This is a genomic window from Sporosarcina sp. OR05, assembly GCF_041414805.1.
Lineage (GTDB): Bacteria > Bacillota > Bacilli > Bacillales_A > Planococcaceae > Sporosarcina > Sporosarcina saromensis.
Genome location: NZ_JANKJL010000002.1, coordinates 460,419 through 518,089, shown reverse-complemented (window position 1 = coordinate 518,089; position 57,671 = coordinate 460,419). Strand labels below are relative to the sequence as shown.

The 57,671-nt window shown below is 41.1% G+C and carries 61 protein-coding genes and 1 other RNA gene (2 of these 62 cut by a window edge); 3 read left to right on the top strand and 59 right to left on the bottom strand.

The window, feature by feature from the left end:
* The 6 genes from NRI27_RS06820 to NRI27_RS06795 all read right to left on the bottom strand — a co-directional run.
* A protein-coding gene (locus tag NRI27_RS06820; RefSeq protein WP_371390030.1) for a THUMP domain-containing class I SAM-dependent RNA methyltransferase crosses the window boundary here: on the bottom strand, positions 1-725 show its 5' portion. Its footprint begins 406 nt before the window's first position; the window shows 725 of its 1,131 coding nt (coding positions 1-725); its start codon is at positions 723-725; its stop codon lies off the left edge, out of view.
* Between the two features lie 235 nt (positions 726-960).
* Positions 961-1,346, bottom strand: an RNA gene (gene rnpB, locus NRI27_RS06815) — RNase P RNA component class B.
* A gap of 64 nt (positions 1,347-1,410) precedes the next feature.
* A complete protein-coding gene (gpsB, locus tag NRI27_RS06810; RefSeq protein ID WP_317941474.1) occupies positions 1,411-1,707 on the bottom strand; it encodes a cell division regulator GpsB in 297 nt (98 codons plus the stop codon).
* Between the two features lie 99 nt (positions 1,708-1,806).
* Positions 1,807-3,072, bottom strand: coding sequence for a ribonuclease H-like domain-containing protein (locus NRI27_RS06805; RefSeq protein WP_371390029.1), 1,266 nt, complete (start codon positions 3,070-3,072; stop codon positions 1,807-1,809).
* Positions 3,014-5,341: a DEAD/DEAH box helicase gene (locus NRI27_RS06800; protein WP_371390028.1), complete on the bottom strand. Its 2,328-nt coding sequence runs from the start codon at positions 5,339-5,341 to the stop codon at positions 3,014-3,016. The genes NRI27_RS06805 and NRI27_RS06800 overlap by 59 nt, the downstream gene beginning before the upstream one ends.
* Positions 5,338-5,709: a YppE family protein gene (locus tag NRI27_RS06795; protein ID WP_371390026.1), complete on the bottom strand. Its 372-nt coding sequence runs from the start codon at positions 5,707-5,709 to the stop codon at positions 5,338-5,340. The genes NRI27_RS06800 and NRI27_RS06795 overlap by 4 nt, the downstream gene beginning before the upstream one ends.
* A 172-nt stretch (positions 5,710-5,881) precedes the next feature.
* Between NRI27_RS06795 and recU the strand changes: the two genes are divergently transcribed.
* Together recU and NRI27_RS06785 are read left to right on the top strand one after the other, a co-directional pair.
* The gene (gene recU, locus NRI27_RS06790) at positions 5,882-6,490 is read left to right on the top strand and encodes a Holliday junction resolvase RecU (RefSeq protein ID WP_371390025.1); all 609 of its coding nucleotides are present in this window, start codon (positions 5,882-5,884) and stop codon (positions 6,488-6,490) included.
* A 24-nt stretch (positions 6,491-6,514) separates the two neighbouring features.
* The gene (locus NRI27_RS06785) at positions 6,515-9,181 is read left to right on the top strand and encodes a PBP1A family penicillin-binding protein (RefSeq protein ID WP_371390024.1); all 2,667 of its coding nucleotides are present in this window, start codon (positions 6,515-6,517) and stop codon (positions 9,179-9,181) included.
* On the opposite strand, the gene NRI27_RS06780 is transcribed toward NRI27_RS06785, so the two are convergent.
* The 15 genes from NRI27_RS06780 to NRI27_RS06710 form a co-directional block, all read right to left on the bottom strand.
* Complete coding sequence (locus tag NRI27_RS06780) at positions 9,170-9,325, bottom strand: hypothetical protein (RefSeq protein ID WP_371390023.1); 156 nt, start codon at positions 9,323-9,325, stop codon at positions 9,170-9,172. The genes NRI27_RS06785 and NRI27_RS06780 overlap by 12 nt on opposite strands.
* A 15-nt stretch (positions 9,326-9,340) precedes the next feature.
* Positions 9,341-9,991 carry an endonuclease III gene (gene nth, locus NRI27_RS06775; protein WP_317941490.1) on the bottom strand — a complete coding sequence of 217 codons (651 nt, stop codon included), beginning with the start codon at positions 9,989-9,991 and terminating at the stop codon, positions 9,341-9,343.
* Between the two features lie 10 nt (positions 9,992-10,001).
* Complete coding sequence (locus NRI27_RS06770) at positions 10,002-10,709, bottom strand: DnaD domain-containing protein (RefSeq protein ID WP_371390022.1); 708 nt, start codon at positions 10,707-10,709, stop codon at positions 10,002-10,004.
* Between the two features lie 32 nt (positions 10,710-10,741).
* Positions 10,742-12,037: an asparagine--tRNA ligase gene (gene asnS / locus NRI27_RS06765; RefSeq protein ID WP_317941492.1), complete on the bottom strand. Its 1,296-nt coding sequence runs from the start codon at positions 12,035-12,037 to the stop codon at positions 10,742-10,744.
* Between the two features lie 77 nt (positions 12,038-12,114).
* Positions 12,115-13,308, bottom strand: a complete 1,194-nt coding sequence (locus NRI27_RS06760) for a pyridoxal phosphate-dependent aminotransferase (protein ID WP_371390021.1) — start codon at positions 13,306-13,308, stop codon at positions 12,115-12,117.
* Between the two features lie 53 nt (positions 13,309-13,361).
* Complete coding sequence (locus NRI27_RS06755; protein ID WP_371390020.1) at positions 13,362-13,841, bottom strand: cell wall elongation regulator TseB-like domain-containing protein; 480 nt, start codon at positions 13,839-13,841, stop codon at positions 13,362-13,364.
* Positions 13,842-13,880: 39 nt separating this feature from the next.
* Entirely contained in the window at positions 13,881-16,685 is a 2,805-nt protein-coding gene (gene dinG, locus NRI27_RS06750) for an ATP-dependent DNA helicase DinG (protein WP_371390019.1), read from the bottom strand.
* A 179-nt stretch (positions 16,686-16,864) separates the two neighbouring features.
* Positions 16,865-17,245: an aspartate 1-decarboxylase gene (panD, locus tag NRI27_RS06745; protein ID WP_371390018.1), complete on the bottom strand. Its 381-nt coding sequence runs from the start codon at positions 17,243-17,245 to the stop codon at positions 16,865-16,867.
* The gene (gene panC / locus NRI27_RS06740) at positions 17,220-18,119 is read right to left on the bottom strand and encodes a pantoate--beta-alanine ligase (RefSeq protein ID WP_371390017.1); all 900 of its coding nucleotides are present in this window, start codon (positions 18,117-18,119) and stop codon (positions 17,220-17,222) included. Before panC ends, panD begins: the two co-directional genes overlap by 26 nt.
* The gene (gene panB, locus NRI27_RS06735; protein WP_317941498.1) at positions 18,109-18,954 is read right to left on the bottom strand and encodes a 3-methyl-2-oxobutanoate hydroxymethyltransferase; all 846 of its coding nucleotides are present in this window, start codon (positions 18,952-18,954) and stop codon (positions 18,109-18,111) included. Before panB ends, panC begins: the two co-directional genes overlap by 11 nt.
* 370 nt (positions 18,955-19,324) lie before the next feature.
* Positions 19,325-20,308, bottom strand: a complete 984-nt coding sequence (locus NRI27_RS06730) for a biotin--[acetyl-CoA-carboxylase] ligase (RefSeq protein ID WP_371390016.1) — start codon at positions 20,306-20,308, stop codon at positions 19,325-19,327.
* Positions 20,286-21,473 carry a CCA tRNA nucleotidyltransferase gene (locus tag NRI27_RS06725; protein ID WP_371390015.1) on the bottom strand — a complete coding sequence of 396 codons (1,188 nt, stop codon included), beginning with the start codon at positions 21,471-21,473 and terminating at the stop codon, positions 20,286-20,288. Before NRI27_RS06725 ends, NRI27_RS06730 begins: the two co-directional genes overlap by 23 nt.
* Positions 21,470-22,603: an N-acetyl-alpha-D-glucosaminyl L-malate synthase BshA gene (gene bshA, locus NRI27_RS06720; protein WP_317941501.1), complete on the bottom strand. Its 1,134-nt coding sequence runs from the start codon at positions 22,601-22,603 to the stop codon at positions 21,470-21,472. The genes NRI27_RS06725 and bshA overlap by 4 nt, the downstream gene beginning before the upstream one ends.
* Before the next feature lie 24 nt (positions 22,604-22,627).
* Complete coding sequence (dapB, locus tag NRI27_RS06715) at positions 22,628-23,428, bottom strand: 4-hydroxy-tetrahydrodipicolinate reductase (RefSeq protein ID WP_371390014.1); 801 nt, start codon at positions 23,426-23,428, stop codon at positions 22,628-22,630.
* Entirely contained in the window at positions 23,428-23,763 is a 336-nt protein-coding gene (locus tag NRI27_RS06710; protein ID WP_371390012.1) for a nucleotide pyrophosphohydrolase, read from the bottom strand. The genes dapB and NRI27_RS06710 overlap by 1 nt, the downstream gene beginning before the upstream one ends.
* A gap of 105 nt (positions 23,764-23,868) precedes the next feature.
* On the opposite strand from NRI27_RS06710, the gene NRI27_RS06705 reads away from it, so the two are divergent.
* A complete protein-coding gene (locus NRI27_RS06705; RefSeq protein ID WP_317941504.1) occupies positions 23,869-24,741 on the top strand; it encodes a YitT family protein in 873 nt (290 codons plus the stop codon).
* Between the two features lie 439 nt (positions 24,742-25,180).
* On the opposite strand, the gene NRI27_RS06700 is transcribed toward NRI27_RS06705, so the two are convergent.
* The 38 genes from NRI27_RS06700 to NRI27_RS06515 form a co-directional block, all read right to left on the bottom strand.
* On the bottom strand, positions 25,181-25,855 hold the full coding sequence (locus NRI27_RS06700) for a zinc metallopeptidase (protein ID WP_371390011.1): 675 nt from the start codon (positions 25,853-25,855) through the stop codon (positions 25,181-25,183).
* Between the two features lie 73 nt (positions 25,856-25,928).
* Positions 25,929-26,498 (bottom strand): lipoprotein heptaprenylglyceryl N-acetyltransferase LhaT, encoded by a 570-nt coding sequence (gene lhaT / locus NRI27_RS06695; RefSeq protein ID WP_371390070.1) that lies wholly within the window; start codon positions 26,496-26,498, stop codon positions 25,929-25,931.
* Between the two features lie 124 nt (positions 26,499-26,622).
* Complete coding sequence (locus NRI27_RS06690) at positions 26,623-27,390, bottom strand: menaquinol-cytochrome c reductase cytochrome b/c subunit (protein ID WP_371390010.1); 768 nt, start codon at positions 27,388-27,390, stop codon at positions 26,623-26,625.
* Between the two features lie 54 nt (positions 27,391-27,444).
* Positions 27,445-28,119, bottom strand: a complete 675-nt coding sequence (qcrB, locus tag NRI27_RS06685) for a menaquinol-cytochrome c reductase cytochrome b subunit (RefSeq protein WP_317941507.1) — start codon at positions 28,117-28,119, stop codon at positions 27,445-27,447.
* A 22-nt stretch (positions 28,120-28,141) separates the two neighbouring features.
* On the bottom strand, positions 28,142-28,645 hold the full coding sequence (locus tag NRI27_RS06680) for a Rieske (2Fe-2S) protein (protein WP_317941931.1): 504 nt from the start codon (positions 28,643-28,645) through the stop codon (positions 28,142-28,144).
* Positions 28,646-28,852: 207 nt separating this feature from the next.
* Positions 28,853-29,302, bottom strand: a complete 450-nt coding sequence (locus tag NRI27_RS06675; RefSeq protein WP_317941508.1) for a DUF2487 family protein — start codon at positions 29,300-29,302, stop codon at positions 28,853-28,855.
* A 56-nt stretch (positions 29,303-29,358) separates the two neighbouring features.
* Positions 29,359-29,910 (bottom strand): ReoY family proteolytic degradation factor, encoded by a 552-nt coding sequence (locus NRI27_RS06670; RefSeq protein WP_317941509.1) that lies wholly within the window; start codon positions 29,908-29,910, stop codon positions 29,359-29,361.
* Between the two features lies 1 nt (position 29,911).
* A complete protein-coding gene (locus NRI27_RS06665) occupies positions 29,912-31,177 on the bottom strand; it encodes a tetratricopeptide repeat protein (RefSeq protein ID WP_317941510.1) in 1,266 nt (421 codons plus the stop codon).
* A 48-nt stretch (positions 31,178-31,225) separates the two neighbouring features.
* Positions 31,226-32,524, bottom strand: coding sequence for a 3-phosphoshikimate 1-carboxyvinyltransferase (gene aroA, locus NRI27_RS06660; protein WP_371390009.1), 1,299 nt, complete (start codon positions 32,522-32,524; stop codon positions 31,226-31,228).
* 17 nt (positions 32,525-32,541) lie between these two features.
* Positions 32,542-33,657 carry a prephenate dehydrogenase gene (locus NRI27_RS06655; protein ID WP_317941512.1) on the bottom strand — a complete coding sequence of 372 codons (1,116 nt, stop codon included), beginning with the start codon at positions 33,655-33,657 and terminating at the stop codon, positions 32,542-32,544.
* A 6-nt stretch (positions 33,658-33,663) separates the two neighbouring features.
* Positions 33,664-34,755: a histidinol-phosphate transaminase gene (gene hisC, locus NRI27_RS06650; protein WP_371390008.1), complete on the bottom strand. Its 1,092-nt coding sequence runs from the start codon at positions 34,753-34,755 to the stop codon at positions 33,664-33,666.
* Between the two features lie 24 nt (positions 34,756-34,779).
* Entirely contained in the window at positions 34,780-35,145 is a 366-nt protein-coding gene (gene aroH, locus NRI27_RS06645; protein ID WP_371390007.1) for a chorismate mutase, read from the bottom strand.
* Positions 35,146-35,157: 12 nt separating this feature from the next.
* The gene (gene aroB, locus NRI27_RS06640; protein ID WP_371390006.1) at positions 35,158-36,246 is read right to left on the bottom strand and encodes a 3-dehydroquinate synthase; all 1,089 of its coding nucleotides are present in this window, start codon (positions 36,244-36,246) and stop codon (positions 35,158-35,160) included.
* A 1-nt stretch (position 36,247) separates the two neighbouring features.
* Positions 36,248-37,429 carry a chorismate synthase gene (gene aroC, locus NRI27_RS06635; protein ID WP_371390005.1) on the bottom strand — a complete coding sequence of 394 codons (1,182 nt, stop codon included), beginning with the start codon at positions 37,427-37,429 and terminating at the stop codon, positions 36,248-36,250.
* Positions 37,430-37,559: 130 nt separating this feature from the next.
* Entirely contained in the window at positions 37,560-38,330 is a 771-nt protein-coding gene (locus tag NRI27_RS06630) for a CheR family methyltransferase (protein ID WP_371390004.1), read from the bottom strand.
* 252 nt (positions 38,331-38,582) lie between these two features.
* Positions 38,583-39,029, bottom strand: coding sequence for a nucleoside-diphosphate kinase (gene ndk, locus NRI27_RS06625; protein WP_317941518.1), 447 nt, complete (start codon positions 39,027-39,029; stop codon positions 38,583-38,585).
* 87 nt (positions 39,030-39,116) lie between these two features.
* Entirely contained in the window at positions 39,117-40,091 is a 975-nt protein-coding gene (locus tag NRI27_RS06620) for a polyprenyl synthetase family protein (protein WP_371390002.1), read from the bottom strand.
* Between the two features lie 25 nt (positions 40,092-40,116).
* On the bottom strand, positions 40,117-40,812 hold the full coding sequence (locus NRI27_RS06615) for a demethylmenaquinone methyltransferase (protein WP_371390001.1): 696 nt from the start codon (positions 40,810-40,812) through the stop codon (positions 40,117-40,119).
* 19 nt (positions 40,813-40,831) lie between these two features.
* Positions 40,832-41,566 carry a heptaprenyl diphosphate synthase component 1 gene (locus NRI27_RS06610; RefSeq protein ID WP_371389999.1) on the bottom strand — a complete coding sequence of 245 codons (735 nt, stop codon included), beginning with the start codon at positions 41,564-41,566 and terminating at the stop codon, positions 40,832-40,834.
* Between the two features lie 48 nt (positions 41,567-41,614).
* A complete protein-coding gene (mtrB, locus tag NRI27_RS06605; RefSeq protein ID WP_317941932.1) occupies positions 41,615-41,836 on the bottom strand; it encodes a trp RNA-binding attenuation protein MtrB in 222 nt (73 codons plus the stop codon).
* A gap of 66 nt (positions 41,837-41,902) precedes the next feature.
* On the bottom strand, positions 41,903-42,472 hold the full coding sequence (folE, locus tag NRI27_RS06600; protein ID WP_371389998.1) for a GTP cyclohydrolase I FolE: 570 nt from the start codon (positions 42,470-42,472) through the stop codon (positions 41,903-41,905).
* A 171-nt stretch (positions 42,473-42,643) separates the two neighbouring features.
* Complete coding sequence (locus tag NRI27_RS06595; protein WP_037561579.1) at positions 42,644-42,916, bottom strand: HU family DNA-binding protein; 273 nt, start codon at positions 42,914-42,916, stop codon at positions 42,644-42,646.
* 341 nt (positions 42,917-43,257) lie between these two features.
* Positions 43,258-44,736 (bottom strand): stage IV sporulation protein A, encoded by a 1,479-nt coding sequence (gene spoIVA / locus NRI27_RS06590; RefSeq protein ID WP_317941523.1) that lies wholly within the window; start codon positions 44,734-44,736, stop codon positions 43,258-43,260.
* 88 nt (positions 44,737-44,824) lie between these two features.
* Positions 44,825-45,541: a hypothetical protein gene (locus NRI27_RS06585; RefSeq protein ID WP_371389997.1), complete on the bottom strand. Its 717-nt coding sequence runs from the start codon at positions 45,539-45,541 to the stop codon at positions 44,825-44,827.
* A complete protein-coding gene (locus NRI27_RS06580) occupies positions 45,541-45,729 on the bottom strand; it encodes a DUF2768 domain-containing protein (RefSeq protein WP_371390068.1) in 189 nt (62 codons plus the stop codon). The genes NRI27_RS06585 and NRI27_RS06580 overlap by 1 nt, the downstream gene beginning before the upstream one ends.
* Positions 45,730-45,784: 55 nt before the next feature.
* On the bottom strand, positions 45,785-46,804 hold the full coding sequence (locus NRI27_RS06575) for an NAD(P)H-dependent glycerol-3-phosphate dehydrogenase (protein WP_317941526.1): 1,020 nt from the start codon (positions 46,802-46,804) through the stop codon (positions 45,785-45,787).
* A gap of 17 nt (positions 46,805-46,821) precedes the next feature.
* A complete protein-coding gene (gene der / locus NRI27_RS06570) occupies positions 46,822-48,132 on the bottom strand; it encodes a ribosome biogenesis GTPase Der (protein WP_317941527.1) in 1,311 nt (436 codons plus the stop codon).
* Positions 48,133-48,255: 123 nt separating this feature from the next.
* On the bottom strand, positions 48,256-49,395 hold the full coding sequence (rpsA, locus tag NRI27_RS06565; RefSeq protein ID WP_371389996.1) for a 30S ribosomal protein S1: 1,140 nt from the start codon (positions 49,393-49,395) through the stop codon (positions 48,256-48,258).
* 80 nt (positions 49,396-49,475) lie between these two features.
* Positions 49,476-50,057, bottom strand: a complete 582-nt coding sequence (locus NRI27_RS06560; RefSeq protein ID WP_317941529.1) for a lysophospholipid acyltransferase family protein — start codon at positions 50,055-50,057, stop codon at positions 49,476-49,478.
* On the bottom strand, positions 50,057-50,731 hold the full coding sequence (gene cmk / locus NRI27_RS06555) for a (d)CMP kinase (protein ID WP_371389994.1): 675 nt from the start codon (positions 50,729-50,731) through the stop codon (positions 50,057-50,059). The genes NRI27_RS06560 and cmk overlap by 1 nt, the downstream gene beginning before the upstream one ends.
* Positions 50,732-50,820: 89 nt before the next feature.
* Positions 50,821-51,459 carry a flagellar brake protein gene (locus NRI27_RS06550; RefSeq protein ID WP_317941531.1) on the bottom strand — a complete coding sequence of 213 codons (639 nt, stop codon included), beginning with the start codon at positions 51,457-51,459 and terminating at the stop codon, positions 50,821-50,823.
* A gap of 84 nt (positions 51,460-51,543) precedes the next feature.
* Positions 51,544-52,830, bottom strand: a complete 1,287-nt coding sequence (locus tag NRI27_RS06545; RefSeq protein ID WP_371389993.1) for a PepSY1/2 domain-containing protein — start codon at positions 52,828-52,830, stop codon at positions 51,544-51,546.
* Between the two features lie 55 nt (positions 52,831-52,885).
* Entirely contained in the window at positions 52,886-53,623 is a 738-nt protein-coding gene (gene sleB / locus NRI27_RS06540; protein WP_371390067.1) for a spore cortex-lytic enzyme, read from the bottom strand.
* Positions 53,624-53,919: 296 nt separating this feature from the next.
* The gene (gene prsW, locus NRI27_RS06535) at positions 53,920-54,597 is read right to left on the bottom strand and encodes a glutamic-type intramembrane protease PrsW (protein WP_371390066.1); all 678 of its coding nucleotides are present in this window, start codon (positions 54,595-54,597) and stop codon (positions 53,920-53,922) included.
* 76 nt (positions 54,598-54,673) lie between these two features.
* Complete coding sequence (locus NRI27_RS06530; RefSeq protein WP_371389991.1) at positions 54,674-55,639, bottom strand: YpdA family putative bacillithiol disulfide reductase; 966 nt, start codon at positions 55,637-55,639, stop codon at positions 54,674-54,676.
* 52 nt (positions 55,640-55,691) lie between these two features.
* On the bottom strand, positions 55,692-56,465 hold the full coding sequence (locus NRI27_RS06525; RefSeq protein WP_371389990.1) for a metallophosphoesterase: 774 nt from the start codon (positions 56,463-56,465) through the stop codon (positions 55,692-55,694).
* Between the two features lie 66 nt (positions 56,466-56,531).
* Complete coding sequence (locus NRI27_RS06520; protein WP_371389989.1) at positions 56,532-57,236, bottom strand: LysM peptidoglycan-binding domain-containing protein; 705 nt, start codon at positions 57,234-57,236, stop codon at positions 56,532-56,534.
* Positions 57,237-57,315: 79 nt separating this feature from the next.
* Positions 57,316-57,671: the 3' portion of a RecQ family ATP-dependent DNA helicase gene (locus NRI27_RS06515; protein WP_371389988.1), read on the bottom strand. 1,081 nt of this gene lie beyond the right edge of the window; only the last 356 of its 1,437 coding nucleotides appear in the window; its start codon lies off the right edge, out of view — the gene reads right to left on this strand; its stop codon occupies positions 57,316-57,318.

The window sequence follows — 57,671 nt, the reverse complement described above, 5'->3', positions numbered from 1 at the left end:
TCTTCACGTACGCGATCCCAAATGGCTTCTTTCATCCAAGGCCAATGTTCACTACTGAATTCCCGATTGTATCCGGGTGCAATTTGTTGCCCGATCATTGCTGCTTCAATTGGAATGGTTCCTGATCCACAAAAAGGATCTACGAACGGACGGTCAGGATTCCATTTCGTCAATTTGACGAGGGCTGCTGCTAACGTTTCTTTAAGCGGTGCATCACCTTGCCCAACTCGATAACCGCGTTTGTGCAAGCCGGCACCACTTGAATCGATTGTGAGCGTAACTTTATCTTTTAAAATGGATACTTCCAATTTAAATAACGGGCCGGATTCATCAAGAAAACCGCTCCTTTTGTATGCTGTCTTCAATCTTTCAACGATTGCTTTCTTCACAATTGCTTGGCAATCAGGAACACTATATAACGTTGATTTGACAGATTTTCCTGCGACAGGGAAATTGGCGTCAACAGGCAAATACTGTTCCCAAGGCAAGGACTTCGTCTGTTCAAATAAATCGTCAAAAGTAGTTGCTTTAAATTCCCCTACAATCACACGTACGCGGTCTGCAACGCGCAACCACATGTTTGTCTTGGCAATTGCCGTTTCATCACCTTCGAAATAGATTTTGCCATTTTCAGTTGTCGTTTGGAACCCTAGTTCCTTCACTTCATCCGCAACAATTGACTCAAGCCCCATCGCGGAAGTGGCGACTAATTTATAGTTTGACATACATTTTCAACTCCGTTTCTAACGTGCTACAAAAAGAGGATTATTGTTCAGCCGTGTTTAAGGGACTCCTATTAGAACCTTTTTGTAAAAGACACTAGCACGCTTGGATCTTTCGTACATTCATTCTTATGTAGTGTGTGTTTCGTTGCTAGAATTCATTCAATTGCCCATGAATGAAGAAATGCCCTCCAAACGAAAAGGAGAGCATTGATTGTTATTGTTGAACCATCGTAAATTCGATAAGCCATGTTTTGTTCCCGTGTACTCAAACGGCTCACGCCTCGTACGATGGGTGGTAATCATCTATCTACAGACACAGTCTGTCCCTTCCTCCGTTCAATTCCTTCAGAAGAGTGCCCCTACCATAATTTGGGTTTCTCGCTCGTGGGGTTTACCGCGTTCCATCCGATCCGTTTCCAGGCCAGCTACGTTACTGTGGCACTTTTCAGGGAACCTCATCCATATTTGCCGAAGCAAACGTAGGATTTATTCCCGCCGTCAACGCGCTAAGCGCGAAGCCCCGGCTTATTTTTTCGCCGAGCACGAACACTACGGTCTTCTCAGAACCGTGCGAGCATGGACTTTCCTCTACAACTAACGTTGCAGCGATTACCTGAATTCACACTATGGTTTCAACAGTATACAACAATTTTCAACAAATCACAACGGTTTTTAAGCAACTTGCTTATTCGTAATCATACAATTTGCTGCCGAATACATGCTTCTCAAGGTTTGAAATCCTTTTTAACAAATCGAAGTTCGTCGTATTCGTATTCGTTGACGCAGGACGTTTCGCCGCAGCCGCAACTTCTTCTTTCAACTTTTCGTTTTCTAAGCGTAAGTCAGCTACTATTTTTTTGAAAGCTTCATAATCCTGTATGACTTGATCTAAAAATAAATCTACATCTTCTTGGTTGTATCCACGCATTGCTGTTTTAAATTCTTTTTCAAGAATCGTTTTCGAATCCAGTTTTATTTCCATAAAATGACGCCCTTCCATCAATGTTTACACATCGCAATTATAGCATAATTTGTACATCTGTGTCTTTCCATATCGTGAAAAGAAGTAGGATTTTGTCGGTTACTGCGCTTCCCCGGGAAATAGTTTCTTGCGCAATCTCATTTCCCGATGTGCAAACTCATTTCCCTTCTTCCTTCTGTAATCGGAAGTAAAGTCTGAATCCCTTTGCAAAAGCATAATTCCCTCCTTCGTCCAATCCAACGCTTTTCCAAACTCTTTCATCCTATGTTCATAGAGCTTGGCCAATTCCTCATAGGCAATGAGTTTTTCTTTGCCCGCCAATCCTGCAGCCCCTATAAGAAATGCTTGAACAGCATTTGTGTAGTCGCCTTCTCTCTTTAGGATGAATCCTATATGGAAATGGGCACGCGGCTCATCTTCTCCATACGTCTCAATCACCTTCTCAAAGACTACTTTACTACGATGGTAGGACTTTAAATCAGCATACCACTTTCCAATATTCGTTTTGGCAGTCGAGGAAGCGGCTTGTTCGTTTTTCAACAACAAATTTGTAGACAGTGTATACAGCGTGACGAGTGATAAAATATCCCATTCATTGTGAAGCAACACTTTCATCAGCAGCTCCGCACGTCCGTTTTTCACAGCATCTTGATAAATGATGGGCGCCATATGGCCTGGCACATCGTCTTTACGGAAAAAACCAAGTTGTTCTTGTTCCACTGCAGTCAGTTTAAAAGTGGTCATTTCATTCTTCCAAATTCTTTTGGAACCGTGCAATAAATCGATCTCTGTATGTTTTATTAGCGGAGGAAGGTGCTCACGATTCATCGTCCATCTCGTTTGGACTTGGGGCATGTCAAAACTTTTCCCGTTATACATGACGATCGACTTCGGTTGTTCCCAAAGTTTAGAAGCATACAGAAATGCAGCTTCATGATCAGGTCCAGCCAAGACATATTGTGTTAATGTAAAGGATTCATTTGTATATTCGATAAAGCCCATTAGAAATATAAGTGTGCCAGCCCCTTTTAAACCCGTTGTTTCAGTATCAAAAAAGACAAGTGGTCTTGAAGGATTCAGCGCTAACGGATGTGGTTCACGGTATGTCCGCCACGAATCAATCGTATGCACAAGCCCTGAAAGTGGGTATTTCCCATGTTGGTGATGCAAGTCGTAGTTCACAATCCGTTTATAGACGATCCCAAACTCATTGACTTCCTTCGTCAACCCTGCACGCAACCAACGATCTTCGTATGGTGGAGGAGGCGGGATGGGACGTTCAGTTTGCTCCTCGACTACTTGAGGTTCAGTTGTATTCTTTTTCAGAAGCTTCTTCATTTGCATCAGTTTCGCTTCGTAAGACATTGCTTTCGCCTCCAATAAGCGCATTCAGAAGAACAATGACATCTTTTTTCATCCGTATGCCTTCTTCCTGCGCGCCGATACAAGCGGGACAGCCGTTTTCACAGCGGCAATTGCGTACATGTTCAGCAGCACGCTCCAATAATTCTTTCCACTGATTAAACAACTTTTCACTTAACCCAATGCCCCCCGGGTAGCTGTCATAAATGAACAACGTCGGTTGGCCGGTATGAATGGCCTTCACTTGTGGCACTACATGAATATCCGTACGATCACAACGGACAAATAGCGGAATGAATGATTGAATCGCATACGCTGCACCAGTGAGTGCATCAGTCAAATCTGATTCCTTCCAACCGTCCGGCGTTTGAAAAGAATACCATGTCGATGATGTGTGCAATTCTTCTGCTGGCAATGAAATCGGACCGGAGCCGATGTTGTCATGTGTATCAAACCGAATCTTTTTAAAGATAGTAGGGATCGCCAGTACAGCTATGTCCCCAAATGCGACAGTTGCCTTCCCGAATGGTTTCTTTTCGTCTTCGCTAATTACTTTCAGCTCGACAGCTAAGTTTGCGTCTGTGTAATAATCGACATCGACTTCGCGCACATATGCTTTCTTTTCATCCCAATCAAGGATTTCGACTTGATATTGCTTGCCTTGGTGGATATAAATCGCTTCTTCGTGTAAGAGGGTCATGGCGCTGTATCGATCCATTTCTCCGATAACGACAGTCCCTTTTGGTATCGTTTTGTCGATGATAACGACATTTTCTTGCGACGCGGAACGCAGACTAATTTCACTTGCCGGGAATCGATCGGTCATCCAATGCCACTTATCGGACGTTCGGACGAGTACACCTTCCGCTTCTAAAAACGCGAGCAATTCCTGTACCTCAAATTCGCCGTACATTTCTGTCAGTGAAAACGGCAATTCGAACGATGCACATTTTAAATGGTCCATTAAAATCAACATATTATCGGGGTGGATCATCGCTTCTTCAGGTGTCTGTCCTAGCAAATAATCTGGATGCTGAATAATATATTGATCAAGCGCCATTGACTGCGCAACATAGATGATTAGCGCGTCGTCCTGTCTTCTTCCTGCCCTGCCCGCTTGTTGAAGTGCACTTGCAATATTGCCTGGATACCCCGTCATGATGCATGCTTGTAACTGACCAATGTCAATTCCTAGCTCCAACGCATTCGTACTGACAACCGTCTTTATCTCCCCATCACGTAAACGTTTCTCAATAATTCTTCGCTCTGACGGTAAATAACCACCTCGGTAGCCCATAATCGTCGAGTCGAATAATTTTTTCTTCGTCAATTCCTTCATATAAGTGACGAGCATCTCTACCCGCACGCGGCTTTTTGCGAAGATGATTGTTTGAATCCCTTCTCGATATAAATAAGAAGCGATATCCCTTACTTCAAGAATAGCACTTCGTCGAATCCCAAACGTTTTATGAACGACAGGTGGGTTATAAAAGATATAATGTTTTGCGCCTGCGGGTGCGCCGTTATTTGCGATTAACTTCATCTTAGTGTTCGTCAGCGATTCTGCTAAATCTTGCGGATTGGCAATCGTCGCAGATGTGCATATGAAAATTGGATCACACCCATAGTAGTTGCAAATCCGTTTTAGTCTTCTGAGTACATGCGCCACATGACTTCCAAACACACCTTTGTACGTATGCAATTCATCAATGATGACGTACTTTAAGTTCTCAAACAAGGACACCCACTTCGTATGATGCGGTAAAATACCAGAATGCAACATATCTGGATTCGTCAATACAATATGACCCGACTTGCGCACCTTCGTCCGTAATCCTGGCGCTGTATCGCCATCATACGTATAACTCAAAATGGTTTCTCCACTCGCTTCAATTAATTCGTGCAGATCTGCCAACTGATCTTGTGCAAGTGCTTTCGTCGGAAATAAATACAATGCACGGGATGCATCATCTTCTAAAATTTGCTGAAGCACTGGCAAATGATAGCAGAGTGATTTACCTGAAGCAGTCGGCGTAACCGCAGTGATCGATTGTCCACACGTTGCACTATCAAATGCTTCACGTTGATGGCTATAAAGTTGCGTAATGCCTTTACTCGCAAGTGCTTTTACAATTGACGGATGCAATTTTTCTGGAAATGAAGCATATTGGGCTTGTTTCCCATCCATTTTTTCGTAATGCTTAATGTTCCTTTTCAAATCCGGATCTTGTAGCATTTCTTGGACCACATCTTGAACAGTCTTTCTTGTCATTGTCCATCTCCCTGTTCCGACTGTAGTGCATCTATGACAGTTTTTAATGTATACATTGCAGAGTTAATTGAAAGGATGAAGCGCTTTTTCCCTGTTTTCGCATAAAAAGATTGCACGATAAACTGCTTCATCGAGTCATTTAATGATTCGATTTGTTGCAAATGTACGTATTTCGGTTTTTCTGTCCGTATGAGCTGTCGCATTTCATCGGACCAATCGTCCAACAGTTTATGATTTGTATCTGCGTAAGGTTTTACTTCGTTAAAGAAATCGGGTTCACGGTCCAATTCCCTCATTGCTGCATGCCTTGTTATGCATTCTTCACATACTGCAAGGAGTCTGACCGTATCATTATATAAGTTTGACAAGCTATCTCTTCCTTTCGACTTCCTTTATATAGTCTACCAAAAACAGAGGCAAATCACCACCTTACAACGAACGTGCATTCCGCATTTAGATTAGAAAACGATGAGAACGGAACTTTTAAAAGACGAATCCGTCCAATCATTATGGTATGATAGGAAATGCGAGGTGGTAGGCATGACAATTCGTTATCCAAACGGAAAAAAATATGTACCGGTTAATCAGTCGACAACAAAAAAGACGGCGAACATCTCTTTTAGTAATCGCGGTAAGACACTTGAAGACGAATTGAATGATTCCAATGAATACTATTTGTCCAACAATATTGCCGTCATCCATAAAAAACCTGTACCCATTCAAATTGTAAACGTCAAATACCCTGCCCGAAGCGCAGCCGTCATTACTGAAGCGTATTTTAGATCACCATCGACAACAGACTATAACGGAGTGTGGAAAGGACTATACATTGATTTTGAAGCAAAAGAGACGACAAGCAAAACCTCTTTTCCGTTGCAAAACATTCATGAGCACCAAGTAAAACATATGAAACAAGTGATCGAACAAGATGGTTTAGCTTTTTTTATCATTAAATTTACAGCACTTGACCGGTATTTCATCCTTTTCTATGAGTATTTCGAAAAAAAGTGGGAAAGAATGATAGCAGGAGGAAGAAAATCTATTACTCTTGCTGAAATGGAAGAGATGTCCATCGAAATGCAGGCAAGTTTTCAACCGAGGTTGGATTACTTGGCAGCTCTCGAAAATCATTTGCAATCTTTATTATGAACGATGTGAAAGGCAGGAAAACGTATGAGTGATCAAATGAAATCACGAGCAGCGCGCAGACAACAGATGGAGTCTGAACGCAAAAAAGGAAAAAAGAACAACAAAAATTCAAAAGGGCTTTTAAAGAAAATCATACTTGGCATTGTAGCACTTGGGATTGCAATGTTTGTCGGTGGATTAGGGCTGTTTGCATTTTACGCTAGCAGCGCACCTGACCTTGATGAAAGTTTATTGAAAGACCCCCTCTCCTCTTCCCTAGCAGACATTAATGGGGATGTTTTCATGAAGTTAGGGGAAGAAAAACGAGAATTTGTACCGTATGATGAAATTCCGAAAAAAATGAGAGATGCAATTCTTGCAACTGAAGATGTCCGGTTCTTTAAACACCACGGAATGGATTTTTGGAGACTGGGAGGCGCAGTTCTCGCTAACTTCAGAAGTGGATTCGGTTCTCAAGGAGCTTCCACATTAACGCAACAAGTCATTAAAAACTCTTTCCTATCCGATGAAAAAACACTGAAACGGAAAGCACAAGAAGCATGGTTGGCTTTTAAATTGGAAAGAGAATACGAAAAAGAAGAAATCTTTGAAATGTATTTTAATAAAGTATTGATGTCTGGAAGAATTCACGGTTTTGGTACAGCAGCTGATCATTTTTACGGGAAAGAACTAAGCGAACTTGAATTACACGAAATTGCTATGCTTGCTGGTTTACCACAATCACCGAACGGTTACAACCCGTTTAAAAATCCTGAGCGAGCTGAAAAGCGACGAAACATTGTCCTCGGTCTCATGTACAAACATGAAAAAATAACAAAAGCTCAAATGGAAGAAGCAAAGGCAATTCCTGTTACTGAAACTTTATTGCCAGAAGATCAACGCCAAGAAAACAGTAATTCCAAATACCTTGCGTATGTAGACGTTGTACTTGATGAGTTGGAAGCTGCAGGAATGATGGATCTACTATCGGAAGGTGTGACAATACACACAGCACTTGATCCTAAAGCACAACAATCCGTTGAAAGTGCCATCAATTCCGATATTTACGAATCAGAAGAGATGCAAGCTGGTATGACCGTATTGAACACAAAAACAGGTGAAATCGTCGCAATTGGTGGAGGTCGTAACTACGGTGGCCGTAATTTGAACTTTGCATCCGGTGACAACCCAAGAATGCCTGGTTCTGTTATTAAACCAATCCTTTCTTATGGGCCAATTATCGAAAGTAAAAGTTGGTCAACTGGGCAAGTGATCGTTGACGAACCTTATAAATACAAAGGGACAAATACTTCCATAAACAATGTAGACGGTAAATTTCACGGAGCGATTTCAATTCGACAAGCTCTGTATAACTCAAGAAATATTCCTGCCGTTAAAATTTTCGAAGAAATTGGCGGGAAACAAGCAAAGCAATTCGCAGAAAATCTTGGACTTAATTACGAGAAAATTGATGGATCCAATGCACTTGGTGGTGGCGAAGCAGAATTTTCTACAATTGAAATGGCGGGCGCTTATGCCGCATTCGGAAATGGAGGCATTTACACAAAGCCACATACGATTAAAAAAATCGTATTACGCGATGGCAAAACTGAACGGAACCTTGCGCCGGATCCTCAAACAGCAATGAAAGATTCAACCGCCTACATGGTAACAGATATGTTACGTGATGTTGTTACAAAAGGAACTGGTAAAAAAGCGAATGTATCAGGATTGGATATGGCCGGAAAGACAGGTACAACAAACTATTCTTCAGAAGTTAAGAAAGCAAATGGCTTGAAGAATACTGACGTTCCTGACAGTTGGTTTACTGGCTATACGACGGAATACACGATTTCTGTATGGGGTGGATATAAAAACCGTAATACCCCTATTAAAACGTTTGATCAAGGACGAGACGTTCCTAAACACCTCTTCCGGAATGTAATGACCGATCTTGTCAGAGGTAAGACAACACCACACTTTAAGCAACCAAGTTCAGTGGAACAAGCGACAATTGTTAAAGGATCTAATCCATTGATTCTCGCTAGCAATTCCACTCCTGACGAAATGAAGAGCACAGAATTATTTGTTAGAGGCACGGTGCCAACGGAAATGGCTGAAGAAGTACTTACCGAGTTGGAAGCACCAACAAACTTATCAGCCGAGTATGATGACGAAAGCAAGTCCGTGACGCTAGAATGGGATCATAACGAACCTGATTCCGATTTGTTTGATGGAGACGTAGAATTTGCGGTTTCGGTATCTGTTGACGGCAGTAACGCTCAAAATATGGCGACTACAGCCGAAAATTCGGTTACCTTTAATGGCGTAGAGCCTGGACGTACGTACGTATTCTCTGTCATAGCGATTGCAGGTGATATACAAAGTAGCCCAGCTTCCACTTCCCTACTCGTTGATGAACAGGTAGAGGAACCAGAAGATGACGGTGAAGACGAGCAAGAGGAAGAACAAGAGGAAAACGAAAACGGTAACAATAATGGAAACAACAATGGCAATAACAACGGTAATAATAACGGCAATAACAATGGTAATAACAATGGTAACAACAGTGGTAGTGGAAATGAAGACGGGTCTAACGATGGAGACAACAGTGGTTCATCCGGTGATTCCTCAGGCACTGGAGATGGCTCAACCGGTAATGAAGGAAGTAAAACGCCTGGATCCGGTACGAATGATGATTCAGGCGATTGATAAACGAATTGCATAGTAAAAAGAGACAGTCGAAGCATTCCGTGCGACTGTCTCTTTTTTCACTTGTTTAATTCGATTTATAACCAACTTGTTTATTGCGTGATTTTCAGTAAACTGGACATCGATTAAAAGATCGGTTTGCATAAAACAAAAATCTCCCTAACCGATTACTTTCATCCTTTTCTTCCCTTCCCTACACAAAGGAAGAAGTGGACATTCTTCACAAGCTGGATTTTGGGCTTTACAATGATAACGGCCAAAGAAGATTAGCTGATGATGTGTATCCGTCCATCTTTCCATCGGTGTCCACTTCATAATCTTCTCCTCAACGACGAGGGGCGAATCTTTCCATCGGTTCATACCAAGCCGCTTCGCTACACGTTCAACATGTGTATCGACAGCAAGTGCAGGTATGCCAAAAGCATTTGAAACAACGACGTTTGCGGTTTTTCTGCCGACACCTGGCAATGTTGTAAGCACGTCTCGGTCTGCCGGAACTTCCCCATCGAATTGCTGAATTAACATGTTGCTAAGTGCTTGTATATTTTTAGCTTTATTGCGATACAAGCCGATGGACCGGATATCTGTCTGTAACTCTTCAATTGTGACATTTACATAATCCGCAGGTGTCTTGTATTTTTTGAAAAGATTTGCTGTCACTCGATTGACAAGCACATCCGTACACTGCGCAGATAGTAGTGTTGCTACAAGCAATTCAAACGGATTGTCATGGACCAATTCACAATGCGCATCCGGAAACATCTTACCTATCTCATCCAAGCAGATTTCCCACTGTTTTTTTGTTAACATCCCTCATCACCTATTCCCGTTCCTCCAACCAATTATAGAAAGGTGCTTTTTTTACAGCTGTTCCATGCGTTGTCGGAGGTTGGACGTTTATAGTCCGAAATGATTTTGTTTGTTTTTCTACATCAGCCAAAGTCTTGACATTCTTTTTCTTCCATTCGAAAAGAATTCTGTCAATATACCGTAAACTAAGTTTTTGTGCAAGCACTGCTTCTTTCAATGCAGCTTTGATGATTTGTGCGGAATGACCATCTTGATCGATCCACATGGCAATCGTTTCACATTCCATTGGCGATAAAAGACGACCGAATTCCTGTTCAAACAATGAAAAGACTTCGCCTTCCGCTGTACGATTGTCTTGTGCTTGTTCAGCATTCTCTTTTGCCAGAGCAATTGTCATGAGTCGGTTCAACAGCGGAAACATGGAAAACTGTTCAAATAAGACGCCTGAAGCATCCTCACCCTGTTGAATTTCTAATAAGCCTCTTTGCATGAGTTTTTGTAAAATAGAAGACACTTGGTTCTCCGTTAAATGCATTCTGTCTGCCAAGTCTGTCGGAGTAGGAAATTGAGCACCTGCAGCTTGAAAGGAAAACATATGCATGAGTAACATTGCATCGATATCTTGAATGTCCAAAGACTTGTAATGCTGAAAAAAGAGCTGGGAAATGGTTACATTTCCCTGCTCAATCCATAAACGGAGCCGTTCTTCGTCTTGCATGTCGAACACCTCATTCGTATGTTAATGCGTGATCAAGGATACAAACGATTCAACAGACGAGGGAATGGAATAGACTCCCTAACATGTTCTACGCCGGAAATCCATGCGACTGTCCGCTCTAAACCTAACCCGAAACCTGAATGCGGAACAGCACCATATTTACTAATATCTAAATACCATTCGTATGCCTTTTCATCCAAATTGTGTTCTTGAATACGTTGTTTCATCAACGCATAGTCATGAATACGTTGTGATCCACCAATAATTTCTCCATACCCTTCAGGAGCGATCAAGTCCGCACATAATACAACATCATCTCGATCAGGGTGTGGTTGCATATAGAATGGCTTAATGCCTATTGGATAATGTGTAATGAACACAGGCATATCAAAGTTCTCGGCTATTGCCGTTTCATGCGGAGCACCAAAATCATCGCCCCATTGAATATCATCGAACCCTTTTTCGTGTAAGAAAGTAATTGCATCATCGTACGTAATTCTTGGGAATGGAGCTTGGATTTTTTCAAGTTTTGATACATCACGACCAAGACGTTCCAACTCGAGTGGACAATTTTGAAGTACAGATTGGACAATATGCGCGACATATTGTTCTTGTACTTCTAAGCTTTCAGCATGCTCAACGAAAGCCATTTCAGGCTCAATCATCCAGAACTCAATTAAATGTCTACGTGTTTTCGATTTTTCAGCACGGAAAGTCGGTCCAAATGAGAAGACTTTCCCAAGTGCCATCGCCGCTGCTTCCATATATAACTGACCGGATTGTGACAAGTAAGCATCTTCATCGAAATACTTCGTATGGAACAATTCAGATGTTCCTTCAGGCGAAGAACCTGTCAAAATAGGTGGATCGATTTTCACAAAACCATTCATATGGAAAAACTCGTATGTTGAACGGATGATTTCATCACGAATTTTCATAATGGCATGTTGTTTACGTGAACGCAACCAAAGATGACGGTGGTCCATAAGGAATTCCGTCCCATGTTCTTTTGGGGTGATCGGATAGTCCACTGCTTCGTGAATGACCTCAATGCCTTTCACTTGTAGTTCTACTCCGAATGAAGAGCGCTCATCTTCAGTCACTTCCGCAGTAATATAAAGCGAACTCTCTTGGTTAAGCGACTTTGCTGTAGCAAAGATGTCCTCTCCCACGACTTCCTTCACAACAACTCCTTGTACAAAACCAGATCCATCTCGAAGTTGTAGGAAAGCGATTTTTCCGCTTGATCGTTTGTTTGCCAACCACGCACCGATTCTTACCGTTTCACCAACATGGTCTGGCATTTCATGTATCATTATTGTTTTCATAAGTTCCTCCATAAGTATGACATTTCGTTTAATTGCGGCACCCTATATTAACCTACCGCTTTGCACAATATACTATTTTATTCTTTCCAATTCGCTTTTACAAATGAATGAATTCGGCTAACCGCTTCCTCCAATAAGTCAATGGAAGTTGCATACGACAAACGGATTGTATTTGGAGATCCGAAACCTGAACCAGGAATGACAGCAACTTTTGCTTCGGTTAACAATGCCGCCACAAATTCGTCAACGGACGAAAAGCCCGTTTTCTCCATTGCTTCTGACACTTCAGGCAGTAAATAAAATGCCCCTTGCGGTTTAATGACTTTGAAGCCTGGAATTGCAACAAGTTGAGGATAGATCCGCTCTAGTCTTGATTCGAAATCTTTTCGCATTTCTTCCACCGCATCTTGTGGTCCGTTATACGCCTCGATTGTCGCGTATTGCGAAGTTGTTGTTGGATTAGAAGTTGAATGACTCGCTAAGTTCGTCATTGCACTAACGACTTCTTTATCACCAGCAATATAGCCAATCCGCCAGCCTGTCATAGAATGTGATTTGGACACACCATTAATGATGAACGTGCGATCTTTTGCGTCTTGCGACAATTGTGCAATTGAAACATGTTGCTCTGTTCCATAGATTAATTTTTCATAAATCTCATCGGAAATAATCCAAATATCCTTCTCCTGACAAACCGAAGCGATCTGCTCTAATTCTTGACGAGAATAAATCATTCCTGTCGGATTACCAGGTGAATTAATGATGACCGCTTTTGTCTTTTCCGTAACAGCCTCTTTAATTTGTGTTGCTGTCACTTTAAATTGTGAAGAAGAAGTACTATCGACAAAAACCGGTTTCCCACCAGCAAGTTTAACTTGTTCAGGGTAGCTGACCCAGTACGGAGTTGGAATGATTACTTCATCCTCAGGATCTAAAATGACTTGGAAGAGCGTATAAAGCACATGTTTAGCACCGATACCAATCATAATCTCAGCACGCGAGTAGTCCAAATCCTGGTCATGCTTGAGCTTTTGGATCACTGCATCTTTAAGCGCTGGCAAGCCACCTGAAGGTGTATACTTTGTCTTGCCATCTTGCATGGATGCATATGCGGCCTCCAGGATATTTGCTGGCGTATTATAATCAGGTTCTCCTGCGCCTAAACCAATTACATCAATGCCCGCTTCTTTCATCTCTTTTGCTTTTGCAGTAATCGCAAGTGTAGTTGATGGACTCAATGTACTTACACGATTTGCCAGTTTCTTTGTCATCTGAATCTCTCCTTTTTGCCTGCTCATCTAGTCTCTAGTGATGGATATAGCTGTTAAAGATTTAATATCCGCTTCCACCATTCACCGTTTTCAAAAAACACATATACATAATTCAATTTTCCATTTTCACTTTTAAAAGCAACTTCCCAAACAGGATATTCACCTTCTACACCAAGTGTAACGTGAAGAATTTTGTCCACTTTCAGCTCTGATTTGACTGTTTGGATAGCTTGCTTAGAATTAATTCCGTCTTCCAATTTCACTGAATCGAGGATTTTGCCACTTTTCTCATCTACAAACACTGCCTTCTCGATTCCTTTTTCATCTTTACCGAATACGGTCACCATGGATATCGTACCATTGTATATTTCCGCATGCTCGATGGACAGCAATTCACCAGACTGCTGTACACTCTTTTCAGCATTTTGCAACGCTGCTGAAAACGGCTTTTGTGCATTGGTGAAGATGATTGTAACGAGAACAATCGCTAAAGCTAACAGGAATGCCGAGAAAAATTTTATCCAATTCATCATTATGCATCACATCCTACTCTCGACACAACAGCATGCCAACTAGTCATCCTGCTTTCGCTTACATTCTGTTTCATTATAACAATCTTCGAGCTCATTCACCATACGTTCTAGTGATACTCTTTTTATCGGTACGTTAGGTAAAGCATTTAGAAATCGTCGACCATAAGACTTTGTTTCGATGCGACGATCTAAAATGATAAAATACCCTCTATCATTAGACGATCGGATTAATCGCCCAAACCCTTGCCTGAATCGAATAATCGCTTCAGGTAACGCCAACTCACTAAATGAATTAGCACCACTAGCAGTCAATCGATCAGCTTTCGCCTTAAAAACGACTTCATCTGGTGAAGAGAACGGTAGACGTACGATAATCACTGCAGTGAGTGCCTCACCAGGAACATCGACCCCTTCCCAAAATGAATTCGTTCCAAATAGAACCGACTTATCGAACTGCCTAAATGACTTCAGCAATTTCATGCGGCTTCCTGAACTTACACCTTGAGCAATTAATGCATAATCATTTAGTAATTCACTCTCTAAAATCAATTCATATGTTTTGCGAAGCATATCTTGTGAAGTGAATAGAACAAACAAACGACCACCAGTAGCTATGACGGTTTGGATAACTGCATCTGCTACCGCTTCAATATAAGCACTTTGGGATACATGTTGAATAGAAGGCATGTCTTCGACAATAAAAATCGAGGACTTATTATAAAAATGCAACGGTGCTTCAAACACTTTAATAGGCACCGTATCGGCGATCCCTAATTGACGGGTTACGAACCGCTCATCATCTTTTACAGTCATCGTGCCTGAAGTCCATACAAGCCCTACTTGCTCATCTTTTACTGCACTTATGAATTCCTTCATAATTCTTGAACCATCTACGGGTGTTTTAATGACTGTTAAACTGCCAGGCAGACTCCGATTATCTTTTTCCACCCAAACGGTATAGTTTTCCTCTTCTCGTTCAAGGAAAACAGTAACCCATTGAGCGGCCTTAATTTTCAGTTCCCTTATCCAATAATCCCATTCTGCGATGAAAGCATGTTCATTTGCCGACATCGACTGTTCGGTCATATGGAGCTCATTTCGTACACGCTCAGCAAGGTAAATATATTCGGTCATCTTTTCAGCCACTCGTAGATAGGATTGTTCGAGTCCAATGACTTCGTTTAAACGGAATACAATTCGATTCCCTAAATTTGAATTGCGTTTTGGGAATTTACGCGTTGTCAATAGCATCGCTACATCGTCAAATGCACTTACAAATTGCTCATAGGCATCGTTCAACTGACGAAAAACAGCTGAACCACCTGTACCCAATTTCCTGTGCAACTTCATCATCCGGTGCAATAATTGTCCGTCAGCATCTGAACCTAGTTGGCCCATAATGTATTTCCAATTCATATAGGAAAAGACCGTTTCATGCACTTTTGATGCCGAATGGATGAATTGATGCGCTTCGTCAATAATTAAACCAGAGAACAAATGGAACTTCTTACGGTTCTGTTGAAAATCTGCCACTAACAACGAATGATTTGTAATGATCAGGTTCGCAGTTGAACAAGCCTTCATCATACGTTCGTGGTAATCTGCATCTTTTTCATCTTCTCGTAATTGATTGGAACGCTTGCGGATTCTGTCAATAAATAACTGTCCACCACCCGATACGTTTAACTCCGTCAAATCCCCCGTCTCTGTTTGTGTTAGCCAAACGAGAATTTGCAAAATTGTAAAAGTCTCATCATACGACTCGTCTGTTATACGTAATAATTCCTCAAATTTGCTGAGCGAAATATATTGCTCTTTGCCTTTTAGAACGACAGCAGTACATGAGATTTCCAGCATTTCTTGTATTTTACCAACTTCGTCAACTAAAATTTTATCAACTAAGTGATTTGTAAACGTACTAATAATAACGGGTTTTCCTGTTTGTAGTGAATGGATAACCGCAGGCAATAAGTAGCCGATTGTTTTTCCGATGCCTGTCGGAACTTCCGCCACTATCTCTTCTTTCGTCGTCAGCATCTTCCAAACGACATCCATAAAGCGAAGTTGTGACTCCCTCCACTCAAATGCAGGAAAAACTTTTGACAGTTTTTTCACTTTCTCATCATCCGTAAACGGAAATGAACAACGTGCTACCGCAATTCGATCAGGATATGAAGGTTGTCGATAAGGAATCCCTCTAAATAAAGGGAGATTGTTAACATTCCCTGTTTTACGAACGTCTGACAAAGCTTCATGAATAAGTGTGGATATGTTTGATTTCAACGAAAAAGAACGTCTGTGTAAGAGGTTCAAGGTCTCAGCTGGCAAAGTTCGAAGTTTGGCTAAAGCCGTTAACAACAAATAAGCTGTCGCTTCAGCGTCATCATCCGCTCGGTGTGCTGTTGGAAGCATGATGTCTAGGTCTTCCGCAAGGTCTTGCAACCGATAACTAGTAGAAGATGGAAATAGAATTTTCGCCAATTCGACTGTATCAATTTTCTTGCCTGACCAAGCCGGTACTTGGCATCGTTTAAACTCACTTTGTAAAAATGCAAGATCAAAATCCGTATTATGTGCGACAAAAACTGTTCCTTGTAGCATTTCGGATACAGTCAATGCAATCTCTTCAAATGAAGGTGCTGTGCTTACTTCATGATGTGTAATTGACGTCAATTGTTGGATGAACACAGGTATTTCACGGAGGGGATTTACAAAGCTTGAGTATTTCCTGACAATTGTACCGTCCTCAACGAACACAATTGCAATTTGTATAATCCGATCTCCTTTTGAAGGCGAATGTCCTGTCGTTTCCAAATCAACGACTGCATATGTACGATTATCCATTCAATCATCAACTTCCTGTATTGGATACTACAGCAGATTGTATCATATTCAGCCTTAAGTTTGCGCAATTACATACTTATCAGCTCTATTTAATTTTTTGGATGTTAGAAGTAGCATTCAGTTTTGTATGCAATTGAAAAATACTGATGAAAGAAAGTTCTTCTCTCATCAGTACAAAATTAAGCCTCTACGCCTGCGACTTCTTTCATCACTTGTTGAATCCGATTCTTTTCATCCATTAGGAGTACGGTCGGTTCATGTGTTGCCGCTTCTTGATTGGTAACGTACACATAGGAGATGATAATGACAATATCTCCAGGTTGGACAAGACGGGCAGCTGCACCATTTACACAAATAACTCCACTTCCCCGTTCCCCTTCGATGATATACGTTTCAAAACGTGCACCATTGTTATTGTTAACAATATGGACTTTTTCGTTCGGCAACATCCCTGCCGCATCAAGCAAGTCACGATCGATTGTTATACTTCCCACATAGTTTAAATTGGCTTCTGTAACGGTTGCTCTGTGTAGCTTACTGTTCATCATCATTCGAAACATTGTATCCACCCTTAGTTGACATAATAATATTATCTATCAATCTTGTCGTTGAAAACTTTATTGCACACGCGATTATCATTTCATTCGTTTCTTCTGTAACTGGTCCTAAACTTGGATAATCCAACACTTGTACGTAGTCAATGGCGCCACTGCTTGTTGAAGTGATGAATTCCGCAATTCTTCGTTCTACCTCTTCAGGTGAAACACTCTCTAACAACCAGTCAATCCCTTTTTGCAACGCTTGATAAATGACAGGCGCTTCCTGCCGTTCTTTACTTGTCAAATTGACGTTCCTCGAACTCTTTGCCAATCCGTCATTTTCACGCACAATTGGCACACGAACAATTGTTGTTGGAATATTAAAGTCTCTGACAAATGTCTCAATCAACGCAAGTTGTTGGGCATCTTTCATGCCAAAATACGAACGATCTGGCGCGACAATGTTAAACAATTTCAAAACGACTTGCAACACGCCGTCAAAATGACCAGGTCGGGAGGCACCACATAATTTGTTCGCTTGTGGACCCGGTAAAATGCGGATGCCGCCATCATTTGGATACATTTCTACTACAGACGGAGCGAAGATGATATCAACGCCTGCTTCTTCTGCTAACTTGGAATCTCTATTCAAATCTCTCGGATAGGATTCGAAATCTTCTCCAGGACCAAATTGCGTAGGGTTCACGAAGATACTCATGACAACTAAATCATTTTGCATCTTTGCTTGTTTCACCAGTTCAAGATGCCCCTCATGTAAATACCCCATCGTCGGAACAAAACCAACCGTAGAGCTTGAGCGATTCATAGCGTCCAGCAGTCGTCTTAGTTGTTCGATCGTATGGACGACTTGTAACGTATTTGTTTTAACGTTCATCTGTTTTGCCTCCGTATAAAGCGACCAATTCTTGTTCGTGCATGGAAAAACGATGCTGATCGGAAGGGAAACGTACAGACTTCACTTCTTGCACATATCCTTGTAATCCATTCCGAATCTCGTTTCCAATGGTTGCATAGGACTTTACGAATTTCGGAACGTGATGGTTTCCATATAAAACAGTATCATGGAAAACAAGCACTTGGCCATCTGTCCCTGCCCCTGCACCAATTCCAATTGTCGGGATTGAAACTGCTTTTGAAACAGCTTCTCCTAACTGATAAGGAATACATTCAAGTACAATCATGCAAGCTCCTGCCGCTTCACAAGCTACTGCATCTTGAATGAGGCGTTCTGCTGCGTCGGCAGTCTTCCCTTGTACTTTATAGCCCCCTGCTACAGCAGCTGATTGCGGAAGTAACCCAAGGTGTGAGACGACAGGAATACCTGTTTCCGTCAACAATCGTGTCATTTCGATGACTTTCCCACTACCTTCAAGCTTCAATGCATTTGCTCCTGTTTCTTGAAAAATCCGAATGGCTGATTGTAGCGTTCTATCTTCCGAACCATGATACGAACCAAAAGGCATATCGACGACAATGAATGTCTCCTTCGCTCCACGTCTCACAGCTTTCCCGTGATGAATCATGTCTTCGACAGTGACAGCTGCCGTTGTCTCATACCCTAAAACGACCATTCCGAGTGAATCGCCTACGAGTAATACATCAACTCCCGCTTCTTCAGCAAGTTGTGCAGACGGATAGTCATATGCGGTCAACATGACAATTTTTTCATTCTCTTTCTTCATCTTTTGAAAATCGGTTGTACGTTTCACAATAACCCTCTCCTTTTTTGGTAGTAAAAGGAGAAAACCGGAAATCACACACATTGGCCACCTTCGATCAGACGACTGGATGATTCGAGTAGAACCATTGCCAATCAAGCCAATTTTCTACTTGCATAGGAATGTAGACTGAGCACCCCTACCATGCAAATAAAACCCTTCTATCCAAAAAAGGACAGAAGGGTTGTGTTATCATCGATTTGGTTTCCTCCGTCCCTGTCTTTTGCAAGATCAAGGCAGAACGTATTTAACTGGAAAAACAAAAGTACTTCTTCAGGTGCAGTTCCGATTGATACTGCCCTTCGCACTTACTATACCAAATTGATAGAACCTTGTATAGTTATAGAATTCTTATTCTTCATTAACTTTCTAGAACGATATCCGCGGAATAAATTCCTCGAATGGATCCATCGTCCAATTTAAGCTCTAACAGTCCTTCATCAGAAATGCCGAGTGCCAGTCCTTCAATTGTTTCGTTTAACATAACCGCGCGGATTCGCTTACCTGCCGTATTTGAATACCCTTCCCACAGAAGTTTGATTGGTCCAAATCCATGTTTTTCGTACATGCTCGTATACAATTCTAGAAAGCCTAAAATCGCTGCAATAAGTTTTGCCCGATTGATTTCTTGCCCTGTTGCAATTTTTAATGAAGTAGCAATTGAATGCAGTTCCTCAGGAAAATCGTTCACTTCATGGTTAATGTTCATACCAATGCCAATAATAATCGCTTTTACTCGGTCCGGATCTGCCTGCAATTCTGTCAAAATGCCCGTCACTTTTTTGCCATCGAGCATAATATCGTTTGGCCATTTAATCGTCGCTTCGATATTGACGACTTCCTCAATCGCTCTAACGATGGCGACTGCGGCGACCAAAGTCATTTGAGGCGCTTGTTGTGGTAACAATTCCGGACGAACGATTACACTCATCCAAATCCCTTTATGCGCAGCTGAACTCCAAGGACGCGACAACCTTCCTTTACCGCCACTTTGTTCTTCTGAAACAATTAGCGTCCCATCTGGCGCATCGTTTTGTGCAAAATCGTGAGCAATGAGCTGAGTCGACGCACATGTTTCAAAATGAGTAATGTGTCGACCATACCGCTTTGTTTTTAAATATTGTTGAATTGCAGCACCATGTACACGATCAGGTGATGAAACCAATACATACCCTTTTTTACGCACGGATATTATTTCATATCCTTCTACTTCGAATTCTTTTATATATTTCCAAACCGCTGTTCTGGAAAGCCCAAATTCATCCGCAAATTCTTGTCCGGAGATTGGTCGTCCATCTGCTTCGAATAACCTTTTCAGTAACTCATTTTTCACGTTTGTATTCATTTAGAAACCATTCCTTTATACGAAATGCATCATTGTCGCATTGTTGATGTAACACCGCCGACTCAATTTTATCCATCCATTCACCGACCCAACGGCCACCTCTTTGACCAATCCACTCCATCAAGTCTTTACCATTCACTTGCAAATCATCTTTTGAATGTATCGGCAACGCTTCCCAAGCTGATGTTAAATGCTCGTAGCTGACACGTTTACTTTCTGGAAAAAGTGCATGATAGAGCTTTTCGGCGGTCCACAGCACGTCAATCGAGTGAGCGTATAAGTCAACAATGGTATAATCGTTTTTTTGTCTATTGAAAAATGCATGCGCGACTTGTGTTAAAAAACCTTTTTCCCGATTCGACATTTTATAGGCTCTTGCTAATTCAAGTGGTGTAAAATGGCCGATTCCCATTAGCATCGCCCACCCTTGTTCCGGTCCTTCAAATGGTGCACAGTGCAATAACTTTTCTGAAGTAGTGAAGAGGGGTAAATAGGCCGATAAGTTCGTTTGCGCAATTGCCTTGAGTGCTTGTCCCACATATTGACCAGTCCACAATTTGTCCATTTCCATTTTTATGCGTTCGATGGACACATACCGAATTTTCTCGGCATGTCGTGTAATTGCTAAGCTAGTTTCTTCTTCAATCGAAAAGCCTAATACGGAAACAAATCGGATTGCTCTCAACATTCTTAATGCGTCTTCATTGAAGCGTTCATCTGGATTCCCTACTGCCCGTATCAGTCCATGTGCCAAATCTGTTTGGCCGCCAAAAGGATCGATAAGATCTCCTGTCCGCGTCAATGCTAGTGCATTTATCGTAAAATCCCTTCTTTGCAAATCATCTTTTAGAGTCCGTACAAAGTGAACTGCATCAGGTCTACGATGGTCGGAATACGTGCTTTCTGTACGATACGTCGTCACTTCGATGGGCTCATTTTGCATGAGGACAAGCACTGTTCCATGCTCGATTCCTACATCAATTGTCTGGGAGAAAACGTTCTTCACCTCATTCGGAAAAGCTGATGTCGCTATGTCGAAATCATTTGCTACTTTCCCAAGGAGGTGATCACGCACTGCTCCTCCTACAAAAACAGCTTCATAACCGGCTTCTTCCAATTGACGAATAACTTCTTGACTACCTTGCGAACCAAATGATTGCATCATACACATTCAGCCACTTCATAATAGATTTTTTCATAGGCGATAACGATCGCTTCAGAATTGAATTTGTCCCTTACTGTATGAATTGCTGCTTGTTGAAATTGTTTGTGTACACTTGGTTCTTGAAGAAGCGACAACGCTTTTTCTGCTACTGCCTTAATGTCTCCAAGCTTTACAAGATAGCCGTTCACGCCGTCTTCTATTACTTCAGGAATGCCACCGATATTCGTTCCGATAGCAGGAACGCCACAAGCAAACCCTTCTAATAGCACTAAACCAAACGCTTCTTTCTCAGATAACAAAAGCATAAGGTCACTAATTGCCAACAACTCAGGTAAGTCATCACGCTTTCCTGTAAAAATGATGTCAGCATCCAAGCCGTTTTCTTTTGCCTTTGCCATCATCTCTTCTTGCTCCGGACCAATTCCAACAAGCACCAATTTCGCTTCGACTTGTTGGCGAATCAATTTAAAACTGTCGATGACATCGCCAATTCGCTTGACACTTCGAAAATTGGATATGTGAATGAGAACTTTTTCTTCCTCACGAATTCCCAAGTCTTGTTTTAACGTACCTGGATTGACTGGACGGTATCTTTCTTCATCTATAAAATTGTATATCGTCTTAATCTCTTTTGTTGGGTCAATTAATGCAATTGTATCCTGTCGTAACGATTCTGAAACGGCTGTTGCACAATTCGATTTTTCAATACCGTACCGCACCGTATTCCGTAGAGCAGGATCCTGCCCTAGAATCGTAACGTCTGTACCGTGCAACGTCGTAATGACACCGATTGTAGAACCTGCCATATCTTTTGCTAAAGCTGCTGATATTGCATGTGGAACCGCATAGTGCACATGCAATAAATCGAGTTTTTCTTCAACAATCACTTGCGCAATACGATTGGCTAAAGCAATATCGTATGGTGGGTATTTAAACACTGCGTACCCGTCTATTTTAACTTCATGGAACTGAATGTTTGGATGTACATCAGGAATACGAAAAGGTCTGCTCGATGTAATATAATGCATCTCATGGCCTCTTTCCGCCATTTTTAATCCGAGCTCAGTTGCGACAACGCCAGAGCCACCTAAAGTAGGATAGCAAATCACTCCGACTTTCAACTTTCTCACTAAGAACACCTCTTCTATAAAACGTTAATCGATAATATGTTCAAGCCCATAAACAAGCTCTTTCCGTCCCATCACTTCACGAATTGCAAGCATAATACCTGGCATAAAACTCTTTCTGTCAAAGGAATCGTGACGGATTGTAAGCAGTTCGCCTTCTCCACCTAACAAAACTTGTTGGTGTGCAAGCAAGCCCGGTAATCGAACACTATGGATTTTCATACCATCCACATCTGCTCCACGCGCCCCATCAATATGCACTTGCTCTTCAGGATGCCCCTGTATGTGGGCAGGTCGATATTGTTGAATCATCTCAGCAGTTTTCACAGCCGTTCCGGACGGCGCATCCAACTTTCGGTCATGGTGTAACTCAATGATTTCAACATCCCCTAAATAACGAGCAGCTTGCGCTGAGAACTTCATCATAAGAACTGCTCCAAGTGAAAAATTTGGCGCGACGATACAACCAATTTGGTGCGACTCCACTAAGACAGCAATTTCATCCAACTGGGATCTCGTCAAACCCGACGTTCCGACGACTGGATAGATTCCTAATTCGATTGCCGCTTGAACGTTTACGAACACTGCATCTGGATCTGTCACGTCCAATAACACATCGGGTGCATGATGTTCAGCAAGTTCGGCCAAACTTGTATAAATCGGTATGCCATGACGTTGATCGTTCACTGTCGAATTATGTACATGCAACCCATCGTATTTATAATCAAGTGCTGCAACGACGATCGCATCGTTTGCTTCTTCAATTGCCTGGATGGCGGTTGTACCCATTCTTCCACGCGCTCCTGCAATAGCTACTTTAATCGTCATTATCGCTCCTCCTTTTTCGTCCAACGATCCGCATCACGCTCTTTAAATTTCATTAGCACTTTTTCTAATGCCTCGTCTAAACGAATTCCTTGTGAATTGGCAAAACAAATGAGGACAAATAATAGGTCCCCTGTCTCCTCTTCAAGAGATTTAACCGTTTCAGTATTTTTCTTCTTTTTCATGCCATGCACATGTTGTACTTCCCGTGAAAGTTCACCTAACTCTTCTGTTAAACGTGCGATTAATTCCATCGGAGGGAAGTACCCTTCTTTAAAACCGTTAATATACGTATGTACTTCTTCTTGCAGAGCTTGCATTGTTTTCATTTGTTCCATTTCCTTCAATCCCTCCATTTGTTATCGTATTCATTTGCAGAACTATTGTCAAAAATTGAAGAATCGATGATAATAAACTAAGTCATCCAGAAAGGTGGTCATCATTTGTTACAAGGACTAAAAATTAAAAACATATTTTTCATCGTATTAGGAGCAGCGATATTCAGTTTTGGACTTGTTCATTTTAACATTCAACATGAATTAGCTGAAGGTGGTTTCACTGGAATTACGCTAATTCTTTTGTTTGCATTTAAATGGGATCCTGCCATCATGAACCTCGTGTTAAACATTCCAATGTTTTTAATAGGATGGAAATTACTGGGAAGAAGAGCATTCATTTATACGCTTATCGGAACTGTCGCCGTTTCAGTCTTCTTAAAAGTATTCATGAAATACCAATTTACGATACATATGGAAGATGATATGTTTCTTGTCGCCCTCTTTGCGGGTGTTTTCATCGGTATCGGTTTAGGAATTATTTTCAGGTTCGGCGGAACAACAGGCGGTGTAGATATTATCGCACGTTTAGCCCACAAATACATAGGATGGAGCATGGGAAAAACGATGTTTATGTTCGATGCCTTTGTCATTCTCTTATCGTGGGCTGTTTACTTAGACTATCGATCAATGATGTATACGTTAGTCGCGTTATTTGTCGGTGCGCGTGTCATCGATTTTGTCCAAGAAGGTGCTTATGCTGCAAGAGGTGCGTTCATTATTTCTGATATGCAAGATGCAATTGCTTCGAAAATTGCGCTCGATATGGAACGCGGCGTTACAGTATTGCGTGGCTATGGGCATTTTACAAAGTCAGACAGAGAGATTTTGTATTGCGTAGTTGGAAAAAATGAAATCATTCGCTTAAAAAACATTATTACATCCGTTGATCCACACGCATTCGTTTCTGTTACAGATGTTCACGATGTATTAGGGGAAGGCTTTACGTTAGATGATAAAAAGCAACCATTGGAGATGTAGTTATACATTTTTATACTGAAGGATGAAATTGCGTGTAGCCGCTATACTGGGCCGCACGCTTTTTTTGTAGGGAAAATGCTAGTACATTATTTGACAGTTCTAGTGGAGTGATTGCATGGAAATGTTGCTTATGCGGTGTTTTGAGGAGTTATGCGGAGTTTACGCGATTAATGCGGCGTTTGGAGCGGTTATGCGGCGTTTGCGCGATTAATGCGCCGTTTGGAGCGGTTATGCCGTGTTTGACAGATTTATGCGTTGTTTCGGCTTGGTATGCCGCGTTTGACGGAGTTACCATTCTGACACACAGTAAATTTTCTTAGTAGTAACACAGATTGCCTACAAAGCTGTCATGTTTTGATGACAAAAAAAAAAGAAAAAGTGAAATAGAGCGGGCTCCATTTCACTTTTTTACTAAAAAGGTTACACATTACACGATCTTTTATGCATCATCTCTTGCTTGAAAAATATAAATCAGACGAACCAATTCCATGACAGCAACTGCTGTTGCAGCAACATAGGTCATAGCAGCAGCGTTAAGCATTTTTTTAGCATGTGGTTCTTCTTCATTTCGGATAATCCCTAATTCAATAATTTGATTCATTGCGCGATTGGATGCATTAAACTCAACTGGTAGTGTTACAATTTGGAACAATACCCCAACTGCCATTAAAGCAATACCAATGCCCAACAATGAATTGAACGCCGTGGAAAGTATTCCGATTATAATGAAAATCCATGAGATATTAGATGAAATACTCGCTACAGGCGCAAGACGGTGGCGGAAACGAAGGAATGCATAGGCTTCCTTATCTTGAATCGCATGTCCGACTTCATGCGCGGCAACCGCAGTACCTGCAACTGATGCGTGATGGAAATTGTCTGAAGACAACGCAACTGTTTTTGTTAAAGGGTTATAATGGTCACTCAAAAAACCTTTGTGTTCGACAACTTTAACATTCTGTAACCCATTATGGTCAAGTATTAAACGTGCGACTTGTGCTCCTGTCATTCCAGATGTAGAACGCACTTGCACATATTTTTTATACGTACTTTTCACTTTGAATTGAGCATACAACGGAAGCAACATGATGATGCCCAAGTATACAAAAAACATGTTCAATTCCCTCCCTTTTCTCTACGTATATTTTATAACGTCTACCATGTAAGCGCAACTTTTTACTATTATGCTATAACAGTCCTGCTTTTTCCTTTTTTCTCAATACTGTATACGCAATAGTGATACAAGCGATCGATAACCAAAATGTAAAATACCCGATTTTGTCCATATGTTTCATTAAATCGTAATAAATCGGCATTTGCCCGAAAACATAATCGATGACATCGTTATGCAGTGTCCAAATCGCACCGATAACAAGATGACCAAAGCGAAATTTATAAAAGGGAATGTAGAGAATAGCTTGAACAGCCATTGCAAAATGTGAACCGATGAGCATCCATCCTTGCCAACCGATTTCACCAATTTCTGCTAATGTTAAAAGATTCATGACGACTGCCCATAAGCCATATTTCACAAGAGTAATGAGCGCAAGCACTTCAATTAATTTAAAATTCTTGCCAACCAACCAACCGATAATCGCCAAAGAGAAAAACAAACTCGCGGTCGGACTATCCGGCACGAAAATCCAATAGATCGGTTCAGTGTCTTCAAGTTGCCACATGTACCAATCATAGCCATATACCGTGCCTAAGATATTGATAAATAATAAAATCCATAAAAAAGATTTGTGGGATAACATTAACCAAATCCGCGTTACAATCGAAATGACCACCAGCTCCCCGTTTTATATGTATATATGTATGGTATCACTTTCAACTAAAAACTTGTAAAGAAAAAAGAGTCAGTTTCCTGACTCTTTTTTGTTACTCACCTGATTTTAAATTAGCAAGGAATTCAGCAAGCACTTGAAGGTCTTCTTCAGATCCTGTCCATTGTCCTGCTGGCATTGTGCCGACACCGTTATGAGCGATATCAACAATCTCTTCAGCTGTTAATCCTGTATCCGCTAACGCAGGTCCAAGGGCGCCTTGGAAGGCATCACCATGACATTGGATACAAGAGGATCCAGCATAGATTTGATACTCAGCAGATTCTGGATCAAATGAAACTTCTTCACGGATTTCACCTTGTGCTTTTGCTTTTTCCCAATCATGGTTCACAACGGATTCCCATGTCAAATAGAAGATTGCAGCAAATGCAAGAAGCATGAATCCTGTTGGCAACGGTCGCTTGAATGGACGACGTTCTTTTGAAGTATCCATGAATGGTACAAGCATTAGCGCACCAACTGCTAGTCCTGGCATAACGATTGCTCCAATGACGTTGTATGGTCCGGAAGCAAATTCATATTTCAATAATTGATACATGAATAGGAAATACCAGTCAGGTAGTGGGATGTAAGTTGTATCTGTTGGATCCGCTTGACGTTCAAGTGGTGAAGGATGCGCAACAGTTAAAATTAAGTATCCAATTAGGAAAATTGCACCGATAATCCACTCTTTCAAGAGGAAGTTCGGCCAGAAAGCTTCAGTTTTACCCGGATATTCCGAGTAGTCTTTTGGGACATTGGATTTCCGGTTTGCTGGAATCCTGGAGTCACCAACAAATTTCATACCTTTTCCGCGATGCATGTTGTCCCCTCCTTCTTCTAGTTTCAGACAATCACATCAAGTTGGATGTAAATTTTATAGTGGACCAGAAATACCTTGTCTTCTGATCATGATAAAGTGTGCTGCAAGCAACCCAAGCAAAGCAGCTGGTAAGAAGAATACATGAATGGCAAAGAAACGTGTTAATGTTTGAGCACCTAAGATTTCAGAATCTCCTGCTAGGAGAATTTTAATCTGCTCACCAATGAATGGAACGGAAGCTGCAATTTCGATACCAACTTTTGTAGCGAATAATGCTTTCATATCCCATGGTAGCAAGTAACCAGTAAATCCAAGGCCTAACATTGTAACAAAAATAAGAACACCAACTACCCAGTTTAATTCACGTGGTTTCTTATAAGAACCTGTAAAGAATACACGTAAAGTATGTAGGAACATCATCACGATAACGAGTGAAGCTCCCCAATGGTGCATACCACGCACAATCTCACCGAATGCAACTTCATTTTGAAGGTAGTAAACGGATTTCCAAGCATTCTCAACATCTGGCGTGTAGTACATTGTCAAAAACATTCCAGATAGTATTTGGATGACTGTTACGAAGAATGTCAAGCCACCAAAGCAATAGATAAATGCGGAAAAGTGATGTGCAGGGTTTACGTGCTCAGGTACTTCATGGTCAGCAATATCACGCCATATCGGGGTGATATCCAACCGCTCATCAACCCAATCGTATAGTTTGTTTAGCACTTCGGTCGTACCCCCTTACATTTTAAACTAATGTGTTTGGAACAGTTTTTCCAATATGCACGTAACCATCCACGATTTCAACCAAATACTCATCTAGTGGTCCTAAAGGTGGTGTTCCAGCTACGTTTTTACCGTTTTTCTCATAACGTCCGGCATGGCAAGGGCAGAAGAATTCGTTCTTATGGTTGTCCCCTTCCCAGTTAACGACGCATCCAAGGTGCTTACAGACAGGAGAAAGTGCGATTACTTCGTCGCCTTCTTTATAAACCCAAGCGGTGTTTGAAACGTCGGATTTATACCAACCATCTTTTCGATCTTTAATCGTAAAGTCAACACGCACAGGTGTTTCAGTCAATTCGTCAACTTTTTGGGAAGTTGGAACAAATTCACCTTCACCTTTTGCCTGCAAGACTGGATCGACTGCAAAGCGGACCATCGGCATGACTGCGGCCGAAACCATAAATCCACCGACGCCCATCAATGTGTAGCTTAGGAATTGGCGCCTTGACACTTTGCTGCTCATCAGTTTCCCTCCTCTTACTCCAAAATCAGTCCAACGGACATACTTTTATTAATTGTAATACTAGGACATATCTATGATATATCAATATTAATGTAAATTCAATCCTGCATTCCTTAGTTACCCAAGAATGTGAACAAATAATGAATTCTGTATGTCAGATTAGCAAAATTTTGAAGCTGAATCTCGATTACTTGTAAGATTACAATCAGATTACTGCTTTGACCATTGTTCTGTAAATTTCGGCAATAATTGGCGAAGTTGATCTTCCAGTATGGAATTACGCAATGACGGCTCCATACTTTCAAGAGGAATTGAAGGCATCCAAAGTACTTGACCTGGCAAGTCCATTTCATTCCATTCGTGATCGGTTGTCAGGAAAAATACATGTTTAAATGATGTTCTTCTAAAATCACTCAATGTCGTTTCTGCCATTTTTGCAAGATCAGTTGAAGCGGTGTAACTGAATGGTGGCGAAAACATCATACGACCTTTAAATTGCATTTCAATCAGCGAGCTTAGTTGCATGACAAATTCTGTCGAAGATGCGCTTGTCTTCATATTATCCATGTTCAACTGCACTTTTACAAGCGGGACGACTAATGTGTCAATATATTCTTTTTGTTGCAAATATGTATCCATATCTTTGCCTGTCCAATTCATCACTATTCACTCCTAAACAATTTCAAACAAATGACTCCACCTTAAGGATGGAGTCATCAGTCATTTGTAATCATCATATCATTCAGCATCGCAGATAAGATAAGAAAACGTTCTCGATCATTGGCATCTAGTGCTTCATCTACACGTTTTCTAAGTAAATCCAAGGACATTGATGCTGCACTCTCTTCTAACAATTTCTCCGCAATTTTCCGATCTCTAGCGCTCACTTGCAACTCTACCGGCAAGAAAGGATTTTCTTCCCGTACACTAGCATAGTGTGGACAAGAATGACTGTTTGGGAAATTCAATTGGATATACATTTTTTCATCAGGATGGAGCCGAAGATCATGGAATGATTTTTCCGCGTCGGCTGTCATCAAATTCCCTTTGTAAAAACGGAAAGGGATACTTTCGGAATTTGTCGTTGAAATTACCATCGCCCGCGGGCAATAATGTGCTTCATCCGTAAAGTGGACGTTTTGAAGAAGTTGCTCATGGCTAAGAAGATAATTCAGTATCCACACACATTCCCGGCGCTTTAACTTATAGCGCTTTAAAAACCATCTTACAAAGTCTTTTTTGGCAGCGACAGGAATCATGGCTGTCATATCACACCTCCTCGTCATTCAACGTTTCAAGAAAAGCGCTCCATTCCTCATGGGGTTCTATCTTTAACAGTGCTCTAACTACTTCGATAGATTCGTCTCGTTTTCCTTCATCTAAAAGGAATCTTGCGTATTTATCCAAAAACGTTAAATCATCTTCCATACCAGCATATGCTTTACTGTAAGATACGTATGCATCGTCAAAACGTTCCTCACGTTCCAATGCAAATGCTTTGAATGCATGAAGTATCGGCAGATCCACTTGTCCATCCGGCATTTCTGACAGCAAACTTAACAATTTGTCGTCCTGCTCCTTCTCGTTATACAGGGAAGACAACGTAATGAGCGCTTCCATATATTCGGGGTCAAGCGCAATTGCTTGCTGCAAGTGCTCTTCAGCTTCCTCTGGCAAACCGAGTTTCAAAGCAGATTTTCCTGCAGACAATCTTAATTCCTTATCAAATTCATCCCGTGCAATGCCTTTTTTAAAAAATTCATATGCTTTGTTGTCGTTACCTGATTTTGAACACGCCTGACCCGCCAGCATATAGGCCGAAAAGTAATCAGGATCCATTGCAATTAAGTCCTCTAACATGTTACTTGATTTTTCGGCATCCCCGCTCTGATAGTAAGCATAAGCTGCACCAAATAACGTATCGGGGACTACCTCATCCTCTAACAGAAGTTCGTAGAATGGAATTGCGTCTTCGTAAGCTGCGCCGGCACTGTATGTTTCAGCTAGGCGTAATGGGATACTTGTACCTGCGATGGAGCGATGACCTTCATCATACAACTGAGAGAAAGATTTGGCCGCTTCGATATATCTCCCCCCGTCAAGAAGCAATTCCGCTAACGCGAATCGTATAACCGGTTCGTGTGGAGCGATTCGTTGAGCTTCTTTCACTTTCCCGATCGCAGCCTCTGCCATACCAATCATCTGGTAGTAGTCAGCAAGCGCCATCAATGCTTGCACATACTCTTCTTGATCGGGCGTGATTTCTGAGAGTAGCAGTAACGCATCATCTTCTTCTCCCAATTCAAGTAATGTTGAAGCTCTGTCAATTTTCAGTTGCGACTCTTCAGGCATGTACGTAAGCAACGTTTCATATATATGATCCGCCTGTCCTATATACCCGTAAGACACGATCATGCTAGCGGCTTCGTAAAGCAATTCAAAATCCTGCGATCGTTCCGCCTGATCAATTAACTCATTTAGTTTTTGAATGTCTCCATCCAGGATTGCCTGTTCAAAATCTTGTAACTGCACCATATTTTCACCTGTTCCTTCATGTTGTATACATTAGGAAAATTATTCTTATCAGCCATTGTTGACGAGCGCTGTCAAATGCTCAAAGAAGTTTGGATAAGACACTGCAATGCAAGCAGGGTCTTCAATAATCACTTCTCCGTCAGCAACTAACGATGCAATCGCTGCCATCATACCCAGTCGATGGTCACCATAGGAGTTCATGCTAGTCCCCTTTAATGGCGTTGGTCCGTGTATGATCATTCCATCCGGAGTTGCTTCAATGGATGCACCTAACTTCTTCAATTCAGTCGTGACTGCTGCAATGCGATCCGTTTCTTTTACACGAAGTTCAGCTGCGTCTTTTATGATCGTTGTACCTTCAGCCTGTGTCGCTAACAAAGCAATAATCGGCAATTCGTCAATGAGCGTTGGAATAATCTCTCCGCTTATTTCAATACCATGTAAAGTGGCTTTGGAAACCTTAATTGTACCATAGGATTCACCTCTGCCACCAGTTTCCTCGTGTACGTCAATGGCAGCACCCATATGACGCAATACTTCAATAATTCCAGTCCGTGTTGGATTAAGGCCAACCTCCACAATTTCAACGCAACTATTTTCAACCATTGCAGCAGCTGCCAAGAAGAATGCGGCAGATGAAATATCACCCGGTACTTTTACAGATGATGCTTGAAGTGTTTGCCCCCCCTCAATCGTTACAGTGTTCCCATTCGTTTCAATCGAGACGCCGAATTGTTCAAACATCCGTTCAGTATGGTCACGTGAAATTGCCGGTTCCGAAACGATTGTCTTTCCGGACGCACGTAAACCTGCGAATAAAATAGCAGACTTTACTTGTGCACTCGCCACTGGTACATGGTACGTCATTCCACTTAACTCGCCACCTTTTACTGTAAGTGGCAAATATTCATCGTCTTCCGTGCCTACAATTTTTGCACCCATTGACTGTAAAGGAATTGTAACTCTTTTCATCGGTCGTTTGGATAAGGACTCGTCTCCTGTTAATACTGAAGAAACGTTTGAGCCAGCTAAAATTCCAAGCATTAGCCTAGCAGTCGTACCGGAATTACCCGCATACAATTCATCTGATGGCGTTGTCCAATTTTCGATACCCGGGCTATCAATTGTTACATTAGTCCCCTGCCTTTCGATTGAAACACCTAATTGCTTAAAAATTTCAATCGTCCGTAGGCAGTCTTCACCTTCAAGAAAACCTTCCACGGTTGTTCTGCCTTCAGCAATCGCCCCTAACATAATCGAACGATGCGAAATGGATTTATCCCCAGGTACTTTTATTGAGCCGTTCAATCTCGGCTTATGAAATTGTAAGGTTTTTTGTTCAGCCATGAATAGCTCCCCTTTTACTAAAGTATGTGCATGCTGTAATCCGTTTTTGTAGATAGCGCATTTCTTGCAGCTTTTCGGTCATCAGCTGTTTGGAAGCTGATAACAAGAATTCCGTATACATCCGTACGGGTCTCTACAATTCGTATATTCGTTAAACTAATTTCTTCCTCTGCCAAAATTTTTGTGATTTCTGAAATGACACCCGGATGATCCGGTATGTCGATATGCAAATCGAATGTCATGTATAATGCCCCTTGCACTGCTCCCTCATATGTGGATGGCAGGCGGTCCCTGTACTGCTTCGCGTCTGCAAAGAAATCAAAAATCTCTTCAGGATTGTTTGCTAACAACATGCTTTTAATGCGGTTCATTTCATTCAACCAACCATCAAGTTGCTGAAGTAATTCCGTTTGGTTTTGGATTGTAATGTCCCGCCACATTGTAGGATCTGCTGAAGCAATCCTTGTTAAATCACGAAATCCGCCAGCCGCTAATTTTTTTACGAATGGTTGGTCGATTTCTTGCTCCGCTAACCTTCCGACTAGTGAGGAAGCAACAAGATGAGGGAAATGGCTGACAATAGCCGTCATGCGATCATGCTCACTTGCATCCAAAACAACGATTTTACCTTTCGTTGCAGTCAATAAATTCGCTAAGCGGTCGACTTTTAAACGTTCTTCATTTTCTAAAGGGGTCAAAATGTAATAGGCATTCTCAAATAGATGTGCTTTCGCTGCAGCTACACCACTTTTGTGCGAGCCCGCCATTGGATGCCCGCCGATGAATGTAATGCCTTGTTCCGTAAACCACTTAGCCGCTTCCATAATTGGACTTTTTGTACTGCCTGTATCTGAAATGATGACATCTTCTTTTAGTGACCATTCTCGCGCTTCTTTCATTAACGCAATCGTTGTATTGACAGGTGTCGCAAATAAAACGAAATCTGCATTTTCACATGCTATTTTTGCTGATGGCGCAATTGAATCGATAATGCCTCTCCGATATGCTTCATCTGCTGACGAATAAGAACGATCGAAACCTGTAATATGTAAATCGAGATTCCCCCGTTTTAATGCAAGCCCAAGGGAACCTCCTATTAAGCCTAATCCAATAATTGCTACCGTATTCTTCATAATTACCTACCTATTTTCTAGTAATAATTGTTCGAATGCTTCAAACAATCCGCTGTTCTGTTCATCCGTTCCGACAGTAATCCGGATGTAGCCGGGTGTCCCTAATGCATTGCCACTCCTTACAATATATCCTTGTTTCAACAAAAATTCAGCAGCTTCATCTGCGTCTCCTGGTACTTCGATCAGGACAAAATTCGTTTCAGAATCAAACATATGTAAACCGTTTTTGCTAGCAAAATCCTTATATCGGTTTCTTTGAACTTCATTCCGATCACGGCATTGATGAATGAATGCATCATCTTCCAATGCTTTCGTTGCAACAGCAACCGCCAACGTATTATTATTAAACGGATTTCGGATTTTGTTTAATTGTGAAATGATTTCTGATGAACCGATACCGTATCCAATCCTGAATGACGCAAGACCGTATGCCTTAGAAAATGTCCGTAAGACGATGATATTTGGGAATTTATCCAGCAAAGTTAATGAGTCAACATGCGCTGGGTCTGTAACGTACTCAAAATATGCCTCATCCAAGACGACTAAGATGGACTTCGGCACTTTTTGTAAGAAATCTAGTAACTCAGCATGTGGAATTAGGTTGCCTGTTGGGTTATTCGGATTGCAAATCCACATAACAGCAGTCTTGTCCGTAATCGCAGCTAAATGAGCAGACAAATCGTGCTGTCCATTTACAAGAGGGACTTCCGTAAAATCAGCACCTTCTATTTTTGCATTATGTGCATATTGAGGAAAAGTTGGCGTCGGCATGATGGTATGCTTGTTTTCATCTAGTAACGCTCGGGAGATGATTGTAATAATTTCGTCAGAACCGTTCCCAAAAAGAATCGATTCTTCGGAAACGCCATGTTTTTCCGCAAGCTTTTCACGCAAAGTTGTTGCATGTCCATCAGGATAAATCTCATAGGGCATGAGCGAGCTTCTTAAAAATTCAGCGACTGTAGAAGGACAACCATATGGATTTTCATTGGAAGCCAGTTTAACGACTTCGTTCAAACCGTAACGTTTCTTCACTTCCTCAGTAGATCTACCTGGTTTGTATGGATTCATTTCACTCAACACTTGTTTCCACTGCATCGAACTTCCCCCGCTCTGTTAGTTTTATTTTTGTAAATCTGGCCGAAGCTTTAGGGCTTCATTTTGATAAATATGTTGAATTCCTTCTTGTGGTATATCCGAATTAACATGCATCAACACCCGAATGCATAACGGCAGACCGCCGGGAACGTTCATTTCATGTGTACACATGACAGGTACATATTTCCATCCTTCTAACGAACGTACAGCCTTAGCGGGAAATGCCGATTCAATATCTTGTGTTGTGGATAAGATGACCGATACGATATCTTCCGGCTGTATCCCATTTGACTGCGCCATCTCTTTTACTAAGGCTTCAGTCACTGTTAACACTTCTTCACTGTTGTCTCGTACAACGGTAGTTGCTCCACGGATCCCACGTACTGTCATCCAATCTCCCCCTCAAACTCTTCTCTTTAATTCATCAAAAATCTGATGACATACTGGAATTGTCATTTGTTGTACATAAGGCAATCCAAGGTTTTGTAACAACACAAAATGCATGTTACCAAACGTCGCTTTCTTATCTTTTAACATGTATGGTAAAAACGCTTCAAATGAGTGTTCATGTACTGGTTCAAAAGGGTAGCCATTCGCTTTAGCGAAATCAATAAATTCATTTGTAAAAGAAGACTCAATTTCTCCATATTGCTCACTCGCAATGAGACTATACACCATGCCAATTACGACACATTCACCATGACTCAAACCACCATAACCATAAACTGCTTCAACTGCATGGCCGAATGTATGGCCGAAATTTAAAAACTTCCTGGATGAATGTTCAAATGTATCTTCCGCTACGATATCCGCCTTCACTTGAATTCCTTTTAACAATTCAGTAGATAACCACTCAACTGATGGCGAAGTGAAATTTTCTTTACGCAGTAATTCATACGACCAATCAGCATCTGATATGAATGCATGCTTCACCAGTTCTGCAAGACCGGATCGCATTTCTCTAGGAGGAAGCGTTTGGAACAAATCGGTATGAAAAAGGACTGCGGAAGGTTGGTGGAAAGAACCAACCATGTTTTTCCCTTCTGGAAGATTGATTGCCGTTTTTCCTCCCACCGCACTATCATGAGAGAGGATTGTTGTTGGACACTGAATGAATCGAATCCCTCTCATATACGTTGCGGCAACAAAGCCCGTTAAATCTCCACACGCTCCTCCGCCAAATGCAATTAGAATGGATTGTCGCGTAAAATTTTCGCGTAAAAAATAGGATTGGCAATCAATATATACTTCAGCTGTCTTACATTGTTCACCTGAAGGGACGACTTTCAATTTCGGTTCAACACCCGCTTGTTGTAACGCATTACAAAGTACAGGTAAATGGTGTTTAGCAACTGTTTCATCAGCAATGATCCCTACCTGATCCGCACTGGAAAGCAATTGGCGATACTTTGTAGAGAACAAGTCATATACATCACTGCCAATATGCACATCGTATTGAAGATCTGCTAATTGAACGGAAAGTGTGCCCATATTAGAACTCCTTTAAATATTGTCGATACTGTTCAATCTCTTTTTGTAATCCCGTTATTGTATCAGAACGGAACTCTTCCATAATCGCTTTTGCAATTTCTGTCGCAATGACGTGTTCCGCCACGACTGAAGCAGCAGGAACTGCACAAGGATCAGATCGTTCAATTGTAGCGACAAAAGGTTCTTTCGTATCAATATCAACGCTTTCTAGCGGCTTATATAATGTTGGGATAGGTTTCATAACTCCACGGACAACAATCGGCATACCCGTTGTCATTCCACCTTCTAAGCCACCGAGGCGATTCGATTTTCTGAAATAGCCTCGGTCTTTTGACCAAGTAATCTCATCATGTACTTCACTTCCAGGTTTTTGAGCCATTTTAAAACCAAGACCGAATTCCACACCTTTGAAAGCATTAATGCTCATCATGGCTCCAGCTAACTTGCCGTCCAATTTACGATCAAATTGAACGTAACTGCCTATTCCTGGAGGACACCCGTCAATAATGACTTCTACGACACCACCGAGTGTATCCCCTCTTCCTTTAATATCGTCAATTGCCGACACCATTCGAACCGAAGCATCTTTATCCGCACAATATACCGGGTCGTTTTCGATAACTGTACGTAATTCATCCATCGACAAATTTTCATAAGAGGAAGGATCCGTAACAATTCCGCCGATTTCTGTAACATGTGACACGGTTTCAATTCCTATTTGGCGAAGGAACTGTTTTGCAACTGCACCAATTGCTACACGCATCGTTGTTTCCCTGGCAGAAGACCTTTCGAGCACATTCCTTAAATCGCGATGGCCATACTTCATCCCGCCGACGAGATCTGCATGACCTGGTCTCGGTCTAGAAATTCTACGCTTAATGTCTTCCGGATTCACATCATCCGCTAATGGTTCAATCCCCATGATGCTCGTCCAATGCTTCCAATCATCATTCACGACTGTTAACGTAACTGGAGAACCTAACGTTTTACCGTGTCTGACGCCCGAAGTGATTAACACCTGGTCTTTCTCTATTTGCATGCGACGACCTCTACCATGTCCACCTTGTCGTCTCTTTAGTTCCTTATTAATCATCTCAGCCGTTAACGGCATTTGAGCGGGTAACCCTTCAATAATTGCTGTCAGTTGAGGACCATGTGACTCACCTGCTGTAAAATACCTCATCTCAATTCCTCTCTTTCTCTCTATTGTCAAAAGGATAAATATCCGTTTCATAGCACTTTATCAGAACAAAGTGAATTTGACTATATCTATTGTTAAAAAATATTTGTGAATAGGTCGTAAAAAACCATTCTTACTTTTTGCGATAAAAAAACGTCTCTTCCGATTCAAAACCGTATTTAGATGGATTGAATATTTGCTCTGTGCTTCCGACGAACAATATGCCCCCCGGTCTAAGTGCCTTAGAAAAGCTTTCATAAATCTGATCTTTCGCTTCTTCCGTGAAATAAATCATGACATTCCGACAAACAATTAAATCAAAACCTGAGCCGTATGAGTCATTTAAAAGATTGTGCTGTTTAAATTGAACGGTTTGTTTAATGGAATCTTTTACTTGATAATGTTGACCTTCATTGATAAAGTACTGCTCGACAATTTTTCGTGGTACTTCCTTTAAGGATCGATCTGCATACAGTCCTACCTTTGCTCGTTCAATCACGCCGCTATCTAGATCCGTTGCCAGTATGGAGATATCTTTTAATGGTACGTGTGATGACAACACCATTGCGAGCGAATAAGGTTCCTCTCCTGTCGAACAAGCCGCACTCCAAATTTTCAGTTTTTTATTTTCATTGAGCAGTTTAGGGAATATCTTCTTCTCCAGCACTTCCCAGCGTTGTGCATTGCGATAAAACTCGGACACATTAATTGTCATTCTATCTAGGAACTCTTCCAATAACTTTGCATCATTATGTATAGCTGTGTAATAATCTGAAAAATTATCGTATCCTCGCTTTTCATACAAAGATGTCAATCTTCTTTTCATCTGCGCTTCTTTATATAAAGAAAGGTCGATACCCGTTTTGTTTTTTACTTTCTCAATAAACTGTATGTAATCTGTCAATCTTGACGACGCTCCTTCCGAACCTTTTTTCTCATTATAGCGGAAAAGAGTTGAAAAATGTGTGACAAATGCAAATCGGATGCATATTTATGCCTATCTCGGTTGATGATGAAATGATTACTCGCTTAAACTACTATGGAATTATCATGGAGAATGGTTTTGCAAGGAACAAGATGCTGACACATATAATAAAAACAGCCTTGCGCTCGTACGCTTGGCTGTTTTTATCAAACCTTACTGGTAGTCATTTTATTAGTTGATCCAGCTGACCATTGCTTTGTCATAGCTTACAAGCTCTTCTTCCTTGAAGAACAAGTTGATCTCACGGACTGCAGATTCTGGTGAGTCTGAACCATGAATGATGTTCTTGCCGACAGTTACAGCAAAGTCTCCACGAATTGTTCCTGGAGCTGATTCTTTTGGATTTGTAGCACCCATCATAAGACGTGCAGTTGAGATAACGTTTTCGCCTTCCCAAACCATTGCAAATACAGGGCCTGAAGTGATGAATTCTACAAGCTCACCGAAAAACGGACGCTCTTTATGTTCACCGTAGTGTTGTTCAGCAAGTTCTTGAGAAATTTGCATTAATTTCCCGCCTACTAATGTAAATCCTTTACTTTCAAAACGGTTTACGATTTCACCGATTAAATTACGTTGTACGCCGTCTGGCTTTACCATTAAAAATGTTTTTTCCATTTATAAACACTCCTTCACGTATGTATGGAATTTTATCCTTACTGATCGTACCATTCAGATCCTAAACTTTCAACTGGTATCTCTTCATTAGAACTTTCTTTGTCCAAGAAACTCGGCAATTTGTAGCAACGATTTTTTCGCCTCGCAATCCGGCAACATTTCAACTTCCGCAATTGCTTTTTCCAAGTATTGATCACTTACACGTTGTGCTCGTTCAATAGCACCTGACTGACGTATATATGTCAACATCTCTCCCCGCTCAACATCTGTCAACGTTCCATTGAAGGAGCGTACCAAATAGGGCTGGAATTCCGGTTCATCTTTTATGTAAAGTGTCGGTAATGTTAAATGTCCATTTAACAGATCACTACCAGCAGGTTTGCCAAGTTTTTCATCTGTTGAAGTAATATCCAGTATGTCATCAACAATTTGAAAAGCCATGCCGGCAAAATAACCAAACCGCTTCAGTTTCCTGACAACATCGGGAGATGCATTTGAAACGAGCGCGCCTAATTCACAACTGGAGGATAACAACAATGCCGTCTTTCGTTTAATACGGCGTAAATAATCGCGGAATGTTTGATCAATCTTTTGTTGGAATTCTATTTGAATGATTTCACCCTTACAAATCTCCAACATCGTCTCTGCGAGTAACTGATGGACTGCCGGCATTTCAATTTCACCGATCGACACGAGTGCTCTTGAGAAGATATAATCACCTGTATACATTGCAATACGATTATTCCATCGTGCTTTGACCGTTTCGAATCCACGTCGGACATCCGAATTGTCAATGACATCATCATGTACAAGTGAAGCCATATGAATCAGCTCCAAGGAGACCGCGACTTTTGCAACATTCTCCTTTGAATACTGCCCAAACTGTGATGACAATATAACGAAAATCGGACGAATCCTTTTCCCCCCTGCACGTAAAAGCAGGAGAGAAGCTTGCCGAATGACCGGGGAAGAGGAGTCTACGGTTTTTTCAAGTTCCTTTTCGATAAATGTTAGGTCCTTTCGAAACCCAGTATAAAGTGACAATAACTTCAATTTCTCCAAGACAATTACCTTCCCCTACTTGCAATTATTTGTATGCGATGTGCCCCGCTGTTGCCCCACCACTATATTTCTTATAAGATACTTCGCGAAACCCAGCGTCTATGAACATTTGTGACAATTGCTTGGCACCTGGAAAGTCATCCGCGGATTCTTGTAACCATGAGTATTCCTTATAACTTTTCGCAAAAAGTTTTCCGAAAATCGGCATGATATATTTAAAGTAAAAACGGAACAGTTGGCGGTACCCAGGAATTTCCGCTTGGGATGTTTCTAGACACGCTGCCATGCCTCCCGGTTTTAATACTCGACACAATTCCTTTAATACTTGCTCATAGTCAGGTACATTCCGTAAACCGAAACCTATTGTTACATAATCAAAACTGTTGTCAGGAAACGGCAATTCCATCGCGTTGCCTTGAATCAGTTTAATGGTAGGGTATTTGTCAACTTTCGGTTTGGCTGAAGCAAGCATACTTGGGCTGAAATCGAGCCCTTTCACTTCTCCTTCCATCCCTACAGCTTCCGCTAATGCAATGGTCCAATCTGCAGTACCGCAACAAACGTCTAGTGCCTTCGCACCTTTTTTTACATTCATGCGTAACATAATATCATTACGCCATTTTTTATGTTGATTGAAGCTGATTACCGAATTCATTTTATCATAATCTGTAGCAATCTTTTCAAATACATGGTGCACTTTTTCTTCTTTAGATGTTTTCAAGATGGTTCCCCTTTCTTTCTTAAATGGGTTTACCTAAAAGAGGTGTCGCGAGCCTAAGAATTTCCTGCTTTAAAAAAGGGCTTAGAAATTCAGCACTCACAAGCTCTTCTTGTAAGATTGTCGTCAATACGGATATTGCTTTTTCAACATCCGTTTTACTCATGGAATTCCCGGTCCAACCATATCGAACAATTGCATTTTTGGAGAACTTCCTGGAAAACCAAATAAGTGCCAATGCAGACTGCGTAATTTTGGTATACCGCGAAAAGCCGTACGTGTTTAGAAACTCCGAAATGCATCCCGATTCGATGCAAGTCATTGATTGAATCAATGCTTGTACACTTTCTACTTCTTCCATTAACAAATTCGTTTTCGTCTCATTAATCCGTCCTATCATCTCAGACATGGATGTAATAAAAGCAAAATCCGAAATAGATGCTAATAACTTGTAGTGAATGCCACTAAAATGATCCCCAGACAAGACCATTAGTTGTTGTTCTTTAGAAGAGGCATCTAAAATATCCACCTTATCATGGATATCAAAAGCTGCATGTACAGCTCCAACTGCAAGAGCAGACACATGTAGCTCTTCTGACCATTCTTCGCCGTTCAGTAACGGTAACAATACAAAAAACGCCTTTGCATCGTCCAACGGCATTCTTCCTAATGTTTTGGTCATAATGGGTTCTTGAATGGATTGTTCAACATCCCTTATATAGTATTGAATCTTTCGATTGAGTAGTTGTCTGTCCATCTTCGGATCTCCATTCAATTGCAATGTGAAAGAGTTATACGATCAGAGTTATTCTTTCCCATCGCTATAAACAATTCCATGGGCCGAGTGAATTTCGGATTTACCACGGATTTTCATGGCAGATGTATGCTCTGTAAATTGTGCAATCATCACTTCACCACAATCCAATTTCTCGGTATGATGGAACTTTGTATCGTTCCCTCTTGTGAGACCAATAACGTTCACACCGTCTTCTAATGCTTTAATCACGATAAATTCAGGTTGAGCCATGTTTTCCACTCCTGTCATTCATATACATCCAATCATATCACAGAAAACCAATTAACCGCAAAGACATCAGATGGACTTAAGAAGTGACAGAATTTCAGCTCTTTTCACATCGTCATGTTCATAGATTCCACGTGCTACAGTTGTTACGGTTTTAGCACCCGGCTTTTTAATACCACGCATCGTCATGCACATATGTTCTGCTTCAATAATGACATATACGCCAATAGGATTCAACATGTCCATCATTGCATTCGCAACAGTTGACGTGATTCGTTCTTGCAATTGCGGGCGTTTTGCTGTTGTCTCAACTGCACGAGCTAGCTTGCTGAGTCCTGCAACAACTCCGTTCCGCGGTATGTATGCAATATGAGCATGACCAAAAAATGGCACAAGGTGATGTTCACACATTGAGTGGAAAGGTATATCTTTTACTAATACAACTTCATCGTGGTTTTCATGAAAAACGGTCTCAAAATATTGTTTAGGATCCTTATCGATTCCTTGAAAAACTTCCGCATACATCTTGGCTACCCGTTTTGGCGTTTCCAACAGTCCCTCTCGTTGTGGGTCTTCCCCAATAGCCTCCAAAATCATTGTCACTGCTTTCTCTATTTTAGGCAGATCCATTTCATTCATGCCAACAACCTCCTCAACCCTTTGAAATGCTAGTCCTTCAAAGATAGTAGCATAATCCCAAGCATACGTACAGTTCGTGGATTCTATCGTCCATCGTACATAAATAAAAGGAGTCCGCCCCTAGATCTGTTAGCCAGAATTAGCGGACGGACTCCTATGTAAGCTTAAAGATTACTTAACAGCATCTTTAAGCGCTTTACCTGCTTTAAATGCAGGAACCTTGCTAGCAGCAATTTCGATTTCTTCACCTGATTGCGGGTTACGTCCTTTACGAGCAGCACGCTCACGCACTTCAAAGTTACCGAATCCGATCAATTGTACTTTATCACCATTTGCAAGTGTCGATTGGATTGTATCGAATACAGCTTCAACCGCTTTAGTAGCATCTTTTTTAGTCAGACCTGCCGCTTCGGCAACTGAGTTGATCAATTCTGTTTTATTCACACCATTCACCTCCTCTCAAAGGGGATTGCTGTTACACCGCTAAACGGTGTTCTGCGCTTTTCTTTTTGTCCAGCTCCGAACACCAGCTCACGCGTCCACTTCTGGCTCTCGGACGAAATGCAAGCATTTCTTCTCGATCCTTCCAGTGGCCGGTTGAGCTAAACGGTGTTCTGCGCTTTTCTTTGAACACTGTAAAAAGAGTAACATACTCAAAACGGCGGTGCAACAATATTATCGACGTTTTGGCCGTATTTTAGCTAATTTGACCAAAAACAGAAAAAGACCCGGAAAATAAGGGTCTTTTCAGCATATTCCTTGACAAATCGATTGGTCGAGACATTTTAAACGATAAATGTAATCATGCCTTTATTTCCATCATTAACCATCTGTTCAATTGTCTCACGTAGACGTTTACGCGCATTCGGTGGAACAGATGATGTCTTGAATCGTATACTTTCCTTCAACACCTCATGTAACGGTGTTCCGAAAAGTTGTGTTTGCCATAGTGCTTCTCTGTCGTGTAAGTATGCATTCTTCAGTTCCTTGAGTAGGTGGTGACTATGGAATTCGGAGCCGATTAATGGAGAGAACTCCGCATCCATATCAATTCGGATAATGTGTAGTGAAGGCGCCGCTGCCTTCATACGCACACCGTAGAAGTTATCTTGTTTAATTAATTCTGGTGGAGACGGTTGGAAATCATCAATTGTCGGCAATGCAACCCCATAGCCGGTCTTTTTGGCTGTATCAATTGCTTCTGCATACATGTCATAAGATTTTTTCGCTTTCACCGCATCTTTGATAAAGACGAGCCAATCTTTCTTCGTACGCATTTCTTGCTGCATGAAGTCTTCACAAACTTCCTGGAATGCCAATTCATCCATTTCAATATTAACTGTCGCTTTCCCTTTTCCAGCGTCCACTTCTACAACTTCCGCGTGTCGGACGTACTTTTCATCTTTCAAACGCTCTGCCAATGCCCGTACTTCACGAATTTTTGAAGCACCTAAAAAGCCTTCTTTTATCACATTGTCGATGGATGCATTCATATCATGTTCAGCGCCGAGAACATCCATCCAGTCAGGTTTTTGTAATTCGATGTCAGTAATCGGAAATTCATATAACGCTTCTTTTAAAATGAGTTGAATCTCCTGGGCATTTAATTGATCTGCACTGATTGCAATGACTGGAACACCATGTTGCTCACGAAGCTGCTCTCTAAGGGCAACTGTCCGGTCATGAGCAGGCATTTTCGAATTTAATACAATGACAAAAGGTTTGCCAATTTCTTTTAGCTTGCCTACAATCTCCTCTTCTGCAACTGCAGCGGCAGCTCGAGGAATATTGTTCACGGTTCCATCCGTCGTGACAAGTATACCGATGGTAGAATGATCTCGAATCACTTTATCAGTGCCAATCCGTGCAGCTTCCTCAAAAGGTATCGGCTCATTGTGCCAAGGTGTATGGACGTATTTCGGTCCATCCTCGTCTTCATATCCTTTCACACCGTCAATGACATACCCGACACAGTCAGCTAGCCTGACTTGAAAAGATAACTCACCATCCCCGATCGATACTTGTGTACCTTGGGCAGGTACAAATTTCGGCTCAGCCGTCATGATAACCGGACCAGGGGAACTTTGAGGTAGTTCATCCTGTGCTCGAGCCCTGTCGCCAGCATCTGTCATGTTCGGTATGACGACCTCTTCCATCACTCTTTTGACGAATGTCGATTTACCGACACGAACAGGGCCTACTACTCCGATATAAATATCCCCATCTGTCCGTCTAGCAAGATTTTCGTATAATTCCTCTTTCATACTTAGCCCTCCCTTTTTTCGCGCATATTAGTTTATGTAAACGAAAAACGTTTCATGCTAAAAATGCATGAAACGTTTTAAATAGACGTTATTTTTTATTCATGAAGATTGGCTCGTTATCTTCATTTACTGTATAGGGCAAAGAATAAGCAGGAACAACTGCACTTTTTTCCTCTAGCAAATACCGTATATCTTCTCCTGCTTTCACGTCCGGTTTCTCCTCTTGCAAGATCCGATTCAAATCAATTGAATAATCCACATAAAAATGCCCATCAGCCGCTACTACGATTGGTAACTGCGCATCCGAATACGGACTTTCGACTTTTAACGGCTCTTTGAAACCCATTTTTTCATAGTCGATTTCATAGACATATTCACCGACTTCCTCTTTGAACGGAAGGCTACCATTGATTTGCCTGCGTAAATTCAAATCTCTAAGTCGTTCGGCAATTCTCAAGTCCACTAATTTTACAGTCGGGTTCTCCTCTACATCCATTAAGACATATTGAAAAATCCCCCCATTCTCATACGCATTCGAAGGAATCTTCTCTGTATAACCAGGGACAATCTTTGCAAATTCTATTGGGTATTTTATGTATCTGTCTGTGTCTTGGTCTTTTGTCTTAATCGGCAAGAGACCACCATTTGCTTCCTGATACGCATCTATTGCCTTTTGCACAACTTCAATCTGTTCTTCGTATGGATTTTCCTTTGTCGCTCGCTCATTATCAGGATACATACAACCTGCTAAAAGTAGTGCGAAGGACAACATGAGAGCAAGTATGCTTTTTCGTTGCATCAACATCATCTCGCACCTCCTGAAGGCCCACTAAATACAAGGTAGATCATTGCAAAAAACGAAAAGAGCAACAAAGCATATGCGATTAGCGCAAAAATAAACTTCAGAAATCTATTCGACAGCTTGTGTCTGCTTACATAGATGAGTCCCATGGAAATCGCCATGAAACCCATCGCGTAAAAAGACAGCCACATTTTATCCAACGGGGACAAATGGATCATCCTTTCCTCTGCGGCAGAACAACATTATTCATTTATAAAAAATGTCTTCTGTTTCTTGTTTTTTCATTCTGTTCATCAGTTGATCAACAGCTTCTTTCGGATGCACACTTTCGAACAAGACGGCGTACAGCGCTTGTGTCAGTGGCATCGAAACATCATACTTTTCAGCTAAACGATAGGCTGCTTTCGTTGTACGTACACCTTCAATGACCATACCCATACCAGAAACCACCTCATCGAGCGTCTGTCCTTTACCGAGTAAATTCCCTGCTTTCCAATTGCGTGAATGGACACTCGTGCACGTCACAATTAAATCACCCAATCCAGTTAGCCCTGAAAATGTAAGTGGATTCGCACCCATTTTCACACCAAGACGTGTAATTTCTGCAAGCCCACGTGTAATGAGTGCTGCTTTTGCGTTGTCTCCATATCCGATTCCATCTGATATTCCGGCACCAAGTGCAATGATGTTCTTTAACGCAGCACCAAGTTCCACACCAATTAAATCATCGTTCGTGTAAACGCGGAAGTATTGGTTCATGAAAAGGTCTTGCACACGTACTGCTGCCTCATTGTCATTTGATGCTGCCGTAATCGTTGTAGGATGTCTAAGAACAACTTCTTCAGCGTGACTTGGACCAGAAAGAGCAACAACCGCTTGCCGTTTTGATTGATCGATTTCTTCTTCTATTACTTCAGAAATACGCTTTAAGGAATCAGGCTCAATTCCTTTAGATACGTGAACAATAAGTTTTGGCTCATTAGAAAGCGCTTCTATTTGTCTACAAACTTCCCGTATCGCTTTTGTAGGCACTGCGATGACAATCGTTTGAGCATGTGCAACTGCTGCTGCAAGATCAGCGTGGGAATGCAAGTTTTCTGGTAAGGAGATACCTGGTAAATAAGCTGCATTTGTATGCTGTTCGTTTATTTCTACAGCTTGTTCGGTTCTTCTAGTCCACAACAAACAATCATGTCCGTTTTCAGCTAATACAAACGCAATTGCCGTACCCCAACTACCTGCACCGAGTACTGTGATTTTTTCCAAAATAGGACACCTCTTTTTCAGCTTCTTGCTCGTGTTATTAAACGAATCGGTGTTCCTTCAAATCCGAATGATTCGCGTAAACGGTTTTGAAGGAATCGTTCGTATGAAAAATGCATAAGTTCAGGTTCATTGACAAAAACAACAAATACAGGTGGTTTGATTGCCACTTGCGTAGCGTAATAGATACGCAGTCTGCGGCCTTTATCTGACGGTGCTGGATTTCGTGCAACGGCATCTTCAATCACTTCATTTAACACGCTTGACTGAATACGCATCGCGTGGTTTTCACTAATCATTTTGATTTGATCGAACAACGTTGTGACCCGTTGTTTCGTCTTCGCTGATACAAATGAAATCGGTGCGTAGTCTAGGAACAAGAAGTTTTTCCGGATGTCTTCTGTGAATTTATTCATCGTCTTGTCATCCTTTTCAATCGCATCCCATTTGTTCACGACGAAAAGTATCCCTTTTCCTGCTTCTTCTGCATAGCCAGCAATCCGCTTGTCCTGTTCACGAATGCCTTCTTCCCCATTAATGACGATTAACACAACATCGGATCGGTCAATTGCTTTTAATGCACGCAATACACTGTACTTTTCCGTGTTTTCATACACTTTTCCTTTTTTACGCATTCCAGCAGTATCTATAATTTTGTACTTTTGACCTTCAAATTCATACGGAGTATCAATTGCATCTGTCGTCGTACCTGCAACGTCACTGACGATGACGCGTTCTTCTCCAAGCAACGCATTAACGAGTGATGATTTCCCGACATTCGGTCTTCCGATCAACGAAAAACGTATGACGTCATCCTCAATAGCTTCTTCACCAGGTGCCGGAAAGCTAGCAGCAACTGCATCCAGCAAGTCACCAAGACCGATGCCGTGCGAGCCAGAAATCGGATAAGGATCTCCAAAACCGAGGGAGTAGAAATCATAAATCATATCCCGCATGTCTGGATTGTCAATTTTGTTTACTGCCAATACGACGGGTTTTTTCGTTTTGTATAGGATCTTTGCAACTTGTTCATCAGCATCTGTCACACCTTCTCGTCCATTTGTCAAAAAGATGATGACATCCGCCTCTTCGATCGCAATCTCAGCCTGCAAACGGATTTGCTCCAGGAACGGTTCATCGCCTATATCGATGCCTCCTGTATCGATTATATTGAAATCATGAGAAAGCCAATCGGCAGAGCTATAAATACGATCACGTGTTACGCCTGCGACATCCTCTACAATCGATACACGCTCTCCTACAATCCGATTAAAAATTGTAGATTTTCCTACATTTGGCCTTCCAACAATTGCTACGGTTGGTTTACTCATTCGTCTTAACACCCTTCCAGTATATCTCTTGTGCTATTATACACAAAAAAGGCGATGATGCCTATGCAAGCACCATCACCCACAGTTTTGCCACATTGACAAATGTTCATAAATCCGTCAAATTTATTCTGTGAACTTTTTTAATTGATCACCAATGACGTCACTAATTGAGAAGCCGGATTCTTCTTTCATTTCATATCCGTCAAAAGATTCTTCTTCCTCTTTCTCCAATAAATCCTTAATACTCAGAGAGAGTCTCTTCTCATCTGCATTTACATCAACAACTTTTACTGCAACCTGTTGTCCTTCTTCCAACACTTCATGTGGAGTACCGATATGCTGATGAGAAATTCTTGAAATGTGAACTAAGCCTTCAACTCCAGGGAACACTTCGACAAATGCCCCATACGATACGAGGCGTTTAACGGTTCCTTCAAGCGTCGAACCAATTGTTGCCCGTTGTTCAATCCCATCCCACGGTCCCGGCAATGTTTCTTTGATGGATAATGAAATTCTCTCAGCATCGCGATCTACAGAAAGGACTTTCACCTTCACTCGATCGCCTTCTTTGACTGCATCAGAAACTTTATCAATATGTTCATGGGAAATTTGTGAAATGTGAACTAATCCATCAACACCACCAATGTCAACGAAAGCCCCAAAAGAAGCAATCCGTTGTACAGTACCATCAAGGACTTGACCCTCTTTCAATTCATCAAGAATCTCGTCTTTCTTCGTAGCTTTTTGTTGTTGAAGGACTGCTCGATGGGACAAAATTAGTCTGTTTTTTTCTTTGTCCATTTCAACAATCTTGAATTCCATTGTACGTCCTTTGTAATCATCAAACGATTCCACGAAATGATCTTCGACGAGTGAGGCAGGAATGAATCCTCTTACACCTAGATCTACAACGAGTCCACCTTTTACAACATCTTTCACTTCAGTTTCAATGGTCTCTTCGTTCCGGAACTTTTCCTCAAGAGAGTCCCAAGCATCTTCCGCATCGACTTTTCGTTTGGATAATACATAATTTTCATCTTCCACTTTTGTAATGATCAATTCAAGCTCGTCCCCTACTTCCACAGCGTCCGATGCTTTCTCAATGTGAAGGCTTGACAGTTCACTTATTGGGATGACACCGTCAAACGGTGCACCAGAAATTTCGACCATTACCGATTTATCTTCAATCTTCGTCACAGTCGCTGTGACACGGTCACCCTCTTTATACCCGTTCATTGCATCCAAATTCATTTCTTCCGTCATATGTAGTCCTCCTCCATAATGAATCCTATCTCTATATTATTCGAATCGATTCATAAAAACAAAAAATTCACCTTATCAAATTATTTGTTTTGCTTCAAAAGGGTTTGGATTTCATGCATGATTACTTCGGTCACCTCTTCTGCAGATGCTTTACGTTCACGATACGGAGTCATATCAATCGGCTTGCCATAAACGACGTGTAAACGTTTAAATCGTTTGTAAGGACCAATGATTGCACACGGCATTACGACCGCTTCTCCTTTTAATGCAAAGAACCCAGCTCCAGCAAGACCTTTTCCTAATTCGCCCGTCTTACTTCTTGTCCCTTCAGGGAACATTCCAACAACCTCGCCACTTCTGAGCAGCTTCAATGCGGTACGAAAAGCCTCCCGATCACTCATTCCTCTTTTCACTGGAAATGCTTGAACTTTTGGTAAAATGGATTTTAGGATCGGTACGTGAAACAATTCTTCTTTCGCCATAAAATGGACAGTGCGCGGGGCTGTAATTCCGACTACAGGCGGGTCTAAATTGTCAATATGGTTCGCACAAAGAAGAACACCACCGTCTTTAGGGAAATTTTCTACACCTGTCACTTTAATACGGTATAAAGGATAAAAGATCGTACTAACGAGAAACTTGCCAAAAGGATATAAATTCATCAGTACATCCTCTTTTCTGCGATTTCAACGATTTCATCGACTACTTCTTCAATTGACATGGAGGTTGTATCTACTAATATAGCATCTTCCGCCCTCTTCAATGGAGAAATGTCCCGCTCACTATCTGCCTTGTCACGGTTTTCAATCGCTTGTTTCAATTCTTCCAAAGGTGTATGGATACCCCGTTTCGTATTTTCTATAAAGCGTCTTTCTGCACGCTCATCAACCGAAGCAGTCATAAAAATTTTTACTTCAGCGTCAGGAAGCACCTCTGTACCGATATCTCGACCGTCCATAACTACGCCCATCCCAGCAGCTAAATCGCGTTGTTTTTCAACCATCAGTTTACGAACAGTGCCATGCGCTGCCACTTTAGAAACACCCGCAGTAACTGACTGTGACCGAATTTCCTCCGTACAGTCTTCACCATCAATCAGGATTGCTTGCGTGTCATTTACCGGCAATAGCACAATCTCTGTTTGCCTTAATAAGTCGGATAATTCATTGTCACTATCCATATTTATGCCTTGTACAATCGCTTTATGCGTCAATGCTCGATACATTGCTCCTGTATCGATGTAAGTGTAACCTAGTTTTTTAGCAATCCTTTTTGCAATCGTACTCTTCCCTGCAGCTGCAGGACCATCAATTGCAATTGTAATCCCTTTTAACATATCATCTACCCCCGAATTCAATTCGAAAACATTGTATCATATAAAAATGGGAAAAGTCCCATTGTAAACAGGACTTTCCCCAAATCTGATCATTTACTCATCCGTTCTTTGATTTGTCTTTCAAAACAGAAACGGATAATATGTTGCCGATCTAGCAGATCGATATCTGTAAATTGCATCGAAGCAATTCTTCGTCCGTCCTTTTCCCATATTCGTACAGCTTTCGCCTTTGATTGGATATATTTAATTTCATCATTAACGTACGGCAGTACAATTGTCATAGGCACGAGTTGCGCTTCCTCTAACGACTCACTGGATCCCAAGTTAATCGCAATACCACCTGCACTAATATCCTCGGCAACAAATTGACGATACACTCCGTCAAAATCAATTGAAACATCTATTGCTGTTTCAACACGCACAAATTCTCGACGTTGAATTTTTAACAACTCATTGTCTCCCGGGTAAGACAATTTTAACATTGGTATACCTTTGTTCATCCTGCCTGTCACTTCTGCTTTAAATACATACGATAACTTGTTGTCAATAAATGAAATGAGCAATTGCGTACCATCCATGAAAAAAGCTGTTCGTTTCGTTTCAATATGGGACGGATAGTCTATTAAAACAAAATCCTCTCCAGAATCAACGACTTTGCTTTTATACTTTTCTCCATCCTCGATGAAATCTTTTTCAATTGTCACTGTGGTACCCACTTTTAAACGCATGCTGGTACACCTACCTTATAATAGTTAATCCTATTATGTCATGAGTAGGCAAAAATTCCAATATTGTTTTTTAATCCATTTGGACTAATCCAGTTTCTCCGTTTTAATAACCTCTTTGTTTTCAGTATCTACAATTACATTGTACGTACCTGTATGACCGTGTTCATCTCGCGTAACCGTTAAGTAATACGAAAGCCTTTGTTCAAAACGTTCATTTTCTACGTAAGCTAGTTCGTTTCGTACAATGTTCACATCATTGTGGAAAAACTCTTTCCAATCGATTTTATCAATTGCTTGGCGGTGCAATTTTTCTTTTTGAATGTATTCAGCGGCATTTAAGCCAATAATGCCCCCTGTGTCTTTCGCGACTTTTAAATGAATTACATCAGAAAACACTTTCGCCCCGTAAAACGGTTCTTTACGCACAAAAACTAAATGCCATGACGTACTATTTTCTCGCGCTTCTTCATAGACAAGATCTGTATATTCTGCTCGTTTCAAGAAGTCTTCAGCTTTGTTTTTAATTTCTTCAAAAGAAAAGTTCTCTTTCCCAAACGGACGTTCAGCTAAATAAGATAAGACATGCCCACCTTTTTCTGTAATATCAATATAGCCAATAGATTCACCATCCGTGAAGCGAATGTGGAAAAATGGAAATGGGGAGCCGGGTTTACTCATTTCCACACCGATAACATCATTGGACACTTGAGGGAAGAGACCTTGAAACCTTTTCACAGCTTGGTCTTGCGTGATTTTTGGTTCGTCGATGTTTTTTAATTCCCTCTTTTTCATCGCATCCGATTCACTTGCGGTTAAAGGAAAATCACTTTCAGTATAACTTTTAATCGATTGACTCATCTTCATCCAGTCGAAGTCAGGATTCGTAGCATTCAACCTTTCTGTCCACTCATCCACAGAGTATTGACCTTCAACAAGACTGGCTGTTGCGACTCTCCATTCATTTTTCATATCACCTAAGTTTTTGGATGCTTGTGACATGACCTTATAATATTCATCCGGATTTTCAGATTGCTGCGCTTCTTTCGCGTAATTGCCGATTCGCCCAAGATAATTCATCCACGTTGTTGAAAAACTTGTATCCAGCGGCAATGATGCGACTGAATTTTTTATGTCCGATGACAATCTCCATATATCGTCTTTTGCTTCCTTGGAACCATCCGAAGCGTTAAAGAGTAATGTCTGTTTCACTGCGGAATCCAATTCGTCCAGTTTCTCAGAAGCATCTGCCATTTTTTGCGCATACTGATTACTTAAAGCGAGTGATAAATTTTCATTTTCAGCGGACTTGTTATAAGCAAATACCCCGACAACGAGTAACGCATAAACTAAAACAAATACTGTTTTTTTCATTTTGTCGTAAACAGCTCTTACATAGAGCTATTCCAATCCTCCTTTCACCCATTTATTAATGGCAGAAAATGTGTAAACCAATCTTTTTAACTTGTGGCCTTGACCAAATCCATTTGCTCGTAGCAGTAATAGGATTAAAATAGTAAATGGAGTTTTCGGAAGGATCCCAACCATTCAATGCATCGAGAACAGCTTCTTTCGCCCGTTCATTCGGAGTCAACCAAATTTGACCGTCATCAACAGCCGTAAATGCACCAGGCTGAAAAATTACACCCCCTACTGTATCGGGAAAATCAGGATGCTCAACGCGGTTTAGAATGACAGCAGCTACGGCAACTTGCCCTTCATAAGGCTCACCTCTCGCTTCACCATAAACTGCATTTGCCATCAATTTCAAATCTTGTTCAGAGTATTTGGAAGGCAAATGGATGTTTTCCTTCTTTCCTCCACCTTCTTTTACTTGGGAAGCAAGTGGCTTACCACCATAATGGGTGAATTGATTGCCTTTCTTAATATTGTCTTTCACAAACTTTTCGTCATAGGACGATGCCGCAGTTAATTTCTTCTTCGTTAGCGTCCCTGCTATACCGTCGATCGGCATTCCGTACTTCTCTTGAAATGAACGGAGAGCCCAATAGGTTCCATAACCGAATTTCCCATCAATTTCTCCGTTATAAAACCCGATATATTGTAATCTTGCTTGCAGCTCGATGACGTCGTCCCCAGTTGCCCCTTTCGCAAGATCCCTGGAGCTGAATGCTTCAATTTGAATAGGGGCAGTCGTGTACGTCATTCCTACTAATAAAATACCTGTCAACATGCTAAGTATTAGTTTTTTCAATTTCATACCCTCCTTTTTTTCAGTTTGTCCAAGATTATTCTTTTTATAAATTGAATGGCATAAAAAAAAGATCCTGTCATATGACAGGATCACAAAGGTGTTTATACTTACCAGCTGCATTAAATATCCATTTATCAACAAGTATACTTTTCGAACACGTTAACTCAAAAATCCGGTGATTAACTAAAACTCTAAGAAATATATCGAAAGTTCATTTAAGACTTTGGATAAATTACTACCTGCATATCTTATTTCACTTGTGCTTTTTTCCTAAATTGTTGCATTGCAAATGTATGTGCATACTTAACACGCGTCAAACCAAACCACCATAAAAACAACATAAACGGAATGATTAAGTACAGCGAATGATCATTGACGCCTAATATACCGTTATAGATAAAGTGTAAAATAAACGAAGCAAAAAAGGCGAAGAATAACATACCTTTTTGACTCTTAGCTGTAGCAAATTTTGCTTTCCCTATATAATAGCCCATCACAACTCCGAACAATGCATGGCTTGAAACAGGTAATAATGCTCGAATAAAAGCTGTATCCAATCCGAACGTAAATAAATACAAAATATTTTCTACTGTGGCAAATCCTAATGAAACACTTGCACCATACAAAATTCCGTCATAGGCGTCTTCGAATTCAATGTGTTTATAAATCGCTATAATCAAAATAAGCCATTTGAAAAACTCCTCTAATCCACTTGTGAAGAGCGCATTTCGAAAAAATTCGTTTTCAATAATATGTTCTTCTTCAAACACATGTTGGATGAACATAATCGGAAAGGTCATAATCGCTCCATAAAGGAATGTATGAAAGAGTGTACGGGATGGGTCTTTTGCAATTTGTTTTCTTAAATAGAAATAACTGAAAAGCGCCAATCCTGGTGCAATCGCAACTGTCAGCAAAATAATCATCACGCAACGGTCTCCCTTCCCTAATAGTATATCACGCATCTAGCATACTAGAGAAAACCACTTCTTGCTATGCCAGTTACGCATTCTTCCCACTAATATGGTTCGCTAGTAGACTACCATGTAAGCGACCGTTCTCTATAAATATTTCATTCGTATTATTACCAGCTGCAATCACACCAGCAATGTATAAACCAGGCACATTCGTTTCCATTGTTTCTTCGTCATAATCGGGTTTACCTGTTCGTTCATCAATGGTGATGCCCATGTTCGATAATAAATTGTAATCTGGATGGTAACCGATCATAGAGAAGACGTAGTCATTATCAATTGTATGAAGCGTCCCATCCTTTTTGAATACCAGAGAAGTAGGTGTAATTTCCACAACGCTAGCTTCAAAATGCATCGTTATCGCTCCATTCCTTACAAAACTATCAAAGCTAGGTAATATCCACGGCTTTACGCTAGGAGAATAGACTGAACCTCGATAGATGACTGTCACTTTCGCACCAGCTCTTACTAACTCAATTGCGGTATCGACAGCGGAGTTTTTTCCGCCAATAACGGCAACATGCTTCCCGAAATAAGGATGAGCTTCTTTAAAATAGCTGTACACCTTTGGCAAATCGTCTCCAGGTACATTTAATGTATTCGGATGGTCATAATACCCCGTAGCTACGATAACGTGCTTCGCTTGATAACAATCTTTGTCCGTCACAACTTGAAAACTGTCATTTTGCTTCTCTACACTAACAACAGTTTCATAACTATGAATGTTCAAGCCTTTTAATTCAGCCACTTTACGATAATAGACGAGTGCATCATTTCGTTTCGGCTTTTCTTTCGCTGTTATAAAAGGAATGTCTCCAATCGATAATTTAATGCTTGAACTGAAAAACGTTTGATGTGTCGGGTAACGATACAATGAATTTACAACATTTCCTTTTTCTATAACAATGACATGTAAGCCTTTGTTTTGTAATTCAATCGCGGCGGAGAGTCCACAGGGGCCTCCACCGATGACAATCGCGTCTAGGTTATTCATGCTTCATCGTTCCTTTCCTTTGCCAAAAAGACCTATTTGGACTGTCCACTGGTTAGTATCTTATCCGAATAATATGACATTCGGGTTTCGCTCCAAATCGTAACGGAATAATTGACGTACCATATCCATTACTGATTAATGTAGCTTTTGCGTTTGAAACGGTAAATTTCCCTAATGGATGTAAACCAAAACGCCCGATTCTTATTTGGCCACCGTGTGTATGACCCGCAAGCATAAGATCTGGTTGTACATATTCTTTCACTTTTCGGAATAAAACTGGAGAATGTGTCGCAACGATCAGATGCTTGTATCGATGACTGTTTTGTAAGGCCCTACTGATATCTACATTATTGCTTGAAGGGTCATCCGTTCCACATAGACACCAAGTTGGATGACTCGCTATCCCGCTTGCACTATTTTCCAACAGAGTACCCCCATGACGTTGGAGTATACGTCGAATGACGTCTTCACCGACTTCACGGTCGTTATTCCCCCAAATGAAAAATAGCTCGCCTAACATAGAGAGTTTTTCTACATTTTCTTCTATCCGCGCAACAGGTACGCCACCTTCAGCCAAATCCCCACCTATTATAACCATGTCAATGGGACCAAATTTCCTAATCTTATTTAATAAGCGCTCATCAATTTTTCGTCGATGAATATCGGATATAAAAAATAGTGTTAGTTGTTTCTGTTCGAATTGATCAGTTTTAACACTAAATGCATGCTGCTTGACTTGTTTCCGATTTGCAAGAGCGTACATATAAGCAAAAATACTTCCAAACACACCCAATGCAATTAGCATACTATTCCATACAATTTTCATTACACACCTACCATAAGAAAAAGGCAAAGAACCTACCTTTGCCTCTTCATTCCTTCTTTTTTAGAATTAATTTTTGGGGATGATTAATTTTTGCCCTACTCTGATTTCGTTCGAAGACAAACCGTTAGCTGATTTGATTTTTTCAATACCACTATCATTTCCATAATAATTCATCGATATTCGATACAAAGTTTCGTTTTCAGCTACGGTATGCGTAGTTGAGCTAGCAGGAGCAGCAGGTTTTTTTTCCACCTTATCTGTTTCTTCTTTCGATTGAGTAGCATTTTGCTTTTCTTTGTCCTGGTTAGCTGGGCTTTGTGGTTTGTTCACAACAGGTTTGTCTTTATCGGAAGTCGTTGGGGGCACTTCTGCCTGTTGTTCTTTTTCACTTTCTTTTTCACTTTCTTCTTCTTCTGCATCACTATCATCGTTTTTATCATCCGTACCTAATAAACCTGAATTAGATGTATTCTTGTCAATCGAACTGCTTGTATTATTCTCCACACGGAAATCTGAATCTTCGCTTGCTGAACTACTATCTGATCCAAAATAAAAATTATAGATGACAAAGACAAATATCAACACAGGGATAAATGTAAAAACACCTAAAATGACATTAATCATCGTATGGCTTGATGAACGGTTCTGCTTACTTTTCTTCCGTTTCCCATGCCGCTCAAGGCGAGAGGGCAAGATTGCATCAGATTGTTCATCCAGTTCTATTTCTTTTCGATGTTCCTCGAAATCTACTTTATAATCACTATTTTTCATCGACAAATTCTCCTATCCATCTTGCTCTTGGTACTATTATGACGAATCTTGTCGGAAAAGTAAACGGAGATCATAGCTGTTAGGTAAGAAGACTTGTAATTCTTTCATCCCAACGTTGTTTTGCTTGCAGTTCATCCTTTTGAACGATATTTGCTAACCATTCCATATCCGACAGACCACAAACCGTACAACAATCTCTTGAATTCGTAACAATATTTTCATTAAAATATGCCAAAATTGTTCGACGTAAACATGTAGTAGAATGTACGAGTGCTAACATCTTTTTCAGCTGTTCATCTTTTTGTATAGCAAGCATTTTGAATTTCTGAATGATTTCTTCTGTTGAACATCGTTCCCTATAATACTCAATTACCCTTAACGCTGTGTCTGTCAAACCCGAAAAACGGGCTGCGTTTGTTTGAGTTTCCCCTTTTT

Coding starts and splice junctions, on each gene's coding strand:
- NRI27_RS06760 (WP_371390021.1), bottom strand. CDS start 13,308: ATGACAAAGAAACTGGCAAATCGTGTAAGTACATTGAGTCCATCAACT.
- nth (WP_317941490.1), bottom strand. CDS start 9,991: ATGTTAACAAAAAAACAGTGGGAAATCTGCTTGGATGAGATAGGTAAG.
- NRI27_RS06545 (WP_371389993.1), bottom strand. CDS start 52,830: ATGAAAAAAACAGTATTTGTTTTAGTTTATGCGTTACTCGTTGTCGGG.
- spoIVA (WP_317941523.1), bottom strand. CDS start 44,736: ATGAAAGAGGAATTATACGAAAATCTTGCTAGACGGACAGATGGGGAT.
- ndk (WP_317941518.1), bottom strand. CDS start 39,029: ATGGAAAAAACATTTTTAATGGTAAAGCCAGACGGCGTACAACGTAAT.
- cmk (WP_371389994.1), bottom strand. CDS start 50,731: ATGTTAAAAGGGATTACAATTGCAATTGATGGTCCTGCAGCTGCAGGG.
- NRI27_RS06725 (WP_371390015.1), bottom strand. CDS start 21,473: ATGATGCAATCATTTGGTTCGCAAGGTAGTCAAGAAGTTATTCGTCAA.
- NRI27_RS06755 (WP_371390020.1), bottom strand. CDS start 13,841: ATGATGAATTGGATAAAATTTTTCTCGGCATTCCTGTTAGCTTTAGCG.
- NRI27_RS06675 (WP_317941508.1), bottom strand. CDS start 29,302: ATGAATTGGACAGGCAAAGATATGGATACATATTTGCAACAAAAAGAA.
- NRI27_RS06585 (WP_371389997.1), bottom strand. CDS start 45,541: ATGTTGATGCAACGAAAAAGCATACTTGCTCTCATGTTGTCCTTCGCA.
- dinG (WP_371390019.1), bottom strand. CDS start 16,685: ATGGATAATCGTACATATGCAGTCGTTGATTTGGAAACGACAGGACAT.
- NRI27_RS06730 (WP_371390016.1), bottom strand. CDS start 20,308: ATGAATACAAACGTGAAAAATGAGTTACTGAAAAGGTTATTCGAAGCA.
- NRI27_RS06580 (WP_371390068.1), bottom strand. CDS start 45,729: ATGTGGCTGTCTTTTTACGCGATGGGTTTCATGGCGATTTCCATGGGA.
- gpsB (WP_317941474.1), bottom strand. CDS start 1,707: ATGGAAATAAAACTGGATTCGAAAACGATTCTTGAAAAAGAATTTAAA.
- NRI27_RS06665 (WP_317941510.1), bottom strand. CDS start 31,177: ATGGTGCAGTTACAAGATTTTGAACAGGCAATCCTGGATGGAGACATT.
- sleB (WP_371390067.1), bottom strand. CDS start 53,623: ATGACGTACACGACTGCCCCTATTCAAATTGAAGCATTCAGCTCCAGG.
- dapB (WP_371390014.1), bottom strand. CDS start 23,428: ATGACGATTAAAGTAGCTATTGCAGGAGCGCGTGGAAGAATGGGTACA.
- asnS (WP_317941492.1), bottom strand. CDS start 12,037: ATGAAAACAATAATGATACATGAAATGCCAGACCATGTTGGTGAAACG.
- panC (WP_371390017.1), bottom strand. CDS start 18,119: ATGAACGTTAAAACAAATACGTTACAAGTCGTCCATACGATCGAACAA.
- NRI27_RS06610 (WP_371389999.1), bottom strand. CDS start 41,566: ATGGACAGACAACTACTCAATCGAAAGATTCAATACTATATAAGGGAT.
- der (WP_317941527.1), bottom strand. CDS start 48,132: ATGAGTAAACCAACCGTAGCAATTGTTGGAAGGCCAAATGTAGGAAAA.
- panD (WP_371390018.1), bottom strand. CDS start 17,245: ATGTTTCGAATGATGATGAACAGTAAGCTACACAGAGCAACCGTTACA.
- NRI27_RS06780 (WP_371390023.1), bottom strand. CDS start 9,325: ATGCAAACCGATCTTTTAATCGATGTCCAGTTTACTGAAAATCACGCA.
- NRI27_RS06655 (WP_317941512.1), bottom strand. CDS start 33,657: ATGAAGAATACGGTAGCAATTATTGGATTAGGCTTAATAGGAGGTTCC.
- NRI27_RS06670 (WP_317941509.1), bottom strand. CDS start 29,910: ATGACAGCCATGATTCCTGTCGCTGCCAAAAAAGACTTTGTAAGATGG.
- NRI27_RS06690 (WP_371390010.1), bottom strand. CDS start 27,390: ATGCATCGCGGAAAAGGTATGAAATTTGTTGGTGACTCCAGGATTCCA.
- lhaT (WP_371390070.1), bottom strand. CDS start 26,498: ATGTTATCCCACAAATCTTTTTTATGGATTTTATTATTTATCAATATC.
- recU (WP_371390025.1), top strand. CDS start 5,882: ATGACAATTCGTTATCCAAACGGAAAAAAATATGTACCGGTTAATCAG.
- aroH (WP_371390007.1), bottom strand. CDS start 35,145: ATGACAGTACGTGGGATCCGTGGAGCAACTACCGTTGTACGAGACAAC.
- NRI27_RS06550 (WP_317941531.1), bottom strand. CDS start 51,459: ATGCGTTTAAAAGTGGGTACCACAGTGACAATTGAAAAAGATTTCATC.
- aroB (WP_371390006.1), bottom strand. CDS start 36,246: ATGGGCACACTTTCCGTTCAATTAGCAGATCTTCAATACGATGTGCAT.
- NRI27_RS06560 (WP_317941529.1), bottom strand. CDS start 50,057: ATGAATTTATATCCTTTTGGCAAGTTTCTCGTTAGTACGATCTTTTAT.
- aroA (WP_371390009.1), bottom strand. CDS start 32,524: ATGGCTGAACAAAAAACCTTACAATTTCATAAGCCGAGATTGAACGGC.
- rpsA (WP_371389996.1), bottom strand. CDS start 49,395: ATGACGGAAGAAATGAATTTGGATGCAATGAACGGGTATAAAGAGGGT.
- NRI27_RS06520 (WP_371389989.1), bottom strand. CDS start 57,236: ATGAAAAATAGTGATTATAAAGTAGATTTCGAGGAACATCGAAAAGAA.
- NRI27_RS06805 (WP_371390029.1), bottom strand. CDS start 3,072: ATGTCTTACGAAGCGAAACTGATGCAAATGAAGAAGCTTCTGAAAAAG.
- NRI27_RS06800 (WP_371390028.1), bottom strand. CDS start 5,341: ATGACAAGAAAGACTGTTCAAGATGTGGTCCAAGAAATGCTACAAGAT.
- prsW (WP_371390066.1), bottom strand. CDS start 54,597: ATGATTATTTTGCTGACAGTTGCGATTGCACCAGGATTGGCGCTTTTC.
- NRI27_RS06525 (WP_371389990.1), bottom strand. CDS start 56,465: ATGAAAATTGTATGGAATAGTATGCTAATTGCATTGGGTGTGTTTGGA.
- NRI27_RS06530 (WP_371389991.1), bottom strand. CDS start 55,639: ATGAATAACCTAGACGCGATTGTCATCGGTGGAGGCCCCTGTGGACTC.
- NRI27_RS06710 (WP_371390012.1), bottom strand. CDS start 23,763: ATGGAACAAATGAAAACAATGCAAGCTCTGCAAGAAGAAGTACATACG.
- NRI27_RS06785 (WP_371390024.1), top strand. CDS start 6,515: ATGAGTGATCAAATGAAATCACGAGCAGCGCGCAGACAACAGATGGAG.
- NRI27_RS06700 (WP_371390011.1), bottom strand. CDS start 25,855: ATGTTTTTTGTATACTTGGGCATCATCATGTTGCTTCCGTTGTATGCT.
- folE (WP_371389998.1), bottom strand. CDS start 42,472: ATGAATGAAATGGATCTGCCTAAAATAGAGAAAGCAGTGACAATGATT.
- aroC (WP_371390005.1), bottom strand. CDS start 37,429: ATGAGGTATTTTACAGCAGGTGAGTCACATGGTCCTCAACTGACAGCA.
- hisC (WP_371390008.1), bottom strand. CDS start 34,755: ATGCAGTGGAAACAAGTGTTGAGTGAAATGAATCCATACAAACCAGGT.
- mtrB (WP_317941932.1), bottom strand. CDS start 41,836: ATGGCTCAACCTGAATTTATCGTGATTAAAGCATTAGAAGACGGTGTG.
- NRI27_RS06770 (WP_371390022.1), bottom strand. CDS start 10,709: ATGCAAGACGAAGAACGGCTCCGTTTATGGATTGAGCAGGGAAATGTA.